The sequence below is a fragment of the uncultured Odoribacter sp. genome (assembly GCF_937966165.1).
In the GTDB taxonomy this organism is placed as follows: domain Bacteria; phylum Bacteroidota; class Bacteroidia; order Bacteroidales; family Marinifilaceae; genus Culturomica.
Map to the genome: position 1 here is coordinate 1 of NZ_CALCLB010000006.1, position 57671 is coordinate 57671.

Genomic DNA, 57671 nt, shown 5'->3' on the forward strand with positions numbered 1-57671 from the left:
GGTAGATGCCGAATTTAAGAAGCCCTGATAACGTAAGTTGTCAGGGTTTTTTTATGCCTGATCCGCTGAAATTCCTGTCAGATTTGTCCGGATTTTTACTGTTTGTATTTTGAGAAATCGTTTTTGTAATATTAGATTTTTATCGGAAAGGAACTTTTGTTTTTCTGAAATTTATGGTATCATTCATAAAGTTGTTGTTTTTATATAATTTAAATTTAAAAATGAATACCTTTGATTGCTTAGAAAAAATTAATGCTGGAATAATGAAAAGGACTGTTTTATTAATTGTTTTTTTGTTTACAGTTACTTTGCTCTTTGGTAAAGTAAAAGGAGTGAAACATGTTGTTTTAATTGGGTTGGATGGTTGGGGAGCATACAGTGTTCCTCAGGCAGAGATGCCTACAGTAAAGAGAATGATGGAAGGCGGGACTTATACTTTAAAATCGCGTTCTGTTTTGCCTTCCTCCAGTGCCTGTAATTGGGCATCAATGATCATGGGGGCCAGTCCTGAAGTTCATGGTTTCACAACTTGGGGGAGCAAGAAACCGGAGATTCCTTCCCGGGAGCTTTCTCATTACGGATTATTTCCGACAGTGATTGGGTTGTTGAGGGACCAGAAACCTGAAGCGGAAATCGGTTATATTTTTGAATGGGACGGAATGCAGTATTTATGTGAAAAAGAGGCTGTCAATCATTTTTCTCATGTTCCGGCTGCAGAAAATGGTTCGTCGGATGCTATTGTACAGGATGTAGTGCAATATATCCGGGAGAAAAAGCCGGTTTTTACCATGATTGCTTTTAATAATCCCGACGAAGTGGGACATAAATACGGACACGATACCCCAGAATATTATGCAAAATTAAAGGAACTGGATAATAAAATTGCGCAAATTGTGCAGGCTGTTCAGGAAGCCGGAATTTATGAAGAAACTGTCTTTATACTTACAGCTGACCATGGGGGAATAAATAAGGGCCATGGAGGTAAGACGTTACAGGAAATGCAGATCCCGTTTATTATTTTCGGGAAAGGAATACGGGCAGGACATGTTATAGATAGCAGTACAATGATTTACGATACAGCATCTACCATTGCCTGGATATTCGGGCTGAAACAGCCTCAGGTGTGGATTGGCCGCCCTATAATGGAAGCTTTTAAATAAAAGGAGAAGCGTAAATGAAAAAAGACGGTAGAAGACGTCAGTGAAAGAAGGATCCTCCAGATATCAATTGCCTGAAAAAGGGAATCCAGTCGACGGAGGATTCTTTGCTTCCCAAACGGATAATGAGGTCATTGTCTTTTTTATTGAGATACAGATATTGTCCGAGTAATCCTTTGGCTAAAAATTCCTCATTGGGAGTTAGAATACGCCAATGCATATTATAAACGGACTTCTCTCCGGATTGTTCTGAAGCTGGAGGAAGAGTGAACGTTTTATCTATCCAGGCTGGAGGGAGAATTTCTTTTCCTCCGTAATATCCTTCATGCAGAAAACACAGACCTATTTTAGCCAGATCGCGCAGGCTGGTACTTAACCCGCAAAACCCCCTGGCCATTTGATATTTGGGGGAATCGATGCTCCAATTCCCCGGGTATTCCATACCCAATGGCTGCCATAATTTCTGATAAAAATAGTCGGTAAATTTTTGGCCTGTCGTTTTTTCAATGAGGGGGATAAGCCATTGGGTAGCAGCGTTGCAATATTCGTATCTTGTATCGGGAAAGGTACGTAAAGGGATGTTTCTCAGTGTCTTATCCAAATGACTGCTGTGGTATAAAACAGTTGATGTATACCAGGATGCCTCAATACCGCAACGCATATTCAATAAATTTACCAAAGAAATTTCCTGGTATGCAGGGGGAATGTCCGGAATATAATGCGTGAGTTTATCCGAAATATCTGAAATATAGCCTTCTTTCCAGGCTATTGCCAGAACGGCGGCAACGACTGATTTGGAGATGGAAAATAAATCCAGCGTCTGTTCAGTTGTTACATGAGGAGCGTAATATTCTGCCTGAATCGTATCGTTATGAATCCATAGGAAAGCCAGCGTATGGTGCTTTTGAAGGAACTGATTTAAGGAAGGAATTGTAGAATTATGCTTTGATGGAATCGGATGGGGGATTGAGCTGGCTGGAAAATAAATACGGGGAAAATGTTGCTGATCGCTCGTTCTCGGAAAGTTATAAGTGAAAATTCGGCAGGGAGTACAGCAAACGGTAAATGTTAGGAAAATGAATATATAAAATAATGGTTTCATAACCGTATTTTATATTTTTACGCCTTAGAAAAAGGGATGTTTTCTTTATTATAAAATATGTTTATTAATTGTATTTTTTTAAGGTTCCTGTGGATTTATTATATTTTTGTATATCTTTATCCTTAAAATAATGGATAAATTATAAGCTCAGCTGAATTTCTCATAGGGCGGGAAAATAAAAATTTCAACTTAATCAGGGTGGTGGAAATGATCAGGTTATCCCTTAAAAGGTTTTGTGTGTTAAAGAAAATTCATAGAAAAAGGGAAAGAAGGGAGTTTTGTCAAAAGACGGATATGGGAAGGCAAATATTTTGCTAATAGAATAGAGATGCGTGTATCTAAAATATTTTGTCTGGATGATATAGAGGTTATTTTGTTCAGACAGGGAAAGTTAGAAATAACTGAGGAAACCCGGGCAGAAATTGAGAGATGTTTTCATTTTCTCAAAAAATTTATAACAGATAAAGTCATTTATGGTATCAATACCGGCTTTGGGCCAATGGCACAATGGCGTGTTGAGGATCAATATTTAAGGGATTTACAGTATAACATTATCCGGAGTCATTCTACAGGTGCCGGCCGGCCGGTGGAACCTTTGTATGTACGGGCAGCAATGATTGCCCGGGTGGGGACTTTTCTGCAGGCAAAATCAGGGGTTCATTGGGAGTTAGTGAATTTATTGGTGGAATTTATAAACCGCGGGATTTATCCGATGGTGCCGGAACATGGAAGTGTGGGGGCGAGCGGGGATTTAGTTCAACTGGCTCATATTGCTTTGGCATTGATCGGAGAAGGAGAGGTTTTTTATGAAGGCAGGTGGTGGCCTGCAGCTGAAGTTTTAGAGAAAAATGGTTTAAAACCGTTTAAAATCCATATTCGGGAGGGTTTGTCTGTGACCAATGGGACGTCTATGATGACGGGGATTGGTTTGGTTAATTTGATATATGCTAAAAAATTATTGAAGTGGGGAGTGGCGACTTCCGTGATGATGAATGAGATTGCTTCTTCTTACGACGACTTAATGTCGGAAGTATTAAATGGAGTGAAACGTCATCGTGGACAGCAGGAGGTGGCCCGTTTGATGAGAGTATGGGCCTCGGGAAGTCAGTGCGTCCGGAAACGGGAAGTTGAATTATACGGAAAAAAATGTGAGGAGAAAATATTCACGCATAAAGTTCAGGCTTATTATTCTTTACGTTGTGTACCTCAAATATTGGGGCCGGTTTGGGATGAATTAGAAAATGCGGAAAAAGTATTGATAGAAGAATTAAATTCAGCCTGTGATAATCCGATTGTAGATCCGGATACTGAAAATATTTATCACGGGGGGAATTTTCATGGAGATTATATTGCTTATGAGATGGATAAATTGAAAATTGCCGTGACGAAATTGACTATGTTGGCGGAAAGGCAACTGAATTATCTGTTTCACGACCGGATCAATGGTATTCTGCCTCCTTTCGTCAATTTAGGGATATTGGGACTGAATTATGGTTTGCAGGCCTCTCAGTTTACAGCTACTTCAACTACTGCGGAATGTCAGACGTTGTCTATGCCGATGTGTATTCATAGTATTCCCAATAATAATGATAATCAGGATGTGGTAAGTATGGGAACAAATGCGGCTCAGTTAGCGGCTAAAGTAATAGAAAATGCTTATCAGGTAATGGCTGTTCATCTGATGGGGATTGTGCAGGCGATAGATTATTTAAAAATTCAACCTTTATTATCGGGCCATAGCCGGGAAATTTATAACGAAGTCCGGGCTTTTTTCCCGGTATTTGTAGAGGATACTCCGAAATATAAGGAAATCAGGGCAATGGTAGAGTATTTAAAGAATAAAAGGTGGGCATTATGAAATATGCGTTAGTGACGGGGGGATCCCGCGGAATTGGCCGGGCTGTCTGTATGGAATTATCCCGTTTGGGATTTCCCGTAGTGATCAATTACGTTTCTAATGAAGCGGCTGCTTTGGAAACCAGGCGCATGATTGAGGAAGAAGGCGGGAAAGCCGAGTTATTCCCTTTTGATGTTGCTGATGCAGAGCAGGTAGATGCTGCTTTGGAGAAGTGGACAGAACAGCATCCGGAAGATTATATCGCTGTATTGATAAATAATGCCGGAATACGGGAAGATACGATGATGTTGTGGATGCAGAACGAGCAGTGGAAAAGGGTAGTGGATGTGCATTTGAACGGTTTCTTTTACGTTACGCGTCGCCTATTGAAAGACATGTTGATAAAACGGTATGGACGGATTGTAAATATAGTATCTCTATCCGGAATCAAAGGTTTGCCCGGACAGACAAATTATTCAGCGGCAAAGGCGGGTGTAATTGGGGCGACAAAATCTCTGGCACAGGAGGTGGGGAAACGGGGGATTACTGTCAATGCTGTGGCTCCCGGTTTTATTCTTACGGATATGACGAAGGATATGGATGAAAAAACATTGAAAGAAATGATTCCGCTGAATCGGTTTGGGACAGCAGAAGAGGTGGCTGCATTGGTAAGTTTTTTAGCTTCAGAGCGGGCTTCCTATATCACGGGGGAAGTCATCTCTGTTAATGGAGGTTTGTATACATAGAAAAGTATTTGTGAAAGAATGGGAATTATGGATGACAAAAGAGGTATGAGGCGGGTTGTTATTACTGGAATGGGAATTTATTCCTGCTTGGGAAAAAATCTGGAAGAGGTAAAAACCTCTCTTTATCAGGGAAAATCGGGAATAGGGATAGATGAAGAGCGAATAAAATATGGGTATCGTTCACCTCTCACAGGTATTGTAGAACGTCCTTTATTAAAAGGAAAGTTAGAACGGCGTTTGCGTACGGGACTGGCTGAAGAAGGGGAATTTGCCTATATGGCTACTGCGGAGGCTTTGCAAAATGCCGGGATAGATATGGATTATCTGGAGCAATATGAAGTCGGCATTTTTTACGGGAATGATTCCTCTGCCAAACCAGTCATTGAAGCCCATAAGATTATGGAGGAAAAAGGGGATACGGCTTTGTTGGGTTCGGCGGCTATTTTTCAGTCTATGAATTCAACGGTAACCATGAATTTATCGACTATTTTTAAACTGAGAGGGATAAATATGACTATTAGTGCAGCTTGTGCCAGCGGTTCCCATTCCATCGGTTTGGGATTTGCTTTTATTCGCAACGGTTGGCAAGATGTAGTCGTATGCGGGGGAGCACAGGAAGTGAATCTTTATTCCATGGCTAGCTTCGATGCGTTGAGTGCTTTTTCTGTCCGGACGGATGATCCGGCAAAAGCTTCCCGTCCTTTTGATGCTGGCCGGGACGGCTTAGTGCCTAGCGGAGGGGCGGCTACTGTAATTCTGGAAGAATATGAACATGCTGTCTGGCGGGGGGCTCCCATACTTGCAGAAGTCGTCGGTTATGGTTTTTCTTCCAATGGCGGGCATATTTCGCAGCCCAATAATGAAGGTTCTTACCTCGCTATGTCACGCGCATTGAAGGATGCTGCTGTGAGTGCAGGGCAGATTGATTACATTAATGCCCATGCTACCTCTACTCCGTTGGGGGATATGTATGAGGCAATAGCTATTTATAAATTGTTCGGGGAAAAAGTCGCTGTGAGTTCGACAAAATCCATGACCGGACATGAATGCTGGATGGCCGGGGCGAGTGAGATTGTTTATTCTACTTTGATGATGCAGCATTCTTTTATAGCTCCTAATCTCAATTTTGAACGACCGGATGAATATTCTGTCCGGTTAAATATTATTCCGGAAACGAAAAAACAAAATATAGATTTTTTCCTTTCGAATTCATTTGGTTTTGGAGGGACCAACAGTGCATTGATTGTAAAGAAAATAAAAGAATAATATAGCCTGCATAAAGCTATGGAATTTGTAAAAATTATCTAAAAATATAGATATGACACGTGCTGAAATTGTAAAGATAACAAACAAATTTTTAGTGGAAGAAATTGAAATTGACGAAGCTGTGTTGAAGGAAGAGGCTTTGTTAAAAGAAGACTTGGGAATAGACAGTCTTGATTTTGTGGATATTGTAGTAATTGTTGAAAAAAATTTTGGTTTTAAAATTAAGGCAGAGGAAATGGGAGGAGTGACAACGCTGGGAGCTTTTTATGATTATATTGAGAAAAAAGTAAACGCTTAAGTGTGCAACAGAGAGAATGGAAAGGGCGAACAGGCGGAGGCAACTTTGGGCAACGTTCTTTGTTTTGGTTTTTCCGTTACGTAGATGTTCGTTTCGGTTATCTGGGATTACGTTTTATTGTCGTTTTTTACATGATTTTTGCCCGCAAACGTTGCATGGCAATTTTTCATTATTTCCGGCAGCGCCAAGGTTACTCTTATCTGAAATCATGGTGGAAAACGTATCGGAATCATTATCTTTTCGGACAAACGGTATTGGATAAATTTGCTATTTTCAGTGGAAACGGAAAACAGTTCCGGGTGACCGTAGAAGGACAGGAATATTTTAAAGAGGCTGAAAATTCGGCATCCGGATGTTTAATTGCCAGTGCACATGTGGGAAATTTTGAAATTGCAGGTTATTTGTTGTCTTCTGCCGTAAAACCCATCAATGGAGTGATTTTTGGAGGAGAGTCCCCTGTAATGCAGCAATATCGTTCTGAAATACTGAATGCTAATCATATAAAACTGATTCCGGTAACTGCCGATATGTCTCATATTTATTATATACATAATGCCTTGAAGAATGGAGAGTTTGTCTGTATGCCATGCGACCGGATATTTTCCGGAAATAAGAAGGAAAAAGTCGATTTTTTGGGTGCAAAGGCTGAATTTCCGGCGGGTTTTTTTTATTTGGGAGAACGCTTAAAGACAGCGGCTTTGGCTTGTTTTGTCATGAAAGAAGGAAGTTTACATTACCGGGTTTATATTCGTCCTTTAAAAACAGATGTGCAGAGTAGCCGGAGGGGAGAACTTAAAAAAGTGCTGGCTGTCTCTTATGTACAGGAATTGGAAAAGATTTTAAAGTGCTACCCGGAACAGTGGTATAATTTTTATGAATTTTGGAAATAATGGATAAAATGAAGTCGCCTTTATCTCGTCAGGAAATATATTCAAAAGAGCGTTTTTCGGCTCTGGATGCTTTGCGTCTGGCGAATGAAATCGCTTTTGCTCCGGTTGTATTTCAGGTGTCACGGTTAATGTTGAAATTCGGGATTTTTAGATTACTGGCTGATTCTCCTCGGGGACTGACATTGGAAGAGATTGCAGAAAATACGGGTTTATCTTTTTATGCAGTTCAGGTTTTATTGGAATCTTCTTTGACGATAGGGACCGTATTACGGAAAGAGGAGCGTTTCTGTATCGCCAAACCCGGTTGGTTTTTGATGACGGATGAACGGGTAAAAGTGAATATGGATTTTATACAGGATGTAAATTATCTGGGATTGTTTGATTTGGAAAAATCTTTAGTGGAGGGGAAGCCGGAAGGATTGAAATTTTTGGGGAATTGGCCGACTATTTATGAAGGGCTGCCGGATTTACCGGCCGGTGTGCAGAAAAGTTGGTTTGCTTTTGATCATTATTATTCTGACGGTTCTTTTGAGGAAGCTTTGCAGATAGTATTTAAAAATAACCCCCGTCGTTTGTTGGATGTCGGAGGAAATACAGGACGTTGGGCTATGAAGTGTGTGAGTTATTCTCCTCAAGTAGAGGTGACAGTTCTGGATTTACCTCAACAATTGGAAATCATGCAGACATGGATCGGCGGAAAAGCAGGTGCGGAACGGATCTACTCCTTTCCGGCTAATTTACTGGATGATACTGTTTGTTTTCCGGAAGGGTTTGAGGTGATCTGGATGAGTCAGTTTCTGGATTGTTTTTCGGAAGAACAAGCGGTAAGTATTTTAAAACGGGCAGTTTGTTCTATGAAAGCAGAGACTTGTCTTTATATTATGGAAACCTTGTGGGACCGTCATCCGCATGAGATCGGATCTTTTTGTTTGACACAAATAAGTGTTTATTTTACAGCATTGGCCAATGGAAAGAGTAAAATGTTTGGTTATCGGGATTTATGCCGTTGCATCGAGAAGGCCGGTTTGAAAATTTGTCAGGTATATGATGGTTTGGCAAAGGGACATAGTATTTTAGAATGTAAGTTGAATTAAAAGATGGAAGGACGGGAAAATAATTCTTTAATACTTTTTGAGGTGACAGATTTATTACCTCAACAGCGGCCGTTTATAATGATCGACCGTTTGTTGAGTTGTGATGCAATGGTAACAGAGACGGAATTTCAGGTGAGGAAAGATAATTTATTTTACCGGGAAGGCGTTTTACAGGAAGCTGGGATTATAGAAAACATTGCTCAGACGTGTGCTGCACGGATTGGATATTTTAATAAAATCAATCAGGCGGAAGTGAGGGTCGGTTTTATAGGAGCATTACGGAATTTAGTCATTCGGGATTTACCCCGGACCAATGAAATGCTGAAAACCAGAATTGAAGTGGTGAATGAAGTGATGGCATTGACTTTGGTACAGGCTACGGTGAGATGTAATGGACAGTTGGTGGCGGAATGTGAGATGAAAATTGCAATTACTGAAAATTAGTAAGACATGGTATTAACAGCGAGTAAGGAGATCGACGTACGTTTTAACGAGGTAGATTCAATGGGTATTGTGTGGCATGGAAGTTATGCTAAATATTTTGAAGATGCCAGAGAAGAATTCGGGCGGAAATATAATATTGGTTATTTGCGTATTTTTGGGGAAGGATTTTATGCCCCTTTGGTTAAGCTGGATTTTAATTATAAAAAGCCTCTGGTTTATGGGAATAAAATGTTAGTGGAAATAAAATATTTACCTACGGAAGCAGCTAAGATTTGTTTCGATTACCGGATATATCTGATCGAAAACGGAACGCAGGTATTGGTGGCAACAGGAAGTAGCATGCAGGTATTTCTGGATAAAAATTATCAGTTGATCTGGGGAAATCCGGATTTTTATGAAGCCTGGAAAAAGCAGTGGCAAGTCATATAAGAAATTGAAATGGAGGTTTATATTACAGGGGATAATATTGTATCTGCTCTTGGTTTTACGACAGAAGAAAATATAGCTGCAGTGAAACGGGATGAGAGTGGCTTACGCTATTATGAGCATTATTTGCAGGTGCGGGAGCCTTTTATGGCTTCCTTGATAGAGGAAGGACGTTTATTGGATATGACTGAAAGATTGGGAATTTCCCGAAAGCAGTATACCCGTTTTGAGCAGATCGGAATTCTTTCAGTTGCCTTTGCCGCGGCAGGACGCGATTTATCGGATAAGCGGACTCTTTTTATTTTATCGACTACAAAGGGAAATGTGGAATTGTTAGGAGAAGAGGGAAAAGGACAGGATAATAGAGAACAGTTGTATTTGTGGCATTCTGCTCAGGAAATTGCCCGCTTTTTTCACAATCCGAATAAAGCCTTGGTTGTATCCAATGCCTGTATTTCGGGAGTTGTAGCCCAGATTGTAGCCAAGCGTTGTTTAATCGCAGGAGTGTATGACCGGGTTGTTGTGGTGGGAGCAGATGTGTTGTCTGAATTTATTGTGTCCGGATTCCAGTCGTTCAAGGCTTTATCTTCCGGTTTATGCCGGCCTTTTGATATTGCACGTTGCGGTTTGAATTTGGGGGAGGGGGCAGCTACCCTGATATTTGAGCGGGGAGAAAAAACAAAAGGACAGATTATACTTGCTGCAGAAGGAATTACCAACGATGCGAATCATATTTCAGGGCCTTCACGGACAGGAGAGGGGTTGTACCTGGCTTTAAAAAAAGTGATGGAAGGAGAAGAATGTCGGAACATAGATTTCCTGAATGCACATGGAACGGCTACTTTGTATAATGATGAGATGGAAGCGATTGCTTTTGAACGGGCAGGATTACAGGGAGTACCGGTATATAGCCTGAAGGGATATTTTGGACATACTTTAGGGGCAGCGGGAGTTTTAGAAACAGTGGTTGCCCTCTGCGGTTTACGGGAAGGTTTTTTGCCCTCCTGTAAGGGATTTGAGAAAATCGGGGTTTCCCGGGAATTGCAAGTAGTAACCTGCCTGGAACAAAAAAAGATGCGGCAATGCATTAAGACGGCTTCCGGGTTTGGCGGGTGTAATGCTGCAATACGTTTAAAATTAGGTTGATATGTTGACTATTGAAAAATATTGTCAGATTGTTTTGGGAGAATGCCGGGTAAACGGAGAGGTTATTTTTTGTTCAGGTACGGAGACAGTAAGGGAATTTTTAGGAGATTTGTATCGGGCGGCTAAGGTAAATTATCCGAAATTTTTCAAAATGGATGTATTGGCAAAAGCCGGATTTTTGGCAAGTGAGCTTTTATTGAGAGGGGAAAACCTGGGGGATGGTAAACGTACGGCGATTTTTCTGGCGAATTCATCGGCTTCGCTGGATACGGACAAACGTTATCAGGAGACTATTGGAGAACCTTATTTCCCGAGTCCTTCTGTTTTTGTCTATACCTTGCCTAATATTGTATTGGGAGAAATTTGTATCCGGCATGGGATTTACGGGGAAAATACATTTTTTGTAAATCCGGAATTTCCGGTCGGTTTTTTATGCCGTTATACCGGGACTGTTTTTGAGGCAGCTGGCTTGGACAGGGCGTTGGTGGGCTGGCTGGAATGTTGTGACAATAAGTGTGAAGCAAAAATTGTGTTAGTAGGACGGGAAAATGAAGGGCTTGTTTTTAATGAAGAGAATATAAACGCATTAAAATAATAAAAATTATGGGAGAATTGGTAGCAAACTTAAAGGATGAGATTATTGAAGTTCTGAATTTAGAGGGGATGAAACCAGAGGATATCCAGGATGATGCACCTTTATTCGGAGAAGGGTTAGGGTTAGATTCTATCGACGCTTTGGAATTGATTGTGCTGATGGAAAAAAATTACGGAATCAAATTACAGGACCCGGCGCAGGGGAGAGAAATTTTTCGTTCTGTAAAATCAATGGCTGACTATATCGAAAAGAATCGAAATAACTGAGCATACAGAGGGTCTGGTTTGTAGGATTGATGTAAAATAGACGGGAATTATCATGGAAAGAATCGTTGTAACCGGATTGGGAATTGTTTCGGCATTGGGGTTGGGAATCGGAGAGACCTGCCGGGCATTAAAGGAAGGGTATTCCGGAATCGGCCGGTTAAAATATTTACAGACAGTACATGGGGATATTCCGTCTGCAGAAGTCAGATACGGGGATGAAGAATTGAGGCAAATGCTCGGTTTGTCGCCGGAAGAAATAATCACGCGTACGTCTTTGCTGGGAATAGTTGCTCTACGGGAAGCGTTAAAGTCCGCTGGATTTAGGGAAAAATCCGGGAAACGGTTTTCTTTTATCAACGGGACCACTGTGGGAGGAATGGAAAAGAGCGAGCAATATTATCTGGATTTTCTGACGAACGGCTCTATGAATGCTTATATAGCTGTACACGAGTGTGGCGCCTGTACGGAACGAATGGCCGACGCAATCGGAGGATTTCAGTATGTAACTACTCTGTCGACAGCTTGTTCTTCAGCTGCTAATGCGGTCATATTGGGAGCAAATTTGCTTAAAGCCGGAATGACGGATGTAGCAGTAGTTGGGGGAGCAGAATGCCTTACAAAGTTCCATTTAAACGGATTCCGTTCTTTGATGATACTGGATAAGGAACCTTGCAGGCCTTTTGACGATACCCGTTCGGGACTTAATTTGGGAGAAGGAGCTGCTTATCTCGTATTGGAGCGGGAATCGGAAGCTTTGCAAAGAGGGGGACTGCCGTGGTGTATGTTGTCCGGATATGGAAATGCCTGCGATGCATTCCATCAAACGGCTTCTTCTGAAGATGGAAAAGGAGCTGTATTAGCGATGCGGGAAGCACTTTCTATGGGGAAATTGGAGCCGGAAGAGATCGGTTATATTAATGCTCATGGTACCGGTACACGGAATAACGATCTATCGGAGGGAAGAGCCATTACAGCGGTTTTTGGAAACCGGGTGCCTTATGTGAGTTCGACCAAAGCGATGACAGGACATACGACAAGTGCTTCCGGCGGCGTAGAAGCGGTTATCTCCATTTTGGCCTTAAAGCACCGGATGATTCCGGCAAACTTACGTTTTCAACATCCAATGCCGGAATTGCTTTTTGAACCTGTACGGGAACTCCTGCAAGATATTTCTTTACGGCATGTATTATCCAATTCTTTTGGCTTTGGCGGCAATAATTCGACATTGATATTTTCAGAATTATAGGAGGAGCAAAAACATGAAAGCATTGAATGTATATATCAGGGGAATAGGGGCTGTTTCAATACAGCAGCCTTTGTCTGTTGCTGGAGTTTTTGATCCGCTTGCATATAAAACGCCTCAGGTAAGGTGTATTGAACCGGACTTCCGTCAGTTTATCGAACCGATGGCAGCCCGGCGCATGAGTCCTATTATAAAGCGGGCAATTGTTTCTTCTATGTGGGCTATGAGGGAGGCCGGGGAATTTATGCCAGATGCAATACTATCGGGTACTGGTTTGGGATGTGTGGAAGACACAGAACGGTTTTTAGGGGCAATGGTACAAGAAGGGGAAGAATGTCTGCGCCCGGCTTTTTTTATCCATTCTACACACAATACGATCAATTCACAGATTGCCATCCGTATAAAATGCCACGGTTATAACAATACGCATGTTCATCGGGGAATTTCTTTTGAAAGTGCGTTACAGGAGGCAGGACTTTTATTTGCAAATAAAAGGATACATTCCGCCTTGGTAGGGGGACATGAGGAGTTGACGCCGACTTATTTCAATCTGTTGGGGAAATTAGGGTATTGGCGGGAAGAAGAAATCAATTCTTTACAAATCGTGCAAACTCCCGGAAAAGGTACTTTTGCCGGAGAAGGAAGTATTGCCTTTATGTTGTCGCAGGAACAGGATGGAAAAGCGTATGCTCGCCTGGAAAGCGTGGAAATCGGTTATGGAAGTGTAGACTTGAAACAGGAAGCTTTTCTGTTCCTGAAAAGGTATGGAATAGATCCCGGGGAGGTGGACGTAGTCATGACGGGGAAAAACGGAGATGTTCAAAACGATTGTTTGTACGATGGGCCGGGGAAATGGCCCGGGAAGGAAGAAATGGTTTATAAACCCCTTTGCGGAGAATTTTTTACGGCAACTGCGTACGGAGTATTTGTGGGTTGTGTTTGTTTGCAGAGCGGTATTGTTCCGGCACATTTGACCTTGTCGGGACAGGAGGTTAAAGGAGTGCGCCGCCTTTTGGTGGTCAATCACTGGCAAGGTAAAGAATATTCATTTATATTGTTGTCATCATGTGGAAATTGATACTGCTATCGACCATACAGAGTCTTTTTCTGGTGCTCGCACAGGTTTTTTTGAAATTTGCCTTGGCACGAATGGGAAATTTTCAATTGTGCCGGACTTATTTCCGGGATTTGCTGGTCAATTGGCAATTGGCCTGTTCAGGAGGCAGCATAGTGATTGCAACCTTGTTGTGGATGTATATACTGCGGCATTTTGAATTCAGTATGGCTTATCCGATGATCAGTATCAGTTATATTTTCGGTATGTTGGTCGCTGTATTCGTGTTTCAGGAAACTGTGCCTTTGACCCGTTGGATAGGGGTGATTTTAATAATGATAGGAGTGATACTCGTTGCTAAACATTAGGAAAATGAAGCGTAAATTTTGTATGATCGTCTGGGGAGTATTATTGGGAATTGCGGGAGGATACGGACAGGAGTTTAAACCGTTGGAAGGGCAGGAGCTCCGGAAAATGCTGGATGAAATCCGTCGGATTTCTGCCGGAATAGAAACTTTTGAGTGTGATTTTATACAGCGGAAAGAAATAGCTATTTTGCGGGAAACAGCGGAGGCGGAAGGCCGGATGTATTACGAAAAGCCGGATTGTTTACGGTGGGAATATTTGCAACCGCAAGCTTATTATTTTATAATTAATAAAGGAAAATCAGGGATGAGAAAGGATGGAACAACGGATCGTAGTGGGGGAAGCCGGATTTTTGGCGAGATGGGTAAAATGATTTTGGCTTGTATCCGGGGGGAAAAGCTGGTTGACGAAGAAAGATTTGAGCCGGCATATAGCTGTAAGGGGGACCTCTTTCGTATCAGCCTGAGGTCCCGGAGCCGGAGACTGCAGCAAATAATGGATGTTTTGATTCTGGAATTTAGTGTACAGGCGCATACCATTCAAGCTGTGGAGATGCGGCAGGGAGAAGATGTAACACGTATTGAATTTGTGAATAAGAAAATAAACAAAGGAATAGATCATTCCTTTTTTCAGTGGAAGGAATAAAACGATTTTTTAGTAAAGAGAGATGTGGGAGAATTTTTATGAAATAACGGATCAGAAGCAGAGGGAAGAGGGATTTGAGGCGAGGATACGGCTTAATCCGGAACATTTGATTTATAAGGCTCATTTCCCGGACAACCCGGTTACTCCCGGGGTTTGTATTTTGCAGATATGCCAGGAGTTGGTTGCTGCATATTTTCACAAGCCACTGCGGATGGTGCGGGCAAAAAATATCAAGTTCCTGAATGTGCTTCGGCCTGCAGAAAACCGGGAGGTTGTATTTAAAATCGGATGTTCTGAGGGAGTGGAAGGTATTGAAGCATCTATTATAATATCGGATAAGGAAAAAGTATTTGCTAAAATCAGTGCGGTATATAAGGGGTAAATACAATTTATAGGTATACAGGGCTAAAAGATAAAAGAATGGAGATGGCCAGTGAATTACAGCAACTCGGTATATGTGCGGTATTGCCGACATATAACAATGCCGGTACTTTGGCTCAGGTAATAGAAGGGTTGATGCCTTATACCTCTTCAATACTGGTTGTCAATGATGGTTCTACAGACAAGACAACGGAGGTTTTGGAGCATTTTGCAGCTCGTATTGAGACGATTTCCTATCCGAAAAACCGGGGAAAAGGCTATGCTCTGCAGCAAGGGTTTCGGCTGGCTTGGGAAAATGGTTTTAAATATGTTCTGACAATGGATACAGACGGACAGCATCAGGCCGAGGATATCGTTAGTTTTATAGCAGAGATAAAACGGGAGTCCGGAGCTCTTATTGTTGGAAGCCGTTTATTGAAACAGCGGCATATGCCGGAGGGAAATACTTTTGCCAATCGTTTTTCTAATTTTTGGTTTTGGGTACAAACGGGTATTCGTTTCCCGGATACACAGTCGGGGTTCCGTCTGTATCCCTTAGAGCCGGTACAGCGGATGCGTATATTTACGAAACGGTATGAATGTGAACTTGAAATATTAGTACGGTTAGCCTGGGAAGGGATACCCTTGAAAGCCGTTCCTGTAAATGTTTTTTATGCTCCTCCCGGAGAGAGAGTGACTCATTTCCGTCCGTTCCGGGATTTTGTAAGGATTAGTATGTTGAATACGGTTTTGGTTGGCGGGGCTATACTTTATGGTTATCCCAAACGATTATACCGGCTGATTCAGAAAAAGAGACAATGACCGGATTTTTTTTGAAATTATACGACTGTTTACACCGAAGGCGGGGATTGCGGATCGGATTACCTGTCCTGCTTTTGATTGCTATGGGGTGGATCGGAAGCCGGGTGGAACTGGAAGAGGATATTACCGGTTTTTTGCCGGATAATCCGGAGAATGCGCGTTTGGGTTTTGTTTACCGCCATATCGGAATAGCCGATAAGATTTTTGTCCGGTTTTCTGTTACGGATACTTTGCAGGAAAAAGAGGCAATACGGGAGCGTTTGATTGAAGGAGCGGAAAGATTTTCAGAAGTGTTGGATTCGTTGACGGACGAACATCTGGTAAAGGATATTCAATATCGGGTGAATATTGATAAATTGGCGGCTGTGGCAGGTTTCTTAACTGAAAATATGCCTTACTTTTTAGAAGCGGAAGATTACCGGAGAATTGATTCTATCGTAAATGCCGGGGAATTTGCAGCTTTATTTGCCTCAAACCGGGAGTTGCTGATCTCTCCTGCCGGCTCCGTCCTCAAAAAAAGTATTCAGACGGATCCGTTTCATTTTGCTCTTCCTGTTCTGGAGCGCTTGAAAAATTTTCAGTTAAATGATTATTATACATTAGTCGACGATTATATTTTTTCAAAGGACGGAGATCATCTGATGCTGTTTATTACACTGGCACATAAAAGTAGTGAGACAGTGCAGAATGCTGCTCTAGCAAAAGCGATACAAAAAACAATAGCTTACTTGCCACAGGATATTCAGGTGCAATATTTTGGTCCTTCCCTGGTGGCCGTTACAAATGCCGAACGGATTAAGACCGATGCCTGGCAGACAATGCTCTTGGCGCTTGTTCTGATGGTCGGTTTGCTGGGATGGTTTTTCCGAAGCATATGGCCTTTATTTTTGGTTTGCTTGCCGGTGGCTTTCGGTGTTGCCCTGAGTTTAACATTACTCTGTCTTTTTAAAGGGAATGTTTCCGCTATTGCTATCGGTACAGGGGCTGTTATTCTCGGAATTGCAGTGGATTATTCATTGCATTACCTGATCCATCTGAAGCATGAACCTGATCCCCGTATGGCTTTACAGGATATTGTCAGTCCGATGCTAATCGGGAATATCACGACAGTAGGCGCTTTTTTGAGTCTTCTGTTTATCAGTGCTGCAGCAATGCGGGATTTAGGACTTTTTGCGGCTTTTGCTTTGGTCGGGACAATTCTTTTTGTTCTTTGTTTTATGCCCCATTGGGTGGGAGGACGAATCGGAATACAGAAAAACCGCTGGCTGGAATGCTGGGTAAATTTACGGCCGGAAAAAAAAACCTGGTTGGTATGGATTGTAGCAGGAATAACCCTTGTTTTAGGGATTTACAGTAATGATGTGACCTTTGAAACCGATTTCCGGGAAATTAATTATATGACTCCGGAACAACGGAATGTGCTGGAGACTTTGAGTAAATATACTACTTTGGGAGAAAAAAGTATGTATCATATTTCAGAAGGCACGACTTTAAATGAGGCTCTGAAAGAGTATGAAGCCCAAATCCCCCGTATTAATGCGTTCTTGAAAGAGGGAGTATTGAGCGGAGTAAACGGGATTGGTTATTTTTTCCCGTCAGATTCTTTACAGCAGGTAAAAATCAGCCGTTGGAATGCTTTTAAAGAGAAGTATGGAGATTCTTTACTGCATCTGACGGATAATTGGGGGAAACAGGCCGGATTCCGTCCGGAGGCATTCAGGCCTTTCCGGGCATTGTGGGAGAAAGAATTCCGGGTGGAGTCTCTTTCCTATTTTGGTTTGATACAGGAAACCCTGTTAAAAGAATACTTGATCTGTCAGCCCGATAAATCGGCTATTGTAACATTGCTTTATGCGGAACCGGGGAAGGAGGAACAGATTTATGAGGCTTTGGACAAGCAGCCGCAGGCTTTCGTATTTGATACAACTACCGTAACAAAACGAATGGTCTATGCCCTTTCTGACGATTTTAATGCCGTTTTTTATATCTGTGGATTTCTGGTGTTGTTTTTTCTTTGGTTTGCCTTTGGACGGCTGGAGTTGACATTTATTGCGTTTTTACCCATGGCATTGAGCTGGATATGGATTTTAGGTTTCATGGGATTAGCCGGTATCCATTTTAATATCGTGAATATTATTCTGGCCACCTTTATCTTCGGATTGGGTGATGATTATACAATTTTTATTGTAGATGGACTGATGTATGAGTATGCTTACGGACGAAAGATGCTGGCTTCTTATAAAACGTCGGTTACTTTATCGGCACTGACTATGTTTATCGGGCTGGGGACTTTGATTCTGGCTGTACATCCGGCTATGCGTTCTTTGGCTGTAATTACTGTAATCGGTATGCTGTGTGTTGTGGGGATTGCGTTTATTGTTCCTCCCTTGATTTTTCGCTGGTTGACCGAAAAGAACGGACGTTTACGGTTAAGGCCTGTAACTTTACGGGATTTACTGGTTACCGTTTATGCATTTACCGTTTTTCTGGCGGGAAGTGCCTTACTGACGGTGTATGGATCTATTTTGCTGGGAATAAGAAAGCCGACGATGGGGCGGAAATTGTGTTTTCATCAGTTGTTATGCCGCGTGTCCCGCTGGGTGGTGGATCATTTGCCCGGTATTTCCAGTAATATTGTGAATAAAGGGAAAGAGGATTTTTCCAAGCCTGCCGTCATTGTCTGTAACCACCAGTCTCATATCGATTTGATGTATGTATTAATGTTGTCACCTAAACTCATTGTGCTTACAAACGAATGGGTTTGGAATTGTCCTTTTTACGGCCGGATCATTCGGTTTGCGGATTTCTGGCCGGTAGAAGAAGGCATTGAAAATAGCATCGGCCGTTTACGGAATTTTGTGGACAAAGGGTATTCCATAGTAGTCTTCCCGGAAGGTACGCGTTCGGAAGATTGTTCGGTACGGCGTTTCCATCGGGGAGCTTTTTATCTGGCAGAACAATTGAATATAGATATAATTCCTGTGGTGTTCCATGGCATGGGGCATGTTTTGCCTAAACGGGAATTTTTATTACGTAAAGGTATAGTGACGGTTCATATTTTGCCTCGTATTCTGCCGGATGATGTTTCTTACGGTCTCGGATATGCGGATCGGTCGAAACAGGTTCGTCGCCTTTTTATAAACGAGTATGCCCGGATGGTTGAAGAATCAGAGACTCCATCCTATTGGCAGGATGCCGTGCTGGCAAATTATCGTTATAAGGGAACAGCAATTAAAAGGGAAGCCCAACGGGAATTGAAAAACAGGACGGAGCAGGAAAGACAGATTGCAGAAATTCCTGCTGGCGCCCGAATTGTGATAAGACAATGCGGAATAGGGGCTTTCGCTTTACTTTGTGCTTTGGTGCGGAAAGATATAAAAATAGTAGCTTTGGACGAGGATGCTGATAAAATTGCAGTGGCCGGCCGTTGTCCATTACGCCCCCGGCATTTGGAATATCGGGTGGGAAAAAGTACAGCTCTAACAGATGAGATGTTTGATTGTGTAATTTGAACGGTAAAATGAGTGACATGAAATACGACGTTGTGATTATCGGTGGGGGATTAGGCGGTTTATTGAGTGCTTATATCTTGTGTAAACAGGGATATAGCGTGGTCGTTTTAGAGAAAAATGCCGTTATCGGAGGATGTTTGCAATCTTTTAGGCGGAAAGGGACACTTTTTGATACCGGGATGCATTATATCGGAAGTATGGAAGAGGGACAGCCGCTCTCCCGTTTTTGGAAGTATTTTGGTTTGACCGGCCGGGTACAATTGCGAAAATTGGATGAAGAGGCATTCGATGTCATCTCTTACGGTGGGCAACATTATCCTTCAGCAATGGGATATAAGGCTTACATAGAGGGGTTGGCTGCTTTTTTCCCGAAAGAGAGAAAAGCTTTGGAGCATTATGTGGAAGTCATCCGGAGGATCGCGACTAGTTCGCCGGTTTCCCGTTTGGAAGAGGTCGTGCAAACTTTGCCTTTGGAAACGGAATATGTTAAAACCAGTGTCAGTGATTATATCAGTCATATTACGTCCGATTCCGTACTCAGGAATGTTTTGGCCGGAAATGCTCCTTTATATGCCGGAGAGAAAGGAAAAACTCCTTTTTATGTACATGCTTTTTTACATCATTCCTACATTCAGAGTGCTTACCGTATTGTAGGCGGGAGTCAACAGATAGCAGATGTTTTGAGTGATTCGGTTTGCTGTATGGGAGGAGAGGTCTGGTTAGAGAGTGAAGTAACCGCATTGACCGGGACAGCTCAGGCAGTGGAGGGTGTAAAACTAAGGGACGGACGTTTTGTGGAAGGAAAATATTTTATCTCTGCCATTCACCCGCAGGCGATGATCGGTTTATTGGAGGAGAGTATGGTAAAGCGTTCTTATTGCCGGCGCATCCGTAACCTGGAAAATACGATTGCCGGATTTACAGTTTACCTGGGCTTTAAAAAAGGGATGGTCCCTTATTACAATAGTAATTTTTTTCATTATGATGTGCCGGATATATGGAGTTGTGCCGGGTATACCCAGACGGATTGGCCCCGTGGATATCTTTATATGCATCAGGCTCCTGAGGATGGGGGAAATTTCAGTGAGGGAGCCTTGCTGATTTCTTATATGCGTTACGATGAAGTTTTGAAATGGAAGGGAACAAGGGTGGGAAAAAGAGGGGAAGAATACGCCGGATTTAAGGAAAAACGGGCGCAACAGTTGATTGAGGCTCTGAACCGTGAATTTCCTGGTATTCGGGAAAAAATCGCATTTTACGAAATTTCTACCCCTTTGACATATGAGAATTATACGGCAACAGCGGCCGGGGCTATGTACGGGATTATGCGTGATGTGAATAGTCCGGTACAGACGGTTGTTTCACAACGGACATATATTCCCAATTTATTTATGACAGGTCAAAATACCAATTCTCACGGGATGCTGGGCGTGACGACCGGGGCTATGCTTACTTGTGCCGAATTAGTAGGAATAAATACGATTATTCGTGCCATTAATGAAGTATGAAAAATATCGGGAAATGGAAAAAACAGTCGTAATTATAGGAGGAGGATTGGGAGGGTTGACTACAGCTTGCCTGTTATGTAAAGAAGGATACCGGGTAACAGTGCTGGAAAAACATACTGTAGCAGGCGGTGGATTGCATATGTTTAAAAGAAAAGGTGTACGGTATGAGACTGGAATTCATTATATCAGCGGATTTCAGCCGGGAGGGGTTTTGCGTAAATTTTATTCCTATCTGGGTATTTTCGATCAGTTGAAGATTAAACCTTTGGATCCGGAAGCTTTCGACCGGGTCTATGTAAAAAGTGAAAATAAAAGTTATCCGATAGGAAAAGGGAAAGAGCATTTTATAGCCGGTTGGGCAAAGTTATTTCCGGAGGAGAAGGATAATATCCGCCTTTATACGGAAGCCCTTTATGCTGTGGCAGACCGATTTTACCTTTGTAATATGCGGTTGCCGGATCAAGGCAGGACGGATTTATATCAGGATGAAACGATTATCCGTCCGGTTGGGGAATTTATTGCTCGTTATATCCGGGATCCCCGTTTACAGAATTTACTTGCATGGAATAATGCGCTCTACGCAGGTAAGTATGATACGACACCCCTCTATGTACATGCCATCATCAACCGTTTGTTTATCGAAGGAGCCTCCCGTTTTGTCGGAGGAAGTCAGCAATTGGCAGACGCAATGTGTGCTCTCATCCGGAAACACGGGGGAGAGGTGATTTGTGGGGATGGCGTAAGGGAGATCGCAACCCGGGACCGCGAAGTACAGTATGTGGTTACGGAAAAAGGAAAGCGTTATAAGGCCCTGCAATATATTTCCGCTTTACATCCGTTTACTACGCTTAACCTGATCGATCCGGCACAATTTACAAAAGCTTACCGGAACCGCATACAAAGTATGCCGAACACTTATTCGGCTTTTATCCTGTTTGCGAAAGTCAGGAAAAATACATTTCCTTATCTGAATAGTAATATTTATTGTACCGACGATTACGATCAGATCTGGAAAGTCGGGAATTATAAGCCGGAAGAATGGCCTATGGGAATGATGGTAATGACTCCTCCGGAATCCGAAAGTGAAGAAAAATATGCCGAAAAAATAATCGTTAATTGCCTGATGAATTTTGAAGATGTACGGCTTTGGGAAAATACAACTACCGGGCAGAGAGGGAAAGATTATGAATCGTTTAAAAAAGCTTGTGAAGAACGGGTGTTATGTAAACTTGAAGGCTATTTCCCTGGTATTTGCGGGCAAATTGAGCATTATTTTAGTGCGACACCATTGACGATAAGGGACTATACCGGCTCAAAAGAAGGAGCGCTTTACGGATATGTAAAAGATTTTCGGGCTTTGGAACAATCTCATATTTCTCCTTATACAAAGGTAAAAAACCTTTTACTGACAGGACAGAATCTCAATCTGCACGGAATTTTAGGAGTACCTCTGAATGCAATGATTACGGTTGCCAGTATGATAGGAGGAATAGAACCTTTAATTGAAAAAATAAATGGTGCCGATAGGCATACCCACTGAATCAGAAATGTAAAACTAGAAAACAATACCGGATGTTGATACCTGAAATAGAAACACAGCCATTGGAAGTTATCCAACGTTATCAGGAAGGGCGCTTACAAGATACATTAGCTTATCTGGCTGCCCGTTCTCCTTACTATAAACGGATGTTTGAAGAATTCAGAATCCGTCCGGAAAAAATCCGGACACTGGAAGATTTGCGGTATATTCCGTTGACCGGGAAAAGAGAATTACAAATATATAATAAGGAATTTATCTGTGTGCCACGGGAAAAGATTGTAGATTATATTACGACTTCCGGAACATTGGGAGATCCGGTGACTTTTGCGATGAGTGATCGGGATCTGGACCGGCTGGCATACAATGAGGCGATTTCCTTCGCTTGTGCAGGAGGAAAACCGGGGAATATTTTTCAACTCATGACGACGATTGATAAACGCTTTATGGCTGGATTGGCCTATTTTTTAGGTATCCGTCGTTTGGGAGGAAGTATTATCCGGGTTGGAAACGGAATCCCTGAACTGCAATGGGATACCATACAGCGGATCCAACCGGATACTATTATTGTTGTGCCTTCTTTTATTCTGAAAATTGTCCGTTATGCTGAAGAACAGGGAATTGATTACCGGCATTCCAGTATCCGGAAAGCTGTTTGTATTGGGGAGAATTTAAGGGAGCAGGATTTTTCGCTGAATTTATTGGGGACAAAGATTAAGGAAAAATGGGATATTGAGTTGTATTCTACTTATGCCTCTACGGAGATGGCGACGACGTTTACAGAATGCGCATGTGGCCGGGGTGGACATCACCATCCGGAACTGATTATTACAGAGTTACTCAATGAAGAAGGAGAACCGGTAGGAATGGGAGAGGTCGGCGAATTGACCATAACTACTTTGGGTGTTGAGGCCATGCCTTTGTTGCGTTTCCGTACGGGAGATATGGCCTGTTTTCATTCGGAACCTTGTGCCTGCGGGCGTACAACCCTGCGTATCAGCCCTATTGTCGGACGGCGGAATCAGATGGTCAAATACAAGGGAACGACCCTTTACCCGGCTGCCATTTTTGACGTGTTGGATAATGTGGATTATGTGGAGAATTATCTGGTTGAAGTGGATAGTGATGATTGCGGAAATGATGCCGTCACGGTTAGGGTCGGATGCAGAGGTGAGCGGGGGATAGAGACGATTAAAGAGTTAAAAGACCGTTTCCGGGCTAAGTTAAGGGTTGCTCCGGACATTGTAATCGGAAATTCAGAGGAAATCCACAGAATACAATTACCCGATATGAACCGGAAACCGATGAAATTTATTGATAAACGGAAAAAAATTTAACCGGGACCGATATGGTAGAACAGTTTGACGATTTACGTCCTTACCGGGATGAGGAGATTATGCCCGCAATGAATAGGATTGCTGATAATCCTTATTTCCTCCCCCTGATGTCATGGTTGTATACAGGGGATATATTACTGGAAAAAATGAAAGAGATCCGGAGAATTCGTTCTGTAAGAGATTTCCAGCTGAAGATTATGGACAGTGCGGTTAAATCCATTGTCAGAAAGACAATGGATGGTTTTACCTGTCACGGTCTGGATCGTCTGGATGCCAGCCGGCCCTATCTTTTTATATCCAATCACCGGGATATTGTGCTCGATTCGGCTCTTTTACAAATTGCGCTGGTGGAGAAAGGTTTTAATACCACACAAATCACATTCGGAAGTAATCTGATGCAGGGCGAAATGGCCATAGATATAGGAAAGTCGAATAAAATGTTTAAAGTTATAAGGGGAGGAAATCCCCGGGATTTTTATCAGCATTCCGTGCATCTGTCCCGTTATATCCGTCATGTTCTGGTAGAAAAGAAAGAATCAGTATGGATTGCCCAGCGGGGAGGACGAACAAAAGACGGATGTGATCTGACGGATCCGGCAGTGTTGAAGATGCTTGCGCTCAGCGGGGGGACAAATAAAAGAGAGAATATCGCTCAATTGAATATTGTTCCGGTAGCTATTTCCTATCAGTATGAACCTTGCGACCATTTGAAAGCCCGCGAACTTTATCTTTCACAGGATCAGAAATATATAAAAGCTCCCGGAGAAGATTTCGGGAGTATTATTACCGGCATAACGGAACCCAAAGGAAAGGTTCATATTGAAGTGAGTGCTCCTTTAACGGAAGAAGAATTGAGGGAATTGGAACAACTGGACCGGAATGATATTTTTAACGGAGTAGCCCGTTTGACGGATAACCGGATTTATAAAGGATATAAGTTGTGGGATACGAATTATATCGCTTACGATATGCTCTACAATACGTTTGAATATACTAACCGGTATCGTTTGGATGATTACCGGGCCTTTGCCAGTCGTATGCACAAACGTTTGGCGTATTTTGATCGGGGAAATATGGATCTAATGAATATTTTTTTAAAGATATATGCAAACCCCGTACATAACCAAAATGAATTTTAGGGAATAAATTGCCTGCCTCTTTTTTCCTTGTTTTGCTTTATAAACCTTATTATCTGTTTTTCGTAAGCCTCCTAATAAAATAGTAAATTATGGGGCTTGACATAATCACCCTTACAATAGCCGAATGGCTTACCAAATACGGATATTACGGTTTATTTGCCGGATCTTTTTTGTCGTCTTTATTTTTACCCATAGGGGCGGATATCCTTTTTGTCGGTATGCTGGCTGCAGGTATCAATCCCTGGGGGTGTCTTTTTATTGCAACAACGGGCAACTGGCTGGGAGGTTTGATTATTTATTATATCGGCTACTCCGGAAATAAAGAAAAAATGAAACGCTGGTTTCATTTGAGAGACGAACAACTGGAAAAACAAAAGAAAAAAATAGACAAATACGGTAGCTTATTGGCTTTGCTCGTATGGATCCCCATCGTGGGAGATGTGTCGAGCGTAGCCCTCGGATTTTACCGGACAAAACCCAAGCTTACTCTTTTTCTGATGTTCATAAGCCGTATGCTGCGTTTTCTGTTGTGGGTCATTTTATACCTGATTTATGCCAACCGTTTCGTCAACTTTATTGATCATTTCTGATCATTTTAGAGAATCCAGTAATGTGCTCAGGTTAGCTGTAAATAACCGTACTGCAATAGCCAGCAATATGATCCCGAAAAATTTCCGCATGACATACACTCCACCTTTTCCAATCACCCGTTGTACATAATCGACTTTTTTCAATACAAAGTAAACAAATAATAAGTTTAAAGCTAAAGCAATGATAATGTTCAAAATATTGTATTCAGCCCGCAACGACAATAAAGTGGTAAAAGATGCCGCTCCCGCAATTAACGGAAATACCAGAGGAACCAGTGTGGCCGAATCCGTAGGGCCGTCATTTTTGAATATTTCTATTCCGAAAATCATTTCTACTGCCAGCACCAGAATCACTAATGCTCCGGCCATAGCAAAAGAAGAAATGTCTACATTAAAAAGTGCCAGTAAAGAATTTCCTACAAATAAAAAAGCTACTAATATGACGAAAGAAAAAATAGCGGCTTTTTCTGCACTGATCGTTTTATTTTTAGCTTTTAAGGCTAATATAATCGGAATAGATCCAAGAATATCGATGACTGCAAACAATACAATAAAAGCACTGAAGATTTCCTTAAAACTAAAATAGATATTCATAATATGTTATTTTAATGGTGTAAAAACCCTGAAAAGTTATAAATTTAACACATTTGATTTTTGTTGTTAAATTTTCAGGTCACAAAAGTACGAAAATTTAATAAAAAGAAAAATAATCAACCCGATAATTTTAAAATATCCGGAAAAACGGCGGAAAATTCTGTTAAAATGGCCTTCTGAAATCATTTTATCCTTTCGAACCTTTATCCCTTTGAACGCTTGAACATTTATGCATTTATTTCTATTTTTGGAAGTATTATGGATTCATTGATTGATTTCGGATATTGGGGGTTATTTATCGGTTCTTTTTTAGCTTCTACCATTGTACCGTTCAGTGCTGATTTACTTTTAATCGGCATTTTGGCCCTGGGAGGGAATGTATGGGGATGTTTGATTATAGCTACTTTAGGAAATTGGTTGGGAGGATTGACATCTTACTGGATTGGCTGGATGGGAAAATGGGAATGGCTGGAACGGTGGTTTAAGGTAAAGCCAGAACAATTAGCCCGTCAGAAGAACCGGATCGGCAAGTATGGATCCGGATTAGCTTTTTTTACCTGGTTACCTTTTATCGGAGATATTTTTGCAATCGCTTTGGGTTTTTATAAAGTGAGTTTCAGGCTTTCTGCTTTTTACATGTTGCTGGGACGTTTTGCGCGTTTTTTGGTTTGGACTTTATTATACCTTCAGTTTGCGGACCGTTTTGTGCGTTTTATTACCGGTTGAGAATTACCTGGAAGAAAAAGGTGGAAAAGGAAATAAATGAGTTAACGGAAGAGTATTTCCCCGAAGCTTTTCTTTTACTATCTTTACCCGATAAAGGTAAAAATTTACCTGATTTAGCGGAATAGAAAAATGAGATTTTACCGGTTCTATATATTATTTTTTATCCTTTATCTGTTTTATTTTATTTTTTGGTGGAATGTATTACCCCGGCCTTTGTTTGATGTGCCGTATTCTACACTGTTATTTGACAGAAAAGGGAAAATTATCGGGGTAAAGGTGGCTCGGGACGAGCAATTCCGTTTTCGGGGAACGAATGTATTGCCTGAAAAGTACCGGGAGGCTTTATTGACATTTGAAGATAAACGTTTTTGGGTGCATAAAGGGGTGGATTGGTATGCATTGGCAAGGGCGATGTACCGGAATATAAAATCAGGAAAAGTAGTAAGCGGCGGGAGTACTGTCAGCATGCAGGTGATTCGGTTGGCCCGGAAAAATCCTCCCCGGACCTATGCGGAGAAATTTTGGGAAATTTTTTTGACCCTTCGCCTGGAACAAAGTTATTCAAAAGAACAGATTTTACAACTCTATGCGACCCATGCCCCTTTCGGTAGAAATATCGTAGGACTGCAAGCGGCTTCTTTGAAATATTTCAACCGTGATCCCGGGCAGTTGAGTTGGGCCGAAGCTGCATTTTTGGCCGTTTTACCCAATGCTCCGGCTTTGAATAATGTCCGGGTCCTGAGAGAGAAGAGAAATCGTTTGTTAAAGGAATTGTATTTGTTGGGTAAAATCGAAGAGGATGATTACCATTTGGCTTTGGAAGAGCCCATGCCTGAAAAAGTATATTATCCGGAAAATATTGCGCCTCATTTATTAGCAAATGCAGATATAAACCGGCAGGGCGAAATTTGTGATTCGTATATAGATGCCGGTTTACAAAAAGCTGTATATGAAATTGTTTTGCGGCATAACCGCTTGTTGGGGGGAAATCATATCTATAATGCAGCTGTATTGGTAGCCCATATTCCCAGCGGGGAAGTCCGGGCTTATGTGGGGAATACACCGGCTTGGGGAAATAGCCGGGGAAATGAAGTTGATATGATTCCGTCCGTCCGGAGTTCGGGAAGTATTTTAAAGCCGGCTTTGTATGCTCTGATGCAGCAGAACGGATATATCTTACCCAAAACGTTAGTCCCGGATATTCCCTCCCGTTTCGGAGGATATGCGCCTTCTAATTTTAACCGTACGTTTCAGGGGGTCGTTCCTGCTGATAAGGCTTTGTCAATGTCTTTGAATATCCCTTTCGTACGTTTATTAAAGGAGTATAATTATTCCCGTTTTTATAAAGAATTGAAATTGTTGGGGATACATAGTTTAAACCGACCGCCGGATGATTATGGTTTAAGCCTTATTCTGGGAGGAGGAGAGACTTCTTTGTGGGATTTATGTAATATGTATGGAGGAATGGTATCCGTTTTACGGCATTATAATGAGACGGACGGACAATACTATGAGGGAGAATATAGCCGTTTGAAAATATGGAAAGAAAAAACGGAATGCCGGAAAAGCGGAACATCTTTTTTATCAACTCCTTGTGTTGCCGACAAAGCTCCCTTAAGTGCTGCCTCTATTTGGTTGACTTTGGAGGCCCTGCGGGAGGTTGAGCGACCTGAGCTGGAATCGGGATGGAAGAATTTTGCCTCGCATTTGGATTTAGCCTGGAAAACCGGAACCAGTTTCGGGTATAGGGATGCCTGGGCAATTGGAGTAAATGCCGATTGGATTGTTGGCGTCTGGGTTGGCAATTCCGACGGGGAAGGACGTCCGGGACTTGTCGGCGTGAGGGCTGCCGCACCTATTCTTTTTGAAGTGGCGGGATTGTTGCCTGTACAGGGACATTTATATAAGCCGTCGGAAGAAATGCGTGAGGCGGTAATATGCCGCAAAAGCGGCTACCGGGCTTCCATGATCTGTGAAGAAAAAGATACCCTTGAAGTATGTGAGGCCGGGAGCAAAACAAACCTCTGTCCTTACCATCGTTTGATAAATTTAGACCTTACAGGAAAATGGCAGGTAAATTCAGATTGTGAACCGGTTTATAATATACAGGTGAAGCCTTGGTTTGTATTAACTCCTGTACAGGAATGGTATTATTCTCGTACTCATAGTGATTACCGGAAACTGCCCCCGTATCGTGCCGGATGTGAACCGCTTGGCGGAGATGTTATGGAAATGATCTATCCGCAGAAAGGGATGCGGGTATTTATTCCCCGGGATTTTGGCGGAAGAAGAGGTGCCGCCGTATTTGAACTCGCTCACCGGAACCCTTTGGCAGAAGTGTACTGGCATATTGACGATCATTATTTAGGCTTTACCCGGCATATTCACCAAATGGAAGTTGATTTGCCGGAAGGACGTCATGTATTGACTATTGTGGATAACGATGGCAATACTTTACGGCAGGTGTTCCAGGTGGTTGGGAAATAAAGGGAGGTCTGAAACGGAGATTCTCCTTTCCGCAGTATAAAAATAATTTTATAACTATATAATTTTTATTGAATTGATTTTTTCTTATCAAATAATTATTACTTTTGTAGCCGCTAATGCCACTTTAGCTCAGCTGGTAGAGCGACGCATTCGTAATGCGTAGGTCGCGAGTTCAAGTCTCGCAAGTGGCTCTGTTGAAAATAAATGATTTACAAAATAATAGGGGGTCAGATACATTGTATTTGATCCCCTATTTGTGTTAAAAATAAGCCTGCTTCAATTTTATAAGTCTAAATTGAATAATGTTACACGAAATTTTTGCTTCTGTGTGTCATTATTTTATGCCCTTCTGACTTGTGGGTATTACTTCTCATCTTTTTGTTTTTATTCCTATAAGGTAACAGATGTTAATTTTCTGAAAATTCAGCATATACATTAATTTGAATTCCTCTATTTACCCTTATCCTCCCCGTAGTAGCTGAGGGGATTTTTATATCATTGTTTTATCTTATGTTATTATTAAAAATAATATTATAAAAATTATGTTTAGAAGTTCATTTACACCAGTTTTAGGAGATTAGATAAAAACTCTTAAAATTTTGGAATATGAATAAAGAAATTATGAAAAGTTACTATCCTCATGATGTAAGGGTAATCAATCCTTCTGTCTCCAGTACGATTTATCGAATTAAAATGCTTAATGAAAGCACTTATCTTCTGGAAGATTCTTGGCATAAAGAAACTGAAATCTTCTATACGGATACAGCTTATAAACCTGTTCTTTATTCTTTGAATCACTTGGATTCCTTTGTAAAAGTAAAAAATGGTACCTATATAAATTTCTTAGATATTATCAGTGAATTATTGACAGACTATTTTTCTCTTATACAAACGGATCCCGGACATAAAGTGATAAAAGAAATTTTATTCCATTATTTTCAAAATAAAAGTACTGTTCCCTTTACTCACAAGATTATGAAAACCATATACAACCTTCTTTATCGGTTCCATTTTGACCTGGATAACCTTATTGAATCCGGTGAAGCTATAGACGCTGTTACACTTCGGGTGAATCCTTATGATTTTTACCCGATAAATTGGTAAATAAAAAAGCACCCTATTTTTGGAACTATATATATTTTGTTTGCGGATTTATACCTTATATCCGTTGGCCTCCTGATAAAACTTAATAGCAGGAGGCCGGCGGTATTTTTATAGACAGAACAAAAACAAGCTCTAAATTATAGAAAATGTGAATTATTTTAGATACCCCCGAACAGGTAGTAATTGAATTGTATTTATATCATCATGGAAACCTGTAATAAAAAATCGGTTGTAAGGCTATATAGCAAAAATTTTGCTGGTATTAGCCGGTATAAGACAGGCATTGAAGGAATCGAAAGCAATCGTTGGACTGTTCCTGTGTCACGGATCATAAGTTTGTAACACTATTGACTACGATTATGCTGATGCTGCTCGAAGGTTTATGAGAAAAGAAATTGATAGGGTATGTTATTTACTCTTTTGCTTTCATTTTCCCGGATTTAATTTATAGCTCGGCTAAAAACTGTATTACTTATATTTGTATCCGGTTCGGAAGAAAATGACTTCATAAAACTGGAGAACATAAATAATTTCATCTCCCCGTTTCTCAAATAATCGGTAATCATTTTTATTGTTTGATTAAGCCTGTTTTAATTTTGCCTGAAAATTCTTGTGTTTGTTTCGGGCAGTACCGCACGTATGCTTTTAAATTCTGAGAATGTTGTAAAAGCAATTTGCCCCCTCTTCTTTGCCTCAGGTTTGAATTTTTCTTCTCCTTATCCGATAAGATTACAGCAAAAAGGTATATAACAAAAAGATATTTTAAGATAAAATTTATTAATTTTTAAGATTAAATTATATATTTGTTTCTTTAGAAATATATCGTAAAAAATGAAAAGGGGAGATCCTGTGGAGGACCAGGGAATCTTTTTTTTGTTTTTGGGATATGTGCTATTTATCTAATTATTAACCTAAAATTACTGTTATGAAATTTTTTTATTTGATTTTTGGAGTATTCCTTCTTTTGGGGGCCTGTTCGGACGATAAGGACGAAGTCGTCTATACCCCGTTGACAGAGGATGCTTCTTTAACTCTTAGTGCTGATAAGGTCATGTTAGCTTGTGGGGGAAGTACAGAGAAGGTGAAAGTGGAGACGAATCAGGAAATCTGGGATGCTGTTCCTTCTGCCGACTGGTTGGTAGTGACAAAAGGGAACGATTTTTTAACGTTGAGTGCCGCAAAAAATGAAACGGGAAAACAATTGACGGCTACAGTTTTGGTAACTGCAGGAACAGAAGAAAATGTGGATACAGCTACCATTACGGTTATACAAAATGACAACAGCTTAGTACTGGAATATACAGTACCGGCCCGTTCCCGGGTTATGCTTCCGATATGCGGACAAGTGAAATGTTCCATAGATTGGGGGGACGGACAAACGGAAGAAGTAGATACCAAAATCGATAATTTGACAGTTGCCCCTCCGAATCATACCTATACTTCTGCCGGAACTTATGAAGTCCGGATTTCAGGTACTGTTCCGGAATTGTATTCTATGATCGGTTTTTCAGATGAACAAAGAGTATATCTTTCCAGGATTAAACAGTGGGGGAAAACCGGGCTCACTAGCTTGAGGTATGCTTTTTACCGTTGCATCAATATTGAATCTCTGCCTTCCGATACAGATGAATCTTTTGCCGGAGTAACTTCTTTTGAATACGCTTTTAAAGGTTGTACCGGTTTGAAAGAAATTGGGGAAGGATTTTTTGCAAATGCTGTGAATGCTGAGACATTTCGTTCTTGTTTCGATCAGTGTTTCTCTTTAACTTCTCTTCCGAACCGATTGTTTGCCAATTGCAGGAAGGCAACAGCTTTTGTCGGGACATTTTGGGAGTGCCCTATAGTAGAATTACCGGCAGATCTTTTTGAAGATTGTATTGCAGCAGACGATTTCAGTGATTGTTTTGTAAACTGTATGGCTTTGCGGATTATTCCGGAGGATTTATTTGCCAATTGCACAAAAGCAACTAATTTTTCATATTGTTTCCGGAATACGCAATCTTTACTGAATATTCCTTCAGGATTATTCCGGAATTGTACTTTGGCTGAGAAAATGATTGGTGTATTTACTTATTGTTATAGTCTGACTTCCATTCCCGAAGAACTGTTCCGGAATTGTCCGGAAGTCTCCAGTTTTGCATATTGCTTTACTTCTTGTACTTCCTTGTCTTCCATACCGGCCGGACTGTTTGATAATAACCGGAAAGCAGGTTCGTTTAAAGGCGCTTTCCGGGATTGTATTTCTTTGGCTGGAGAATCTCCTTATACGGAAATTGATGGTAAAAAAATACATTTATATGAAAGACAGAGCTATGGCGGAGAGTTTATTACTCCTGACGATTATAATTCCTGCTTCCGTAATTGTAAAGGACTAAGTGATTATAAAACGATGCAGGCCGGTTTTTCCGGATGGGTTAATTAATGGTTTTACATAGATATATCAATATGAAAAAGTTGTTTTTTATTCTGGTAGGAATAGTACTGTTATTCGGAGCTTGTTCCGATGATGATAATACGGTGGCAATAGCCCGGCTGGATTTAGTGTCCGGTTCCGATGATTTTCCGATTGTCCTGTCGGAAGATGGCACGACCGGAAAAGTTGAATTTACCGACCTCGGGGGAGTATTGCCGGTTATTATAGAAACCAATCAGACAGATTGGATTTATCAGGTAAAAGAAAAGAGAGACTGGTTTGAAGTGACTCAGCGGGGGGATACACTTGTTTTGACAATTGCTCAAAATAAACATGTGACGTCCCGGGAGGCTGTAATCATCGTCCGGGCCGGAAGTACAGAGAATAATGTGGCCTGTAAACTGACAGTAACCCAGAAGGGGGTAAAAGGAGCTGACCTGGCAGTAACTCCTGAAAAAATAGAATTTCCAGTAAAAGGAGGGACATTGGAGGTGGACGTGAAGACCAATCAAAAATTATGGAGTATGCATATTTCCAATGATGTATTCACAATAATAAAAACGGACAATAAAATAACAATTACGGCTGAAGAGAATTTATATCCTGTTGCGATGACGGGAGAACTTACCGTTGTTGCAGGGGAAGGCGAAAATTTGGAATCAGCAGTTATTCCGCTTGTACAGGAAGCTGCTCCGGCAGTATCCTTGACAATACATCCCGCGGAAATCCATTTCCCTATGGCCGGAGGAACAGATACGATACGCCTTACGATGCAGAATACAAACATCTGGCAATATCTGTGTGAGCAAGACTGGCTGGAGTTAAAAGCTGAAAATAATTATTTGATCGTAACAGCAGCCAAGAATTCTTCTTATACCCCTTTGACGGCAGAAGTGATGATAGTTGCAGGTATTGAACAAAATTATGCCGGGCAGACCGTTAGGGTCATTCAGGAAGCCTCCTCTCTTGCAGAAGCGATGATTCTTGAGTTAACGGTGCCTGCAGGGGCTACGGCTGTATTACCGTTACAAGGGACTGTCGATTGTATCGTCGATTGGGGAGACGGAAGTACAGCAGAAACAGTTACGAGTGTTACCCCTATCCATGTTTATGCTGAGGAAGGTATATATGAAGTGAAAATTGCGGGAAAAGTGACAGGACTGGGAACAAACAAGGCTATTTTTAATGTGACGCATAAAGATGCTTTAAACTATTTTACTGCTGTAAAACAATGGGGAAATACAGGTTTAACAACTTTAAAAGAGGCTTTCTGGAATTGTGTGAATCTGGAATCTGTTGCAAATGATCTTAACGAGTCTTTCCTGACTGTTACCTCATTTGAAAGAGCTTTTTATAAAGCAGCAGCTTTGAAGGAAATTCCAGCAGGGATCTTTCATAATTGTCCGAAGGTAACCTCTTTCAGAGAATGTTTTAATGGCTGTACTTCTTTAGTTGCATTGCCGGCAGGATTATTCTCTGCTTGTGAAGCTGTTACTACGTTTAGAAGTTGTTTTGACGGTTGTACGAAATTAGCTTCTATTCCGGACGGACTATTTGCTAATAATCCCAAGGTAACTGAATTTTTTGGAACATTTAAATGGTGTGCTTTAACCGAAATTCCGGCTAATACATTTAAGAATTGTTCGAAAGTGACAAGTTTTGCACAGATTTTCTATTCCTGTTCTTCTTTAGAGATTGTACCTGCAGGTATTTTTGATGATTGTATCAGTGCCACTAATTTTAGTTTTACCTTTTCGGGAACAAAATTAAAAGGAGAGTCTCCTTATACAATGGTGGATGGAGTAAAAGTACATTTGTATGAGCGGGCCGAGCATACAGATCGTTTCAAAAAACCGACTTCTTTTAATGATTGTTTTACCGGTTGTACAGATCTTACCGATTTTGAACAGATCAAGGCTGCTGGCTGGGCAAAATAAGTTATAAATACAGGAAACAATAGGAATATCCGGAAAACTCTTTTTCAGAATTATGGATTTTATTTCATCGAATGACCGAACAGAAGTTTCTGTTATTTGCCGAAGGAAGTCTGTTCATCAGCGGTTAGACAGACAAGTATTCGCCGGGCATGAAATATACCTGATCGGAACAGTGTTTTCCGGGTATTTGTTTGGTGTGGATTGCAGACGTAAAGGAGTAATGATCTCTTTTATTTTGTCGTTTCGTTTTGTAAAAGCTTTAGTAATTTATCCAGTTTAGGGGCGATAATGATTTCTGTCCGCCGGTTTAAGGTCCGGCCTTCAGCTGTTTGGTTGTCGGCAACCGGTTTATATTCCCCTCTTCCGGTAGGTTGGATTTGTAAAGGATTTACCTTAAAATCTTTTGTTAAAATACGGACGACAGAGGTGGCCCGGATGACGCTCAAATCCCAATTATCCTTGAATTGGACTGTTTTAATTGGTTTGGAATCGGTATGTCCTTCTATGAAAACATCGATATCTGCCTGTTTATTTAATACAACAGCTAGTTTAGCCAACGCTTCTTTTCCTCTTTTGTCTACCCGGGCACTTCCGGATTCAAATAAAAGTTTGTCGGACATCGCTACATATATTTTACTGTCTTTTTGCCGCACACTCAGTTCATCGCTTCCGAAACCCAGTAATGCATCCTGTATGCTGTTTAATAATTCTTTTACTTTCAGGTTTTGAGCGTCAATCAGCCCTTGTAATTCGCGTATTGTTTTTTCTCTATCGTCTAAAACCGACAGTTTCTCCTGTATCATGGCATTTAATTTCTCCTGTTCCGATTTATTGGAATAAAGCAGATTTCGATAGGCCCGGATGATCCCTCCCAATTCTGTCGTATCTGTCAGCAGACTGTCTATACGAAGAGACAAACGGGAATTTTCCTCCCTGGAACCGGACAATTCTTTACGTAATATTTCCCCTCTTTCGATGGCGGACAGACGGCCGTTTTCAGCTATCAGATACTTTTTCTTGGAAACACAGGAACTGCATAAAAAGAGGAGAGAAATAAACATCAAAGATCCTACTTTATTCATGATATGTTGAAATTAAAAATGTATCACTGATTTCGTAAATGCAAACATAGAAAAATATTTGAAAAGAATTAAATGTTCCCCTGTTCAAAAATGGAATACTTAGATGTCTGAAAAGTAAAGGCGGAAAGAGAGAAAAGAAAAAGAGGAGCCCTTTCTGAAAAACTCCTCTTTCAACGGTAAACCGGGAACCGGTTATTTGATTTCAATACTCTTTTCGCTCATTTTGATCTCTTCGATTTTCTTTTTAGGAATATCGATCGTCAATACCCCGTGTTCAACCTTAGCTTCAATTTTTTCTCTGTTGATATTATCCGGTAAAATCATTGTCTGTTGGAATTGGGTATAAGAAAATTCTCTCCGCAGGTATTTATTTTGTTTTTGACTTTCATTGTGTTCTTCTTTTTTCTCCATGGAAATCAAAAGTTGATTTTCATCGTCAATTTTGACGGTAAAATCGTTTTTTGTCATACCCGGAGCGGCTAATTCTACCTTATATTCGTTTTCGTTTTCAAGGATATTGATGGCCGGAGCATTCATATTTGCTTTTTCTAGCCATTCGTTTCCAAAAAAATCGTTGAAAATTCCCGGTAACCAGTTTTGAGATCTTTTAACAGGCATCATAATTAAATCCTCCTATTATTTTTAGTTAAACATTCCAATTTTACTCATTTGGGTTTTACTATGAACTCAAATTCAATGAGAAATATTTCAATAGATGTGCCAAAGGTTTTTAATACAGAAAAACGGAAAAATTGACATTTTTTTTGCCAGCTTTTCAGTTTTATTTTTTATGAAAATGACAAAATGTAGCTTTTAAACAGAAAGAACCTTTCTCAAACTTTTACTTATACTCTTGTACGTTTTTACATTTATACACTATAAACGATAAATCAATAAGTCAGAATTTCGTGACCTTCTTCTGTAATTAATATTGTATTTTCCCATTGAGCAGAAGGTAATCCGTCGGCTGTATAAACAGTCCAGTCGTTTTCTTCATCTATAAAGATTTCGTAACTGCCCATATTAATCATAGGTTCTATGGTAAAGATCATACCGGGAATAAGCAACATACCTGTGCCTTTTCTACCGACATGCTCTACTTCCGGTTTTTCGTGAAATGCCAGGCCTACTCCGTGTCCACAGAAATCTCTTACGACGGAATAGCCCTGACTTTCAGCATGTTTTTGTATGGCTTCCCCGATATCTCCCAGAAATCCCCAGGGACGGGCAGCTTTGATGCCCAGTTCCAGGCATTCACGGGTAACTTTTACTAATTTCTGGATTTGAGGGGAGACATTGCCAATCAAAAACATCCGGGAAGCGTCGGAGAAATAGCCGTCTAAAATAGTAGATACATCAACATTGACAATATCCCCGTCCCGGAGCAGAATACCCTTGTCTGGTATGCCGTGGCATACCTCATCGTTGACCGAAGTACAGACACTTTTGGGAAAACCTTCGTAATGGAGAGGGGCCGGAACGGCTCCATGAGAAATTGTAAAGTCATATACCAGCTTATCGATTTCTTCTGTACTCATCCCCGAATGAATGTGGGCAGCTACATGGTCGAGTACCGCTGTGTTGATAAGGGCACTCCGGCGGATGCCTTCGATTTGTTCCGGGGTTTTGATTATTTTCCGGGGAGGAACAGTATGCCCGAGCCTTCTGTAGTACCGTAATTTTTCTTCCAAAGAAAAACCAGCAGAAAAATCCGGATTTAAAAATTTATCCATTTATGATTATTTTATAGTTCTGTACGTTTCCTATTGTCCTCCAAAGATACCATATTTTATTTTTATTGCGAGATAAAATGTAAAAACGTGAGAACGTTCAAAAGACTGACTGCACTTTGATAATTGCCCGTCAGCCAGCTTACTGCTTAACAGACTGACGGAGCAGGGAAATAATTCTTCACAAATATTCCTCCCGTGAACCGGTAAAGTATCAGCTTGTTTCCGTAGGAGGAACCCCTGTCCGTTAAAAGACGGCCGGATCATTTTTACGTTTTTACTTTTAAATATTTCTGTATTTAATCTGAAGTTTTGAGTAAAAGAATGTTTAAGAAAAAGGAGGCTTTAGCAGTATCCTATTCAAAAGAAAATAAAGAAAAAGGTGGGGATTGTATCAAAAAGAGGAATAGGTTTAGAAATTAGTATATTTTGAAATAATACGATAAAATTTATGAGGGGTATATGAATAAAATATATACTTTTTAAAAATAGAACCCTGTAAAAATAATAGGTTATTTTGGAAAATTATATATTTGCCGTAAGAAACAGATGAAAAAATAAGGAAGAAATGGAAACAGTAGGGAGAGGATAAATAACTTTTAAGTTTTTCCGGCGTTATCATGAAGGGAATATAAATATATCAGTTATGGGAAAAATCAGAAAAATCGGTGTCCTGACTTCAGGAGGTGATGCTCCGGGGATGAATGCTGCTATCCGGGCTGTTGTGCGTGCAGGCGTATATAATGGCTGTCAGATGTTCGGAATATATGACGGTTATGAGGGAATGATAAACGGGAAAATAAAAAGGTTGAATTCGAAAGATGTGAGTAATATTATCCAAAGAGGAGGGACGATTTTAAAAACTGCCAGGAGCGCTGGGTTCCGGATGCCGGAAGGGCGTATGAGAGCAGCGGGACAGTTGGCTGCCCGGGGAATTGACGCTTTGGTTGTAATCGGAGGGGACGGTTCTTTTACCGGAGCCGGTTTATTGGTGCAGGAACACGGTATACCCGTGGTCGGTATCCCGGGGACGATTGACAACGATTTATTTGGAACGGATTGTACGATCGGATACGATACGGCAGTGAATACAGCAGTAGAAGCTATTGATAAGATACGGGATACCGCTACCGCTCACAATCGGTTGTTTTTTGTAGAAGTAATGGGGCGGGATGCTGGTTTTATCGCTTTGCGTTCCGGCATTGCAAGTGGGGCAGGTGCGATTTTGGTGCCGGAATTGAAAACAGATCTGGAAGAGCTGGAGAAATATGTAAATGAGGTGTACGATCCGCAGCACTCCAGCGGGATCGTTGTTGTTGCAGAAGGGGATGAAGCCGGAGGAGCTTATAAAATTGCTGAGAAAGTGAAAAAAGAGCATCCGGAGTTTGATATCCGGGTTTCTGTTCTGGGACATATTCAAAGGGGAGGGAATCCCAGTTCTTTCGACCGGGAAGTTGCCAGTCGCTTGGGAGCAGCTGCAATTGAAGCTTTACTGGATGATCAGAAAAGTATTATGATCGGGATCGTAAAAGGTAAAATTGTGCATGTGCCTTTTAATAAGGCGATAAAAAACAATAAAGGTTTGAATTCTGAATTATTAAATTTAGTCCGGATTTTGGCTGTGCATGTAAAGTATAGTGAAGAGGCTTGATCGGGGGGAAAAGAGGATAAATGTTCAATTGTTTGAAAAAGGAAGGGAAAGAAAAGGGGAATAAGGGAATTATGGGGGAAGGAAAAGGCTGGATGGTGATCTGCACATATCTCAGAGATGCAAAATATCGTAGAACAGTTATCTAATGTCCGGAAAAAGGAAATAAAAGGGTTGATGAAAGAGAAAAAGCGATTGCTTATTACGATACCGTATTCCCTTTTTTCGATAAAATATGTTATCATATTGATAAACTGGAATGATATATTGACGATGAAATGCGGCTTTTGCCTGAATACCGGAAATTGTTATTTATCTGCTGATAGAAAGGAATCTGTGAAAGAAAAATACTGTTTCGGCCCTCATGGGCTGCCGAACGTCAGGGAAAAATTTCTGTTGAATAAAAAATAATATATGAGTGATCCGATTAAACATGAGTGTGGTATAGCACTCGTCCGGCTTTTAAAACCTCTGGACTATTATCGTCAGAAATACGGCACTGCCGTATACGGGTTGAATACCCTTTACCTTTTGATGGAGAAGCAGCATAACCGCGGACAGGAAGGAGCGGGAATGGCTTGTGTCAAATTGAATGCACAGCCGGGGGAAGAATATATCTTCCGGGAAAGGGCATTGGGGAGCGGGGCCATCAGTGCGGTTTTCGATCGTATAAATCAGCAGATGACCCTTCAGCAGACTGACGGGCAGCTACCTCCTGAAAAGCTGCCTTTTGTCGGGGAATTGTATTTGGGACATTTACGTTACAGTACGACCGGAAAATCCGGAATATCTTATGTACATCCTTTTTTAAGGCGTAACAATTGGCGGAGCAGGAATCTTTGTCTGGCAGGTAATTTTAATCTGACAAATGTGGATGAAATTCTGACGGATATCGTAGCTAAAGGTCAGCATCCGCGCCACAATGCAGATACTTTTATTATCTTGGAGCAAATCGGTTACTTGCTGGATCGTCAGGTAGAAAAATTGTATGAACAATACAGCGCTCCGGAAGTCTCCGGCATGGAATTGAATCGTATTATAGAAGAGAAACTGGATCTGGAGGCGATTATCCGTACTGCTTCTGAAAAATGGGACGGGGGCTTTGTAATCTGTGGGTTGACAGGCAGTGGGGATGCTTTTGTTTTCCGGGATAAATGGGGGATCCGTCCTGCTTTTTATTATGCTGATGAAGAAATCATTGTGGTGGCTTCCGAACGTCCTGTTATACAGACAATTTTAAATGTGCGCACAGAGCAGGTCCGTGAACTGGAAGCGGGACAGGGGCTTATGATAAAGAAAAACGGTGAAATGAAATTATCCCGGATTGCCGTTACGGATAAAATAACCCCTTGTTCTTTTGAACGGATTTATTTTTCCAGGGGGAGTGACCGGGATATCTATCAGGAACGGAAAATGCTGGGAAATTTGTTAACGGATCAGATATTGAAGTCGGTTCATTATGATACAGATCATACAGTGTTTTCTTTTATCCCGAATACAGCAGAGATAGCTTATTATGGTATGTTGGAGGGATTGGAAGATTATTTGAATTCGAGAAAGAGCGTAGAGTTGCTGGATACGACGGGCAATGTTTCTTCTTACCGGGCCGATCGGATTTTGTCCCGGAGGATCCGTACTGAAAAGCTGGCAATCAAGGATATTAAATTGCGCACCTTTATTGCAGAAAACAATAGCCGCAATGATCTGGCGACACATGTTTACGATATTACATACGGTACTATCGCCGAGGGAGTGGATAATATTGTGGTGATAGATGATAGTATTGTAAGAGGAACTACTCTGAAACAGAGTATTATTAAAATTTTGAGCCGGTTAAATCCGAAAAAGATTGTCATTGTTTCTTCTTCTCCTCAGATACGCTATCCGGATTGTTATGGGATCGATATGTCCCGGATGGAAGAATTTATTGCTTTCAATGCTGCTATTGAACTTTTAAGAGAAAGGGGACAGGAAAAGATCATTGAGGAAGTATACCGGAAATGTAAAGAACAGGAAAATTTACCGAAAGAAGAGATTGTAAATTATGTCAGGGAAATTTATGCTCCTTTTAAGGATGAAGAAATCTCGGCCCGCATTGCCCGTATGGTACGTCCGGAGGAAAGTCCTATCGAAATAGAAATTGTTTATCAGACGATAAAAAATCTCCGGCAGGCTTGTAAAGGACATGCGGGAGATTGGTATTTTTCGGGAAATTATCCTACTCCCGGCGGAAACCGCCTGGTAAATAATGCTTTTATCAATTATTATGAAAATATATACGCAAAAAAATGATTGGTTATCTATAGCCGGATGCCTTCGTCAGTACCAGGAAACTTATGTTCTGAGTCATGATTTAAACGCTTTGATACGAGGTGGTTCTGGCGGAATTGATTCTGTATTAACAGCTGTTTTGGCTGCAGAGGTATGTAATAAATTGCTGCTGTATGGCTGTAGTATAACCATTGAAACGAACAGTAAAGCGGAAAGAGGGCGGGCCCGAAAGGTAGGACGGTTTTTTGTACCGATTTCCGGGAAGTGGATTTCCGGATGTACGTGTTTAATGCGGAAGGTTCAGATTTGCGTAGGTATGGAAACATTTGCACTGTGTCGGTAAATTGGTATTGGGGAAAGGGTATACGGATAAGACTGGAATAAAATCGGAGACGGCTGCTGGGGTAGAGCTCAGAAAAGGAGAATTGAAGGATTTTGAAAGCGGGCAGAGGGTTTTGTGCAGGTTACAAACCCTCTGCTTTTTAAGAGTATGGCTATTGTAAAGCATCTTTATAAGGCCACGGCCAAGGTATGTCTGCATGAAGCTTTTGTGAAGCGTGGAGAGGAAAATAAGGATCCCTTAACAATTCCCTTCCGATGACAATCAGGTCGGCATTTCCGTTTACGAGTATTGTTTCTGCTTGTACGGCGTCGGTAATCATGCCGACGGTAGCTATTTTAATAGAACTTTCTTTTTTTATCTGACGGGCAAAGGGAAGTTGGTAACCGTAATTTACCGGAATAGGAGCACTATGGATCAGGCCTCCTGAGGAGACGTCCAGGACATCCACTCCTTTTTCATACAATACGTTGGCCAGTCGCACGGATTGGGCCCAGTCCCAGCCGTCGTTAGCCCAATCCGTTGCAGATATCCGGACTCCTAGGGGGAAGTCGGAAGGCCATACTTTGCGAATGGCATCGGTTACCTCTGTCAGTAGCCGTATCCGGTTTTCAAAACTACCTCCGTATTCGTCGGTACGTAAATTTGATAAAGGAGACAGAAATTCATGTAAAAGATAACCGTGGGCAGCATGAATTTCCAGCATTTTATAACCGGCTTTTAATGCTCTTTGGGCGGCCGCGGAGAAATCGTTTACAATTTTTTCTATCCCGGTTTTGTCCAGAACTTCCGGAATAGCGCTGTCTGCTTCCTGGGGTATGGCTGAAGGAGCAACAATTTGCCACCCTCCCTCAGCGGGTTTCAGAAATTTCCCTTTTTGTTCTCCTTCGGCTGCAACACTTGCTTTTCGGCCTGCATGTGCTAACTGTATACCGGGGATCGTCCCTTGTGCTTCGATGAAGCTTGTGATTTGCTGGAGTTTCGATATATGCTCCTCTTTCCACAGGCCCAAATCATTCGGCGTAATCCTTCCTTCCGGAGAGATAGCTGTGGCTTCCTGTAAAATGAGAGCGGCCCCTCCGACAGCCCGGCTGCCCAGATGTACTAAATGCCAGTCATTTGCATATCCGTCTTCTGCCTTGTATTGACACATAGGCGACATGACAATCCTGTTTTTTAAAGTTAAGGATTTCAATTCATAGGTAGAAAATAACATCTCAGTTCTTTTTATGAGGACTATAAAAGCAATTCTATTTGTTTCGTGATAAAATCCATTTCATCCCGTTTTAATGTAATATTGGCGGCATGTGCATTGGAAATGGCTTGTTCCGGATTACGGGCCCCTACTAAAGCAATTGTTATTCCCGGATGATCGATTGTCCAACGCAGTACCAATTGAGAAAGAGAGGCCTGTTTCTCGTGTGCCAGCGGCCGTATCGTTTCCAGAAAAGCGTTTGTGCGTAAAATATTTTCATCTGTAAAAAACGGATTTTTGGTACGGTGATCTCCAGCTGCAAATTTGTAACCCGGACTCATTTTGCCGGTCAGCAAACCTCTTTCTAAAGGGCTGTATACGAGTACTGATATGCCGTGTCGGGTGCACCAGGGAATCGTCTTTTTTTCTGATTCCCGGTTTACCATGCTAAACGGAATTTGATCCGAGACCAGAGAGATATATTTATCCGCTTCTGCCAATAATTGAGCGTCATAATTGCATACTCCTGCATAACGGACTTTCCCTTGTTCGATCAATCTTTCAACAGCTTCGAACGTTTCACTCATGGGAGTTGTCTTGTCCGGCCAGTGAATTTGGTAAAGATCGATATAGTCTGTCTTCAGCCGGCGTAAACTGTCTTCGCATTCCCGGATGATACTTTCTTTACCGGCGTATTTGTAAATATCAATGGGATGTCCGTTATTGTCCTGACTTTTAAAAGCAAAATCTCCTTTGGCTAGATCCCAACGCATACCGTATTTTGTCAGAATTTGAACTTTATCCCGTTTTATTCCTTCTATGGCCTGGCCGACAATTTCTTCGCTGGTTCCCTGACCGTATATGGGAGCTGTATCGATAGAGGTAACCCCTTCGTTATAGGCTGCCCGTATGGCATCTACTGCAGCCTGACGATTTGTCGCTCCCCACATCCAGCCGCCGGCTGCCCACGAACCGAATGTGATAACGGACAATTCTAAATCTGTATTTCCTAATTTTCTATATTCCATGGCTATTCAATTTATGATCCTTGCATGTGTAATGTTTACGTAAAAGGAGTGGTAAAGTTCGAAGAACGGAAATAATGGTTTACTGAACCGGTATTCCTGTTACGGACTTCATGCGGCCGTCTGTCTTTCCGGGAAAATAACTAATTTTTGTGTAAACTTTTTCAAATTTCGAAATTCCAGCCCTACTGAATGGGGATAGGGAAATTTGGCATACTTCTTGTTGCACAAAATCCTCGTAATTGTGAAATTTTTGTAATAGTAAAGCATAAAATGAATTTATACGTCAATAAAATCTCGCACTATATTCCGGAAGAGGTGGTAGAGAATTCTTATTTTAAAGAGGTGAACGGATTGGATGAGGAATGGATATATTCCCGTACCGGAATCAGGACCCGGAGTAAAGCAGGCAAGGAAGAAAATACAAATACGATGGGTATAAAAGCGGTAGACAATGGGGTGAGTGATTTGCCTTATCCTATGGATACAGTGGATTTAATTGTGGCTGCTACCTATTCTCCTTATGATACGGTTGCGACGATGGCACATATGGTACAAAGACGGTATCAGGCAGACCGGGCTAAATGTATAAGTGTTTCTTCAGCTTGTTCCTCTTTTATTAATGCGATGGAAGTTGCAGAAGGCTATTTTGCCATGAAAAAAGCGCATCGGGCATTGATTATCGCTTCGGAACACAATACGGCTTATGCAAATGAAACGGATCCTCAGAGCGGACATTTGTGGGGAGATGGGGCAGTTGCCTTTTTTGTCTCTCCGGAAAAATACAAGGAAAGTGATCCGCAGATTTTGAGTATATATACGCATGGATTGGGGCATATCGGTAAATCCACCAGTGCGGTATATCTGCGGCCCCGAAATGGAGGGATCGGTATGCCTGAAGGACGGGATGTGTTTATCAATGCTTGTCATTATATGGTGGAAGCTTTGGAAAAAGCCGGAGAGGCATGTGGAAAGGCCTTTTCTGATTTGAATTATATCTCTTCTCATCAGGCAAATCGGCGCATTATCCGCAATATAGCTCACCAGACAGGATTTCCCGAAGAATGTTTCTTGATGAATATAGAAACCCGGGGAAATACAGGTTGCCCCAGTTGTGCTATTTCGTTATCCGAAAATTTACACCGGATTAAAAAGGGAGATTTAGTAGGACTGACCGTATTCGGAGGAGGATATTCCTGTGGGGCGATGTTGCTTCAGTTTTAGGAGGATTCAAAAATATACTGTAGAAGTTTCTCTGTTTATTCCATTTTATTGATGGTCAGATCCGGTAAGGATTGTATAAATTGGAATAACAGGGTTTCTTCTCCGAATTTACGGGTTTTGATGACCATTGTCACGTGATAGGTTTTGGCATCTCCAAAATGCTCTTCGTCGGTTGTATAACTCGTAATATGGTGCCCTAAACTATTGATTTCATTCGTAATAATTCCCAGGTTTTCCTTTTTACTGGTCGTAAAGATTAACAAAATACTATGAAGTCCGACTTTCCGGAGGAATAAATTAGTCAGTTCCAGTCCGGCCAAAGTGAGGATGACACCGGTAATGCCGATATAATACATTCCTCCGCCAATAACAAGTCCTATAGCTGCGGTAGCCCATAAACCTGCGGCCGTGGTAAGCCCCCGGACAAATTGTTTTTGTATAATTATAGTTCCGGCACCCAGAAAACCGATGCCGCTGACAACTTGTGCAGCTATACGGCTGGGATCGAGTCCCACGCCTTTAGCTCCTAATACATCTGCAAAACCGTGTTGGGATACGATCATAAACAGGGCGCTTCCCAGACATACCAGAAAATGGGTCCGCAGTCCTGCTTCTTTGGCCCGGTATTCCCTGTCGAGCCCGATAAGTGCCCCGAAACACGAAGCAACGACCAGCCTTAATATTAAATCCCACATAGTCTTTCTGTTTTTATTTGTAAATTAGTTCAGTTTTTCTCCAATGTATATTCTTTTACTCCTAAACTTTCGTAAGTATGCCTAAGGGCTTCGTCGTTGTCTGTAATGACTAGCAATTTGTCGCCGGCTTTTAATTGTGTTTTTCCGGTAGGGACGATATAATTATTGTCCCGGTTGATCATAACGACTAATGTATTGTCAGGTAAGGATAAATGCATCAGCTGATTCCCTTTTTGCAATAATTCGTTTGTAAGGGTAATTTCGGACATTGCTGATTTTATGCTTTCGGGCAATTCGACTCCGAAGGTATTTCCGGTTTTAGGTTCCGGCATTGCCAAATGTAGCCGGTTTGCCACCCAGGGAATACTCATTCCCTGAACAATCAGAGAAAGTATGGTAATAAAAAATACAACATTGAATATTAGGTCGGCATGCGGAACTCCTGCAATCTGGGGATAAGTAGCAAAAATAATGGGAACAGCTCCCCTCAAACCTACCCAGGAAACAAAAATCCGTCCTTTTATCGGTAATTTCCGGAAAGGTAAAAGACAGAGGAAGACACTGACGGGACGGGCTATCAGGATCAGGAATACTCCTACCAGCAACCCCAGACTTGCTACTTCGAGTAATTCATGAGGATTTACCAGCAGTCCAAGGGTAAGGAACATAATGATCTGACATAACCAGGCAAAACCATCGAAGAATGAGGTAACACTTTTTTTATGAATAAAAGGACGGTTTCCTACAATAACTCCTGCAATGTAGACTGCCAGATAACCGTTTCCCCGGAGTAAATTGGTAAACGAGAAAACGAAAAAAACCAAAGCAAGCAGTAAGACAGGATAAAGGGACTCGTATTGAATATTGATTTTATTCAGGGTCAGGACGGCTAGACGTCCCAGGAAATAACCGCAAAGGGCTCCCATACCCAGTTGAATAATAAGCTCTAATGCCAGAGAACCGATACTCATATTCTCTGCCTGTACCATTTGGATAAAAAGGATTGTTAGTAAATAAGCCATCGGGTCGTTACTTCCGCTTTCCAATTCCAGCATCGGACGTAGGTTATGTTTCAAATGCAGATTCTTAGAGCGGAGGATGGAAAAAACGGAGGCAGAATCGGTAGAAGACATTACGGAAGCCAACAAAAGGGCTTCTACCAGCGTGAGCGCTATATGTTGTCCGGTTATTCCGGAAATCCAGTACACAAATCCACCTGTTACTAAAGCGGTCATAAAAACTCCCGCTGTAGCTAATACGACACCTTCTCCTAATACAGGCCGGATTTCTGTCATTTTAGTATCCATTCCACCGGAAAACAAAATGATACTCAGGGCGATCATACCAATAAATTGAGCTTGTTGCGGACTATTGAACTGTATACCTAAACCGTCGCTTCCGAATAACATTCCAACCAGGAGAAACAACAACAAAGCAGGTACTCCAAACCGATAGCCGGTTTTTCCAACGATAAGACTGACAAATAAAAGAATAGAACCAATAAGTAGAATATTTTCTGTAGTAAAGAACATAAATTATACTTTTAGTCGGTTGAAAAAGTAATTTTAATGGGCATTATTGAATACCTAGCAAAATTAAATATAATTTGTGAATAAATTTTGCGGAAATAGAACCGCCCATTTGAAAATATGTTAAATTTTATCATTTTATCTGATTCGGGGAATGTTCGGCCAGATATACCCCGGAAAGTATAAGCATTGCACCCAGGATGGCGTAAGCGGTGATTGTTTCATCCAGCACCAGCCAGGAAACAACCATCGTAACAATACTGATAAAATAAATGTAATTATTCGTACGTACGGCTCCTAAATTTTTAATGATGATATTCCAGATGTAGAAACAGAGGGAAGAGGCAATTATACTCAGGAAAAGCAGGTTGAACAGGACTTCTTTCCGGAGCAGGACAGAAAAATCCCGGGGGAAAGGTTCGTAACAAAACCAGGGTAAAAGGGTGAGGATACTGTAAAAGAAGACCCGCCGGGTTGTAAATAAGACAGGGTATTTATGACTGATTTTTTTTATAAGGATAGAGTATACTGCCCACGACAGGGCCGAGAAAAATGATAACAGATCTCCGGCCGGATTCAGTTGAAGAATAAAATTACCATTGAAAACAATCAGAAAAACACCTCCCAGGGCAATGAGGGATCCTGTCAGTGTATTGCGTTTTAAAGGTTCATTCTTCAAAGTGAAATTTGCTATAAAAGCCGTAAGTAAGGGAGCTGTAGTGACGATCAAAGCGACGTTGGAGGTGTTGGTCATTCCGACAGCTGTATTTTCTGTAAGGAAATATACCGTCCCCCCGAAAAATCCGGCAGCAAAAAATATCCCTTCGTCTTTCATATTCTTTACTTGGGGTAAATGAGGATAAAACAACCAGAGTACAGCATAAGCAATTACAAAGCGGTAAAGCATAATGCCTGCCGGACTCAGGCCGTTTAAAATTAAGATTTTAGTGGAAATCAGAGTAATCCCCCAGATGATAATGGTAAAGGCGGCTAATAGATGGAAAAGTGTGTTTTTATTACCCATGTCCAGATTTTTTATCGAAGGTCAAAGATAGGAATTTCATACCTCTGTTTATAAAAAAGGAAAAGTAAATTCGAAAAACCAAATAAGTGAAAAGGAGAAAGGGAATTCAGAAGAAAAAGAAGACAAATGGGGAGAGAATATTTGTTGAAAAAAAGATGTCGGATGAGGGAAAATGTAAATATTGAAAAGAAAATGATTTTTTCATTTTAAACTAAAATCAGATTTATTTCTAAAAAAAATGATTTTGGATTAAATTTTTTCAATAATTATTAGAATTATAAACATAAATCATTGTAGTTTTGCATGAATTTTGCATAGGTTCGCCTATAAATTTTGAACTTTTTTTAAAATTTAAACTTCCGGATATCTCAATTAAAATAATATGAAAATTCAAAAACTAATGATGATGCAGTTTCACAAGTTGTTTATTGTTGCATTAGGTGTGACGCTTTTTGCTTGTAGTTCAAAACAGCAAACAGGTCAGGGAGGGGCAGCGGAATATGCTGTCATTACTTTGGACCCTCAATCTGTCGTTTTGAGTACTTCTTATCCCGCAACGATACGGGGAAGGCAGGATGTAGAAATTCGTCCCAATGTGAACGGTTTTATTACTAAATTATGTGTGGATGAAGGGGCTACCGTTCGTAAAGGACAGGCTTTATTTATGATTGATCCTGTGCAATATGAGGAGGCTGTGAATGTTGCCCGGGCGGCTGTGAATGTTGCCAAATCAAATGTGGCGACGGCTCAGCTGACTGCTGACAATAAACGGGAATTGGCAAAAAAGAATATTATCAGTCAGTACGACTTACAAATGGCTGAAAATACGTTGGCTTCTCAGAAGGCTGCTTTGGCGCAGGCGGAGGCCCAGTTGGTAAATGCTGAGAAAAATCTTTCTTATACAAAAGTTGAAAGTCCTTCGGACGGAGTGGTCGGGACTATCCCTTTCCGGGTGGGGGCATTGGTAGGACCTACTATTGCAACTCCCCTGACTACTGTTTCAGATATTTCGGAAATGTATGTTTATTTTTCTATGACGGAGAAACAACTTCTGGATTTGATTCGGCAGGACGGTTCTTCTAAGGAAATATTGCAAAAATTGCCTGAGGTTGAGCTGGTACTGGCAGATGGTTCGCTTTATCCGGAGAAGGGAAAGATTGAAACAATCAGCGGGGTTATCGACCAGACTACCGGGGCTGTAAGTGTGAGGGCAGCTTTTCATAATCCCCGCTATCTGTTAAGGAGCGGGGGAACAGGGTCAATACGGATGCCTTCTGTGATAAATGACGCTCTTTTAATCCCTCAAAAAGCTTCTTATGAATTGCAGGATAAGAAATTTGTATATGTATTGCAAGCTGATTCTACCATAAAGAATACAGAAATACAAATATTTAATTTGGATGACGGGAAGAATTATGTCGTTACTTCCGGTTTACATCCCGGTGACCGCGTTGTGGTTGAAGGGGTAAGTTCTTTGAGAGACGGAACCCGGATCAGGCCGATTACCCCGCAGGAATCGGCAGCTAAAATCAGCGCAATGACTCAAACAAAAGGGGAGGCTGATAAAAAATAATTCGTGTTAAAAAGAAAAGAAAAATGAAATTAGATAAATTTATAAACCGTCCGGTACTTTCGACGGTTATTTCTATTCTAATCGTTATTTTGGGCTTATTGGGTTTAGTGTCTTTGCCCGTATCCCAATATCCGGATATAGCTCCTCCGACCATACGTGTGAATACCACTTATACGGGAGCAAATGCTCAGACGGTTCTGAACAGTGTGATCGCACCCCTGGAAGAACAAATCAACGGTGTAGAGGATATGATGTATATGACTTCTACGGCAACGAATACCGGAGATGCCTCCATAGAAGTGTATTTTAAACAGGGTACGGACCCTGATATGGCAGCCGTAAATGTGCAGAACCGCGTGGCAAAGGCTCAGGGATATCTTCCTTCAGAGGTGACGCAGGTAGGGGTAATTACCCAGAAACGGCAGACAAGTATGCTGATGGGTTTTTCTTTTTATAGTTCCGATGATAAATATGATGTTAATTTCCTGGAAAATTACCTGAACATTAATACCGTTCCGGAGATTAAACGTATTCCGGGGGTAGGGGATGTAATGGTTTTTGGAACGGATTATTCCATGCGTATCTGGTTAAAACCGGATGTGATGGCTCAGTATAAGCTGATGCCGGGAGATGTGACGGTTGCTTTAGCAGAGCAGAATATCGAAGCTGCTCCGGGGCAATTCGGAGAAAGGGGTGACCAGTCGTTTCAGTATATTATGCGGTATAAAGGCCGTCTGCAAACGGTAGAGGAATTTGAGAATATTGTAATCCGGGCGACGGCTGATGGTGAAATTTTACGGTTAAAAGATGTAGCCGATATAGAATTGGGACGATTAACCTACGGATTTGACAATAAAGTAAACGGGCATGCGGGAGTAACGGCTATTATATTCCAGACAGCAGGTTCGAATGCAACTGAAATTATCAGTGATATTAGTGATTATTTGAATAAAATTGAAAAGGATTTACCTTCTGGTGTTAAAATTGCCACCCTTATCAATGCCAATGATTTTTTATTTGCATCTATACACGAAGTGCTGAAGACCTTAATAGAGGCATTTATCCTGGTATTTTTGGTTGTATATATATTTTTGCAGGATTTCCGTTCAACTTTGATTCCGGCAATAGCTATTCCTGTCGCTTTGATCGGTACGTTTTTCGGTTTGTATCTGATTGGGTTTAGTGTCAATTTGCTGACATTGTGTGCTATGGTTTTGGCTATTGCCATTGTGGTGGACGATGCCATTGTGGTCGTGGAAGGGGTACATGCTAAGTTGGATCAGGGATATAAGTCGGCTCGTTTAGCTTCTATCGATGCGATGAGTGAATTGGGAGGTGCCATTGTGTCTATCACTCTGGTGATGATGGCTGTTTTTATTCCGGTGAGTTTTATGGGAGGAACTTCTGGAACATTTTACCGTCAGTTCGGTTTGACAATGGCAATTGCTATCGGATTGTCTGCTGTTAATGCTTTGACTTTAAGTCCGGCCTTGTGTGCCATTTTCCTGAAGCCGCATCATCAGAAAGGAGAGAAGAAGAAAAAAACGTCCTGGATTGAGCGTTTTCATATCGCTTTTAACGTTGCCTACGATAGGTTGTTAAAGAAATACGAGAAGAGTATTTTGTTTTTTATACACCGGAAAATATTGGCTTTTGGCATTGTGGTCGCAACGGTCATTTTATTGGTTCTTTTAATGAATATTACGCCTACGGGACTGGTACCGAACGAAGATACCGGAACTTTATTCGTTGTGGTGGATATGGCTCCCGGGACTTCGCAAGAGAGAACCCAGTACGTGATGCAGCAGGTGGACAGTTTGGTGGCAGCGAATCCGGCTGTGGCAAACCGGACCCAGGTAACGGGGTACAGTTTTCTGGCCGGACAGGGTAATTCCTACGGAACCATTATTGTGAAACTGAAAGATTGGTCGGAGCGGAAGAAAGGACAGGATCTGAATACGATTATCGGTTCCCTTTACATGCAGGCTAAAACGGCTATCAAGGATGCCCGGGTATTGTTATTCGCGCCCCCGATGATTCCCGGATATAGTGTTACGAATGGTTATGAATTGAACCTGCAGGATAAAACAGGAGGGGATCTGGATAAATTCTACGAAGTGGCACAAAACTTTTTAGCGAAGCTGAGGGAAAGGCCGGAAATAGCTACTGCTCAGACATCTTTCAATCCGACGTTCCCGCAATACATGATAGAAATTGATGCCGCGAAATGTAAACAGGCAGGCATCAGTCCGAATGATATATTGACGACTTTGCAAGGCTATTATGGCGGTATTTATGCTTCTAACTTTAACCGTTTTGGAAAGCTTTATCGGGTAATGATACAGGCTGATCCGAAATATCGGATTAGTCCGGAATCTTTACAGGGAATAAAAGTGAGAAATGGGAATGAAATGGCTCCTATCACTCAGTTTATGACGTTGAAAAAAGTATATGGCCCGGATAATATCAAGCGTTTTAATATGTTTACTTCTATGAGTGTAAACGGTTCTACAGCGGATAGTTATAGCTCAGGGCAGGCGATTAAAGCCATAGAAGAAGTCGCTGCAGCAGAACTGCCTACCGGATACGGCTACGAATTTTCAGGTATGACCCGCGAAGAGCAGGGGAGCAGCGGCGGTACGACAGCTATGATTTTTGCTCTTTGTCTGGTGTTTGTATACCTCTTACTGAGTGCCCAGTATGAAAGTTACCTGTTGCCTTTGGTCGTAATTCTTTCCGTGCCTTCAGGTTTGATGGGAAGTTTTATTTTTGCACAGATGATGGGTGTCGAGAATAATATTTATATGCAGATTGCTTTGATTATGTTGATCGGTTTGTTGGCGAAGAATGCCATTTTGATTACAGAATTTGCACTGGACAGGAGAAAGACCGGCATGAGTATCAAAGATGCTGCCATATCCGGCGCGTCTGCCCGTTTGCGTCCTATTTTGATGACCTCTTTTGCTATGATTATCGGTTTACTTCCTTTGATGTTCGCCCATGGCGTTGGGGCTAACGGAAATAGTACCTTGGGTACGGGATCAATCGGAGGTATGCTTATCGGTATGATTTGCCAGATATTTATTGTGCCTGCTTTGTTTGTTGCTTTTGAATACCTGCAAGAAAAATTCAAGCCAATGGAATGGCATGATACGGATAATACGGAAATAGAATCTGAGATTGAACAGTATACGAAATAATAAATAAAATGAAGATAAAAATCATATTATATCCGCTGTGTATGGCATTGCTGTTGAGTAGTTGCCATATATATAAACAGTACAGCCGGCCGGAAGTAGATACGCAAGGATTATTCAGGGATCCCGTTTCTGCTACGGATACATTGGTTTCCGATACCTCGAATATGGCCAATCTTCCCTGGGAGCAAGTGTTTACCGATCCCGATCTGCAGGCTTTGATTCGGTTGGGGTTGGAAAGGAATATGGATTTACAGACGGCTTTACTGAGGGTGAAAGAAGCAGAGGCCAGTTTGATGACTTCCCGTTTGTCTTATCTGCCTTCTTTGGCTTTGGCTCCGCAGGGAGGGGTCAGCAGTTTTGATCATTCGCATGGATCCTGGAGCTGGTCGTTACCTGTAGCAGGTAGTTGGGAAATCGATCTTTTCGGTAAAATATTGAATACCAAAAGAGCTGCAAAGGCTGCTTTGCTACAGAGTGAAGCTTATCAGCAGGCTGTTCAGACTCAGGTCATCGCAGCTATAGCCAATTATTATTATCTGTTACTTATGCTGGATAAACAGCTGGCTATAACGGAAGAAACTTCTGTGCTGTGGAAGAAAAATGTGGAAACCATGAGAGCTATGAAAGAGGCTGCTATGGTGAATGAAGCTGGAGTGGTACAGAGTGAAGCCAATTATTATATGGTATTGGCTTCTATAGCTGATTTGAAAAATCAAATCCGGGAAACAGAAAATTCGTTGTCTTTGTTGTTGAGACAAGCTCCTCAAAAGATTAAGAGGGGGCAAATGGATCATCAGCAATTACCTACGGTATTGCAGGCCGGAGTACCTATTCAGTTGCTGGCGAATCGGCCGGATGTAAAAGCTGCGGAGATGGCGTTGGCAGGGACCTATTACAATGCGAATGAGGCCCGGGCAGCTTTTTATCCCCAGATTACCCTCAGCGGGACGTATGGCTGGACCAACCAAGCCGGAAATGTAATTTTGAATCCGGGAAAAATGATTGCTTCTGTGATCGGTTCCCTTACTCAGCCTCTTTTTTACCGGGGAGCTAATATTGCCCGTTTAAAAATTGCAAAGGCACAGCAGGAAGAGGCTTTATTGAGTTTTGAACAAGCTATCCTGAATGCCGGAAGCGAGGTAAGCAATGCCTTGAATCTTTTTCAAACGGCGGAGGATAAGATTGTACAGCGGGAAAAACAGATCGAATCTTTAAAGAAATCTGTGGAATATACTCAGGAATTGTTAACTTTAGGAACTTCTACTTATCTGGAAGTCCTGACGGCTCAACAATCTCTGTTAAGTGCCCAATTGTCCGGAATTTCCGATGAATTCCAGCGGATACAGGCGGTTGTCAACCTGTACCATGCATTGGGGGGAGGAGTAAAATAATTAAACTTTAATATCTGAAATTATGATTAGTCCATTAGCTTATATAGATAAAGGAGCTAAAATCGGTAATAATGTTACGATTCATCCTTTCGCCTATATCGACAAAAACGTAGAAATCGGCGATAATTGTACAGTTATGCCGTACGCCAGTGTTCTGAGTGGTACGCGTATGGGGACAGATAATCTTGTTTATCAGGGAGCTATAATCGGAGCGACTCCTCAGGATTTTAAATTTAAAGGAGAAGATACAATATTGAAAATCGGAAATCATAATACAATACGGGAAAAAGTAATTATCAACCGGGGGACCGACACTACTGATTGTACGATAGTGGGAGACGGGAATTTCCTGCTGGAAGGAGTACATCTGGCTCATGATACTCATCTGGGAAATAATTGCGTGCTGGGAAACGGGGCGAAGACGGCCGGAAATTGCATTATTGACGATATGGCCATTTTAGGAAGCGGAGTGATTATAAAACACGGCTGCCGGGTAGGAAGTTGGTCGTTGGTGCGGGACGGCTGCCGGGCAAACAGGGATGTGCCTCCTTATATTGTAGCAGCTCACAATCCGATTGCTTATTACGGAATTAATGCGTTAATTTTGGCCAGGGAAGGGCATTTTTCTGAAACTTTAATCGATGATATTGCTAAGGCTTACCGCCAGATTTACCAGTGTGGTACCAGTTTGGAAAATGCCCTTCACCGGATCAGAGAACTGCTTGAAATCGGACCCGAACTGGCATATATGCTCGATTTTATTGAATCTTCTGAAAGGGGTATTATCGGAGTTACACTGTAGGGACGTGCCCTTTTGTGTAATTTTATAGTAGGTGAATATCCGGAAAATTCTTTCTTTGGAGGAGTACTTCGCTGATTAACGGAATCAGATTGTTAATGAGTATCCTGTTAGCAATCGGTTGTCAGGCAAATTTTTGTCCGGTTCAGCATCCAAAGAAAGAATTTTCCGGATATTCATTTTTTATTTTTTAGTTCCCAAAGGCGTTATGGTGGCTGAAGGATGTGCTTTTTTGTTGATAAAAATAAAACCGAGTACAATGAGTGCGAGTGCAATGGGATCGTGCCAGGAAAATTTCTGTAGTCCCATCAGTATGGTTACGATAGCTCCGGTTATGGGGAGCAAATAGATATAAGCGCTTTCTACGAAAGGAGTAATGTAATTCAAGGCTTTTACTGACAGGTAATAAGCTCCCATGGTAGTTACGATCAGGATAAACCCGAATTCCATCCAAATGTGTAAAGGGGTGGTCGTACTGAAAAGCGGAGCTTGTAAAAGTTGCCGGATGCCGAAGGGGAAGGTAACTATGAGTGCTGCTACTCCCATCCATTTCATAACGACGAATGCGTTATACTTTTGTGTATAGGGTTTGATCAGTACTAAAAAAAGGGATTTGGATACAGTAGAAGCGAAAATCATGATATCACCTAAAAAAGAGTCTTTTACCGGTCCGTTATGAGGCATTATAGACACGTAAACAGCGCCTCCCAGGCCAAGAATAATCCCGATCATTTTGTATTTTGTAAATTTTACATGCAAAATCAGTACTGCCAGTAACAGGACCATAATCGGCTGAAGGGTGCGAATGACGAAACTATCTACTGGTCCGGTGATATTCAGTCCGGAAATATACAATAACAGATTTGCTCCAATACCGAGGACGCCTCCTAACATCATCATGCCGATGTCGCGGCGTCCGGGGTTGTTTCCAGGGGTATGGGGAAGAAATAGTCCGATAATCCAGAAGCCGATGGCACACATCAGGCAACGGGCCAGAACTAGGCCCTGAGGACCGATCCATTCCGGCATAAGTACTTTCATAAAATTTGTATTGAAACTATAAATAAGTATAGTTGCCAATACCATCAGATTACCTATAAGCTCCCGTGATTTCATGTTTGTATTTTATGGATTCATACGAGATTTGTAAGTGTTGAGTTTTATTTTTATCTCTTTAAAGAGTGTAACTGTAAAGGTGGCTTTGCCGTATATTTTTCGTTATAAAACTTAATAATAAAAAGATATGCGGTATTTTTTGATTCTTTTAGTGGCTTTAGGGTTATCGGGAAAGATAGCTTGGGCACAGGTCGGAGAGAAAGTTGGGGAAGTAAAAGTTCTGAATGTCAAAAATGACACGATCAATTTGCCCATGTTGGGTAAAGAAGCTTTATTGATATTCTATCAGGATCCCAGTCATGCTGGTCAGAATGAAGATTTACAGGATTATTTTAAAGCTCATCCGATGAATAGTTCGAAGATTGAGTCCTATGGAGTAGTAAACATGGCAGCAGCTCCTTTACTCCCCAACGGGATGATTAAGCGTATGGCACGGAAACGGATAAAAGGGACGGATGCACAGGTCTATTTCGACCCCAACAATAATTTAAGCAGGGGATGGAATTTAGGCAATGTGAACAATGCTTCCTGTGTAATAGCTGTGGATAAAGACCGGATTATCCGTTTTTTTAAAGCAGGTCAGGTGACTTCAGCAGAAATGCAACAGGTTATTGATTGGGTAAATCAAAATAAGTAAAATATAAAAATATTCAATTAGTTATAAAACTTTATTTTCGTAGGAAATTGTTAGAAAATTTCCGATGCAAAAATCGAGAAAAAATTACCTGATTTATATATTGATGCTCCTGCTGTTCGGGCTTTTAATTTATGCGGCATTACATAGAGGAGAACGCTTTGCAGAATTGGGAGCAGCTCCTATTGTGCAGCAGGAAGGCAGGGCTTTTGAATTATTCCAGAGTATTGTTGCTGATAATTTGACAAGCCCTTTAGCTGTACTTTTGTTTCAGATTATTGTAATATTGGCGACGGTACGTATTTTTTCCTGGCTTTTCAGTTATGTCGGCCAGCCTGGAGTTATGGGAGAAATTATCGCCGGAGTCGTACTGGGACCTTCTTTATTGGGGTATTTTTTTCCGAACTTTTTTGAAGTACTTTTCCCTCCGGCATCTTTGATGAATTTGAATCTGTTGAGTCAGATCGGCTTAGTCTTGTTTATGTTTGTGATCGGCATGGAATTGGATTTCGGAGTCCTGAAGAACAAGATGAATGAAACCCTGGTAATCAGTC

Annotated in this window: 50 protein-coding genes and 1 tRNA gene (1 of these 51 running past the window's edge); 40 read left to right on the plus strand and 11 right to left on the minus strand. The window is 41.4% G+C overall.

The window, feature by feature from the left end; genetic code table 11:
- The first annotated feature begins 263 nt into the window (after positions 1 to 263).
- A complete protein-coding gene (locus Q0465_RS02040) occupies positions 264 to 1160 on the plus strand; it encodes an alkaline phosphatase (protein WP_298612116.1) in 897 nt (298 codons plus the stop codon).
- A gap of 37 nt (positions 1161 to 1197) precedes the next feature.
- Here the strand turns inward: Q0465_RS02040 and Q0465_RS02045 are convergent, their stop codons facing one another.
- On the minus strand, positions 1198 to 2259 hold the full coding sequence (locus Q0465_RS02045; protein ID WP_298612117.1) for a serine hydrolase: 1062 nt from the start codon (positions 2257 to 2259) through the stop codon (positions 1198 to 1200).
- Between the two features lie 328 nt (positions 2260 to 2587).
- Between Q0465_RS02045 and hutH the strand changes: the two genes are divergently transcribed.
- The 23 genes from hutH to Q0465_RS02160 all read left to right on the plus strand — a co-directional run bounded on the left by hutH (position 2588) and on the right by Q0465_RS02160 (position 25380).
- On the plus strand, positions 2588 to 4117 hold the full coding sequence (gene hutH / locus Q0465_RS02050; protein ID WP_298612119.1) for a histidine ammonia-lyase: 1530 nt from the start codon (positions 2588 to 2590) through the stop codon (positions 4115 to 4117).
- Positions 4114 to 4842, plus strand: a complete 729-nt coding sequence (gene fabG, locus Q0465_RS02055; RefSeq protein ID WP_298612121.1) for a 3-oxoacyl-ACP reductase FabG — start codon at positions 4114 to 4116, stop codon at positions 4840 to 4842. Before hutH ends, fabG begins: the two co-directional genes overlap by 4 nt.
- A gap of 45 nt (positions 4843 to 4887) precedes the next feature.
- Positions 4888 to 6108, plus strand: coding sequence for a beta-ketoacyl synthase (locus tag Q0465_RS02060; protein WP_298612592.1), 1221 nt, complete (start codon positions 4888 to 4890; stop codon positions 6106 to 6108).
- A 52-nt stretch (positions 6109 to 6160) separates the two neighbouring features.
- Positions 6161 to 6406, plus strand: a complete 246-nt coding sequence (locus Q0465_RS02065) for an acyl carrier protein (RefSeq protein ID WP_298612124.1) — start codon at positions 6161 to 6163, stop codon at positions 6404 to 6406.
- 2 nt (positions 6407 to 6408) lie between these two features.
- A complete protein-coding gene (locus Q0465_RS02070; protein ID WP_298612126.1) occupies positions 6409 to 7296 on the plus strand; it encodes a lipid A biosynthesis (KDO)2-(lauroyl)-lipid IVA acyltransferase in 888 nt (295 codons plus the stop codon).
- 8 nt (positions 7297 to 7304) lie between these two features.
- Entirely contained in the window at positions 7305 to 8390 is a 1086-nt protein-coding gene (locus Q0465_RS02075; protein WP_298612595.1) for a methyltransferase, read from the plus strand.
- A 3-nt stretch (positions 8391 to 8393) separates the two neighbouring features.
- A complete protein-coding gene (locus tag Q0465_RS02080) occupies positions 8394 to 8834 on the plus strand; it encodes a pseudouridylate synthase (RefSeq protein ID WP_298612129.1) in 441 nt (146 codons plus the stop codon).
- 6 nt (positions 8835 to 8840) lie between these two features.
- Positions 8841 to 9263 (plus strand): thioesterase family protein, encoded by a 423-nt coding sequence (locus tag Q0465_RS02085; protein WP_298612133.1) that lies wholly within the window; start codon positions 8841 to 8843, stop codon positions 9261 to 9263.
- A gap of 9 nt (positions 9264 to 9272) precedes the next feature.
- Positions 9273 to 10406 carry a beta-ketoacyl synthase N-terminal-like domain-containing protein gene (locus Q0465_RS02090; RefSeq protein WP_298612137.1) on the plus strand — a complete coding sequence of 378 codons (1134 nt, stop codon included), beginning with the start codon at positions 9273 to 9275 and terminating at the stop codon, positions 10404 to 10406.
- Position 10407: 1 nt separating this feature from the next.
- A complete protein-coding gene (locus tag Q0465_RS02095) occupies positions 10408 to 11001 on the plus strand; it encodes a hypothetical protein (RefSeq protein ID WP_298612140.1) in 594 nt (197 codons plus the stop codon).
- Between the two features lie 8 nt (positions 11002 to 11009).
- Positions 11010 to 11267 carry a phosphopantetheine-binding protein gene (locus Q0465_RS02100; protein WP_298612142.1) on the plus strand — a complete coding sequence of 86 codons (258 nt, stop codon included), beginning with the start codon at positions 11010 to 11012 and terminating at the stop codon, positions 11265 to 11267.
- 52 nt (positions 11268 to 11319) lie between these two features.
- Positions 11320 to 12513 carry a beta-ketoacyl synthase gene (locus Q0465_RS02105; RefSeq protein WP_298612145.1) on the plus strand — a complete coding sequence of 398 codons (1194 nt, stop codon included), beginning with the start codon at positions 11320 to 11322 and terminating at the stop codon, positions 12511 to 12513.
- A 13-nt stretch (positions 12514 to 12526) separates the two neighbouring features.
- Complete coding sequence (locus Q0465_RS02110; protein ID WP_298612148.1) at positions 12527 to 13588, plus strand: beta-ketoacyl synthase N-terminal-like domain-containing protein; 1062 nt, start codon at positions 12527 to 12529, stop codon at positions 13586 to 13588.
- A complete protein-coding gene (locus Q0465_RS02115; protein WP_298612150.1) occupies positions 13576 to 13932 on the plus strand; it encodes an EamA family transporter in 357 nt (118 codons plus the stop codon). The genes Q0465_RS02110 and Q0465_RS02115 overlap by 13 nt, the downstream gene beginning before the upstream one ends.
- Before the next feature lie 4 nt (positions 13933 to 13936).
- Positions 13937 to 14575, plus strand: coding sequence for an outer membrane lipoprotein carrier protein LolA (locus Q0465_RS02120; protein WP_298612153.1), 639 nt, complete (start codon positions 13937 to 13939; stop codon positions 14573 to 14575).
- A gap of 22 nt (positions 14576 to 14597) precedes the next feature.
- Positions 14598 to 14957, plus strand: coding sequence for a 3-hydroxyacyl-ACP dehydratase (locus Q0465_RS02125; RefSeq protein ID WP_298612156.1), 360 nt, complete (start codon positions 14598 to 14600; stop codon positions 14955 to 14957).
- A gap of 38 nt (positions 14958 to 14995) precedes the next feature.
- Positions 14996 to 15757: a glycosyltransferase family 2 protein gene (locus Q0465_RS02130; protein ID WP_298612159.1), complete on the plus strand. Its 762-nt coding sequence runs from the start codon at positions 14996 to 14998 to the stop codon at positions 15755 to 15757.
- Positions 15754 to 19269 carry a 1-acyl-sn-glycerol-3-phosphate acyltransferase gene (locus Q0465_RS02135; RefSeq protein WP_298612162.1) on the plus strand — a complete coding sequence of 1172 codons (3516 nt, stop codon included), beginning with the start codon at positions 15754 to 15756 and terminating at the stop codon, positions 19267 to 19269. Before Q0465_RS02130 ends, Q0465_RS02135 begins: the two co-directional genes overlap by 4 nt.
- Before the next feature lie 17 nt (positions 19270 to 19286).
- Entirely contained in the window at positions 19287 to 20777 is a 1491-nt protein-coding gene (locus tag Q0465_RS02140; protein ID WP_298612165.1) for an NAD(P)/FAD-dependent oxidoreductase, read from the plus strand.
- A gap of 13 nt (positions 20778 to 20790) precedes the next feature.
- Positions 20791 to 22317 carry an NAD(P)/FAD-dependent oxidoreductase gene (locus tag Q0465_RS02145; RefSeq protein WP_298612168.1) on the plus strand — a complete coding sequence of 509 codons (1527 nt, stop codon included), beginning with the start codon at positions 20791 to 20793 and terminating at the stop codon, positions 22315 to 22317.
- Positions 22318 to 22349: 32 nt separating this feature from the next.
- On the plus strand, positions 22350 to 23651 hold the full coding sequence (locus Q0465_RS02150; protein ID WP_298612171.1) for a phenylacetate--CoA ligase family protein: 1302 nt from the start codon (positions 22350 to 22352) through the stop codon (positions 23649 to 23651).
- Between the two features lie 11 nt (positions 23652 to 23662).
- Entirely contained in the window at positions 23663 to 24790 is a 1128-nt protein-coding gene (locus Q0465_RS02155; protein WP_298612173.1) for a 1-acyl-sn-glycerol-3-phosphate acyltransferase, read from the plus strand.
- Between the two features lie 89 nt (positions 24791 to 24879).
- The gene (locus tag Q0465_RS02160; protein ID WP_298612177.1) at positions 24880 to 25380 is read left to right on the plus strand and encodes a YqaA family protein; all 501 of its coding nucleotides are present in this window, start codon (positions 24880 to 24882) and stop codon (positions 25378 to 25380) included.
- Here the strand turns inward: Q0465_RS02160 and Q0465_RS02165 are convergent, their stop codons facing one another.
- Entirely contained in the window at positions 25381 to 25974 is a 594-nt protein-coding gene (locus Q0465_RS02165) for a MarC family protein (RefSeq protein ID WP_298612180.1), read from the minus strand.
- A gap of 258 nt (positions 25975 to 26232) precedes the next feature.
- On the opposite strand from Q0465_RS02165, the gene Q0465_RS02170 reads away from it, so the two are divergent.
- The 6 genes from Q0465_RS02170 to Q0465_RS02195 all read left to right on the plus strand — a co-directional run bounded on the left by Q0465_RS02170 (position 26233) and on the right by Q0465_RS02195 (position 34641).
- On the plus strand, positions 26233 to 26700 hold the full coding sequence (locus Q0465_RS02170) for a VTT domain-containing protein (protein WP_298612183.1): 468 nt from the start codon (positions 26233 to 26235) through the stop codon (positions 26698 to 26700).
- A gap of 129 nt (positions 26701 to 26829) precedes the next feature.
- Positions 26830 to 29187: a penicillin-binding protein 1C gene (gene pbpC / locus Q0465_RS02175; RefSeq protein ID WP_298612186.1), complete on the plus strand. Its 2358-nt coding sequence runs from the start codon at positions 26830 to 26832 to the stop codon at positions 29185 to 29187.
- Between the two features lie 118 nt (positions 29188 to 29305).
- Positions 29306 to 29378: transfer RNA gene (locus tag Q0465_RS02180), tRNA-Thr, on the plus strand.
- A gap of 415 nt (positions 29379 to 29793) precedes the next feature.
- Positions 29794 to 30291, plus strand: a complete 498-nt coding sequence (locus tag Q0465_RS02185) for a hypothetical protein (RefSeq protein ID WP_298612188.1) — start codon at positions 29794 to 29796, stop codon at positions 30289 to 30291.
- 925 nt (positions 30292 to 31216) lie between these two features.
- Positions 31217 to 32713, plus strand: coding sequence for a BACON domain-containing carbohydrate-binding protein (locus Q0465_RS02190; RefSeq protein WP_298612190.1), 1497 nt, complete (start codon positions 31217 to 31219; stop codon positions 32711 to 32713).
- Between the two features lie 23 nt (positions 32714 to 32736).
- Positions 32737 to 34641 (plus strand): BACON domain-containing carbohydrate-binding protein, encoded by a 1905-nt coding sequence (locus Q0465_RS02195; RefSeq protein WP_298612193.1) that lies wholly within the window; start codon positions 32737 to 32739, stop codon positions 34639 to 34641.
- A 230-nt stretch (positions 34642 to 34871) separates the two neighbouring features.
- Here Q0465_RS02195 and Q0465_RS02200 read toward each other — a convergent pair whose 3' ends face one another.
- The 3 genes from Q0465_RS02200 to map form a co-directional block, all read right to left on the minus strand.
- The gene (locus tag Q0465_RS02200) at positions 34872 to 35723 is read right to left on the minus strand and encodes an OmpA family protein (protein WP_298612196.1); all 852 of its coding nucleotides are present in this window, start codon (positions 35721 to 35723) and stop codon (positions 34872 to 34874) included.
- Between the two features lie 192 nt (positions 35724 to 35915).
- On the minus strand, positions 35916 to 36344 hold the full coding sequence (locus Q0465_RS02205; RefSeq protein ID WP_298612199.1) for an Hsp20/alpha crystallin family protein: 429 nt from the start codon (positions 36342 to 36344) through the stop codon (positions 35916 to 35918).
- A gap of 269 nt (positions 36345 to 36613) precedes the next feature.
- Complete coding sequence (gene map / locus Q0465_RS02210) at positions 36614 to 37456, minus strand: type I methionyl aminopeptidase (RefSeq protein ID WP_298612201.1); 843 nt, start codon at positions 37454 to 37456, stop codon at positions 36614 to 36616.
- A gap of 643 nt (positions 37457 to 38099) precedes the next feature.
- Between map and pfkA the strand changes: the two genes are divergently transcribed.
- The 3 genes from pfkA (at position 38100) to Q0465_RS02225 (ending at position 41715) form a co-directional block, all read left to right on the plus strand.
- A complete protein-coding gene (gene pfkA / locus Q0465_RS02215) occupies positions 38100 to 39104 on the plus strand; it encodes a 6-phosphofructokinase (protein ID WP_298612204.1) in 1005 nt (334 codons plus the stop codon).
- A gap of 411 nt (positions 39105 to 39515) precedes the next feature.
- Positions 39516 to 41393 (plus strand): amidophosphoribosyltransferase, encoded by a 1878-nt coding sequence (locus Q0465_RS02220; RefSeq protein WP_298612207.1) that lies wholly within the window; start codon positions 39516 to 39518, stop codon positions 41391 to 41393.
- Complete coding sequence (locus Q0465_RS02225; RefSeq protein ID WP_298612210.1) at positions 41368 to 41715, plus strand: hypothetical protein; 348 nt, start codon at positions 41368 to 41370, stop codon at positions 41713 to 41715. The genes Q0465_RS02220 and Q0465_RS02225 overlap by 26 nt, the downstream gene beginning before the upstream one ends.
- A 151-nt stretch (positions 41716 to 41866) precedes the next feature.
- On the opposite strand, the gene Q0465_RS02230 is transcribed toward Q0465_RS02225, so the two are convergent.
- Both Q0465_RS02230 and Q0465_RS02235 read right to left on the minus strand, forming a co-directional pair.
- A complete protein-coding gene (locus Q0465_RS02230; RefSeq protein WP_298612213.1) occupies positions 41867 to 42928 on the minus strand; it encodes an NADH:flavin oxidoreductase/NADH oxidase in 1062 nt (353 codons plus the stop codon).
- 20 nt (positions 42929 to 42948) lie between these two features.
- A complete protein-coding gene (locus Q0465_RS02235; RefSeq protein ID WP_298612216.1) occupies positions 42949 to 43935 on the minus strand; it encodes an aldo/keto reductase in 987 nt (328 codons plus the stop codon).
- A 270-nt stretch (positions 43936 to 44205) separates the two neighbouring features.
- Between Q0465_RS02235 and Q0465_RS02240 the strand changes: the two genes are divergently transcribed.
- Positions 44206 to 45156, plus strand: coding sequence for a 3-oxoacyl-ACP synthase III family protein (locus tag Q0465_RS02240; protein ID WP_298612219.1), 951 nt, complete (start codon positions 44206 to 44208; stop codon positions 45154 to 45156).
- Positions 45157 to 45191: 35 nt separating this feature from the next.
- Here Q0465_RS02240 and Q0465_RS02245 read toward each other — a convergent pair whose 3' ends face one another.
- From Q0465_RS02245 to Q0465_RS02255, 3 genes are all read right to left on the minus strand, one after another.
- Complete coding sequence (locus Q0465_RS02245) at positions 45192 to 45851, minus strand: MgtC/SapB family protein (RefSeq protein WP_298612221.1); 660 nt, start codon at positions 45849 to 45851, stop codon at positions 45192 to 45194.
- 29 nt (positions 45852 to 45880) lie between these two features.
- Positions 45881 to 47383, minus strand: a complete 1503-nt coding sequence (locus Q0465_RS02250; RefSeq protein WP_298612224.1) for a potassium/proton antiporter — start codon at positions 47381 to 47383, stop codon at positions 45881 to 45883.
- 130 nt (positions 47384 to 47513) lie between these two features.
- Complete coding sequence (locus tag Q0465_RS02255; RefSeq protein ID WP_298612226.1) at positions 47514 to 48404, minus strand: DMT family transporter; 891 nt, start codon at positions 48402 to 48404, stop codon at positions 47514 to 47516.
- A 382-nt stretch (positions 48405 to 48786) separates the two neighbouring features.
- On the opposite strand from Q0465_RS02255, the gene Q0465_RS02260 reads away from it, so the two are divergent.
- From Q0465_RS02260 to lpxA, 4 genes are read left to right on the plus strand one after another with little or no spacing between them, the layout of a single operon-like run.
- A complete protein-coding gene (locus Q0465_RS02260; RefSeq protein WP_298612228.1) occupies positions 48787 to 49977 on the plus strand; it encodes an efflux RND transporter periplasmic adaptor subunit in 1191 nt (396 codons plus the stop codon).
- Between the two features lie 23 nt (positions 49978 to 50000).
- Entirely contained in the window at positions 50001 to 53177 is a 3177-nt protein-coding gene (locus tag Q0465_RS02265; protein ID WP_298612231.1) for an efflux RND transporter permease subunit, read from the plus strand.
- 8 nt (positions 53178 to 53185) lie between these two features.
- Positions 53186 to 54568, plus strand: coding sequence for a TolC family protein (locus Q0465_RS02270; protein ID WP_298612234.1), 1383 nt, complete (start codon positions 53186 to 53188; stop codon positions 54566 to 54568).
- A gap of 22 nt (positions 54569 to 54590) precedes the next feature.
- A complete protein-coding gene (lpxA, locus tag Q0465_RS02275) occupies positions 54591 to 55370 on the plus strand; it encodes an acyl-ACP--UDP-N-acetylglucosamine O-acyltransferase (RefSeq protein ID WP_298612237.1) in 780 nt (259 codons plus the stop codon).
- Between the two features lie 180 nt (positions 55371 to 55550).
- Here lpxA and Q0465_RS02280 read toward each other — a convergent pair whose 3' ends face one another.
- The gene (locus Q0465_RS02280; protein WP_298612240.1) at positions 55551 to 56483 is read right to left on the minus strand and encodes a DMT family transporter; all 933 of its coding nucleotides are present in this window, start codon (positions 56481 to 56483) and stop codon (positions 55551 to 55553) included.
- Between the two features lie 127 nt (positions 56484 to 56610).
- On the opposite strand from Q0465_RS02280, the gene Q0465_RS02285 reads away from it, so the two are divergent.
- Together Q0465_RS02285 and Q0465_RS02290 are read left to right on the plus strand one after the other, a co-directional pair.
- Positions 56611 to 57120 carry a YtfJ family protein gene (locus tag Q0465_RS02285; protein WP_298612243.1) on the plus strand — a complete coding sequence of 170 codons (510 nt, stop codon included), beginning with the start codon at positions 56611 to 56613 and terminating at the stop codon, positions 57118 to 57120.
- 64 nt (positions 57121 to 57184) lie between these two features.
- Positions 57185 to 57671, plus strand: partial view of a cation:proton antiporter gene (locus Q0465_RS02290; RefSeq protein WP_298612246.1) — the start only. 1784 nt of this gene lie beyond the right edge of the window; the window shows 487 of its 2271 coding nt (coding positions 1–487); the start codon lies at positions 57185 to 57187; its stop codon lies off the right edge, out of view.

Coding starts and splice junctions, on each gene's coding strand:
- Q0465_RS02040 (WP_298612116.1), top strand. CDS start 264: ATGAAAAGGACTGTTTTATTAATTGTTTTTTTGTTTACAGTTACTTTG.
- Q0465_RS02045 (WP_298612117.1), bottom strand. CDS start 2,259: ATGAAACCATTATTTTATATATTCATTTTCCTAACATTTACCGTTTGC.
- hutH (WP_298612119.1), top strand. CDS start 2,588: ATGCGTGTATCTAAAATATTTTGTCTGGATGATATAGAGGTTATTTTG.
- fabG (WP_298612121.1), top strand. CDS start 4,114: ATGAAATATGCGTTAGTGACGGGGGGATCCCGCGGAATTGGCCGGGCT.
- Q0465_RS02060 (WP_298612592.1), top strand. CDS start 4,888: ATGAGGCGGGTTGTTATTACTGGAATGGGAATTTATTCCTGCTTGGGA.
- Q0465_RS02065 (WP_298612124.1), top strand. CDS start 6,161: ATGACACGTGCTGAAATTGTAAAGATAACAAACAAATTTTTAGTGGAA.
- Q0465_RS02075 (WP_298612595.1), top strand. CDS start 7,305: ATGAAGTCGCCTTTATCTCGTCAGGAAATATATTCAAAAGAGCGTTTT.
- Q0465_RS02080 (WP_298612129.1), top strand. CDS start 8,394: ATGGAAGGACGGGAAAATAATTCTTTAATACTTTTTGAGGTGACAGAT.
- Q0465_RS02085 (WP_298612133.1), top strand. CDS start 8,841: ATGGTATTAACAGCGAGTAAGGAGATCGACGTACGTTTTAACGAGGTA.
- Q0465_RS02090 (WP_298612137.1), top strand. CDS start 9,273: ATGGAGGTTTATATTACAGGGGATAATATTGTATCTGCTCTTGGTTTT.
- Q0465_RS02095 (WP_298612140.1), top strand. CDS start 10,408: ATGTTGACTATTGAAAAATATTGTCAGATTGTTTTGGGAGAATGCCGG.
- Q0465_RS02100 (WP_298612142.1), top strand. CDS start 11,010: ATGGGAGAATTGGTAGCAAACTTAAAGGATGAGATTATTGAAGTTCTG.
- Q0465_RS02105 (WP_298612145.1), top strand. CDS start 11,320: ATGGAAAGAATCGTTGTAACCGGATTGGGAATTGTTTCGGCATTGGGG.
- Q0465_RS02110 (WP_298612148.1), top strand. CDS start 12,527: ATGAAAGCATTGAATGTATATATCAGGGGAATAGGGGCTGTTTCAATA.
- Q0465_RS02115 (WP_298612150.1), top strand. CDS start 13,576: ATGTGGAAATTGATACTGCTATCGACCATACAGAGTCTTTTTCTGGTG.
- Q0465_RS02120 (WP_298612153.1), top strand. CDS start 13,937: ATGAAGCGTAAATTTTGTATGATCGTCTGGGGAGTATTATTGGGAATT.
- Q0465_RS02125 (WP_298612156.1), top strand. CDS start 14,598: ATGTGGGAGAATTTTTATGAAATAACGGATCAGAAGCAGAGGGAAGAG.
- Q0465_RS02130 (WP_298612159.1), top strand. CDS start 14,996: ATGGAGATGGCCAGTGAATTACAGCAACTCGGTATATGTGCGGTATTG.
- Q0465_RS02135 (WP_298612162.1), top strand. CDS start 15,754: ATGACCGGATTTTTTTTGAAATTATACGACTGTTTACACCGAAGGCGG.
- Q0465_RS02140 (WP_298612165.1), top strand. CDS start 19,287: ATGAAATACGACGTTGTGATTATCGGTGGGGGATTAGGCGGTTTATTG.
- Q0465_RS02145 (WP_298612168.1), top strand. CDS start 20,791: ATGGAAAAAACAGTCGTAATTATAGGAGGAGGATTGGGAGGGTTGACT.
- Q0465_RS02150 (WP_298612171.1), top strand. CDS start 22,350: ATGTTGATACCTGAAATAGAAACACAGCCATTGGAAGTTATCCAACGT.
- Q0465_RS02155 (WP_298612173.1), top strand. CDS start 23,663: ATGGTAGAACAGTTTGACGATTTACGTCCTTACCGGGATGAGGAGATT.
- Q0465_RS02160 (WP_298612177.1), top strand. CDS start 24,880: ATGGGGCTTGACATAATCACCCTTACAATAGCCGAATGGCTTACCAAA.
- Q0465_RS02165 (WP_298612180.1), bottom strand. CDS start 25,974: ATGAATATCTATTTTAGTTTTAAGGAAATCTTCAGTGCTTTTATTGTA.
- Q0465_RS02170 (WP_298612183.1), top strand. CDS start 26,233: ATGGATTCATTGATTGATTTCGGATATTGGGGGTTATTTATCGGTTCT.
- pbpC (WP_298612186.1), top strand. CDS start 26,830: ATGAGATTTTACCGGTTCTATATATTATTTTTTATCCTTTATCTGTTT.
- Q0465_RS02185 (WP_298612188.1), top strand. CDS start 29,794: ATGAATAAAGAAATTATGAAAAGTTACTATCCTCATGATGTAAGGGTA.
- Q0465_RS02190 (WP_298612190.1), top strand. CDS start 31,217: ATGAAATTTTTTTATTTGATTTTTGGAGTATTCCTTCTTTTGGGGGCC.
- Q0465_RS02195 (WP_298612193.1), top strand. CDS start 32,737: ATGAAAAAGTTGTTTTTTATTCTGGTAGGAATAGTACTGTTATTCGGA.
- Q0465_RS02200 (WP_298612196.1), bottom strand. CDS start 35,723: ATGAATAAAGTAGGATCTTTGATGTTTATTTCTCTCCTCTTTTTATGC.
- Q0465_RS02205 (WP_298612199.1), bottom strand. CDS start 36,344: ATGATGCCTGTTAAAAGATCTCAAAACTGGTTACCGGGAATTTTCAAC.
- map (WP_298612201.1), bottom strand. CDS start 37,456: ATGGATAAATTTTTAAATCCGGATTTTTCTGCTGGTTTTTCTTTGGAA.
- pfkA (WP_298612204.1), top strand. CDS start 38,100: ATGGGAAAAATCAGAAAAATCGGTGTCCTGACTTCAGGAGGTGATGCT.
- Q0465_RS02220 (WP_298612207.1), top strand. CDS start 39,516: ATGAGTGATCCGATTAAACATGAGTGTGGTATAGCACTCGTCCGGCTT.
- Q0465_RS02225 (WP_298612210.1), top strand. CDS start 41,368: ATGAAAATATATACGCAAAAAAATGATTGGTTATCTATAGCCGGATGC.
- Q0465_RS02230 (WP_298612213.1), bottom strand. CDS start 42,928: ATGTTATTTTCTACCTATGAATTGAAATCCTTAACTTTAAAAAACAGG.
- Q0465_RS02235 (WP_298612216.1), bottom strand. CDS start 43,935: ATGGAATATAGAAAATTAGGAAATACAGATTTAGAATTGTCCGTTATC.
- Q0465_RS02240 (WP_298612219.1), top strand. CDS start 44,206: ATGAATTTATACGTCAATAAAATCTCGCACTATATTCCGGAAGAGGTG.
- Q0465_RS02245 (WP_298612221.1), bottom strand. CDS start 45,851: ATGTGGGATTTAATATTAAGGCTGGTCGTTGCTTCGTGTTTCGGGGCA.
- Q0465_RS02250 (WP_298612224.1), bottom strand. CDS start 47,383: ATGTTCTTTACTACAGAAAATATTCTACTTATTGGTTCTATTCTTTTA.
- Q0465_RS02255 (WP_298612226.1), bottom strand. CDS start 48,404: ATGGGTAATAAAAACACACTTTTCCATCTATTAGCCGCCTTTACCATT.
- Q0465_RS02260 (WP_298612228.1), top strand. CDS start 48,787: ATGAAAATTCAAAAACTAATGATGATGCAGTTTCACAAGTTGTTTATT.
- Q0465_RS02265 (WP_298612231.1), top strand. CDS start 50,001: ATGAAATTAGATAAATTTATAAACCGTCCGGTACTTTCGACGGTTATT.
- Q0465_RS02270 (WP_298612234.1), top strand. CDS start 53,186: ATGAAGATAAAAATCATATTATATCCGCTGTGTATGGCATTGCTGTTG.
- lpxA (WP_298612237.1), top strand. CDS start 54,591: ATGATTAGTCCATTAGCTTATATAGATAAAGGAGCTAAAATCGGTAAT.
- Q0465_RS02280 (WP_298612240.1), bottom strand. CDS start 56,483: ATGAAATCACGGGAGCTTATAGGTAATCTGATGGTATTGGCAACTATA.
- Q0465_RS02285 (WP_298612243.1), top strand. CDS start 56,611: ATGCGGTATTTTTTGATTCTTTTAGTGGCTTTAGGGTTATCGGGAAAG.